We start from the raw sequence: 54,591 nt of genomic DNA, 5'->3' as shown, positions 1-54,591 counted from the left end.
TCGTAGCACGGGCACGTTGCGTTTCTTTTGCCCGCGAATCCCTTCTCCGCTCGGTAGGACTCCACAAGTCGCTACGTCTGGAAATATTCTTCTCTGGCGTAACTGAGCGCATTCTTCATATTTTTTAAAGCTTTAAAATATCGGATAACACGGAAAGCTCGTAGAGGAAACAGGAGAAATAAGCGAAGACCTTAGGGACACCGACCGAGACGGAATGCAAAAAGCGAAACACGCCTTTAAGCGTCCACCTCTGAGACACATCCTGAAAGAACTACTTTGGACGCGGTTTCGCTTTTTGCATGGAGTCGTGCAGTCAATCCCCCAGGGGGTGGCCCTAGAAGCTGAGCGTTTTCTCCTGTTTCCTCCACGCCACAACAGCAACGTACAAGACGTTTTTAGTCAACTTGGTGAGGAGAGAAAAAAGATGAGTGATTGTCTGGTAGTGGGTGGAGGAATTATCGGATTGAGCTTGGCATACGAGCTGTCACGGCGCGGGGTGAGCGTTACCCTAGTCGAGCAGGGTGAATGGGGAGGGCAGGCGTCTTCTGCTGCCGCAGGAATGCTTGCGCCTTTGAAAGAATTCACGGCACCTGGCCCGATGCTCGATTTGGGCATGGAGTCACTTGCGCTATACCCGGAATGGGCAGCAGAGCTGGAGGAATTGACTGGCGGAGATGTACAGCTAAGCCTGGAGGGGTTGCTGACCGTCGCGTTAAATGAGGAGGAAGTCCAACAGCTTGCAGACAAGTACCGTTGGCAAAAAGAAGCGGGCCATGCTGTGCATTGGCTCTCGAATACATCGCAAGTGAAAGAGATAGAGCCGCTTCTGACCGATCAAGTGCAAGCGGCCATCTATTCTCCATACGAAGGACACATCAACAATCGAATGCTTCTTCGGGCCTTGGCAACTGCTTGCCAATTGCAAGGAGTGGAGCTGCTATCTGGCTGCGTGGTGAGCGGCATTGCGGTAAAAGGCGGAAAAGTGGTCGGGATCGAGACTTCTACAGGGTCACTGCGTGCTGAACAGACAGTGATTGCCTCGGGTGCGTGGGTTGGAATGATGCTGGAGATGCTTGGTGTTTCCGTGCCGATTCGCCCTGTTCGTGGACAGATTGCAGCCGTCTCGTCCGTGGGCATTCCATTGCGAACGGTGATTTTCGGAACGACTGGCTACATCACTCCGAAAAAGGATGGAAAAATTGTCATTGGTGCGACTGAGGATGAGAGTGGCTTTCAGCGGGAAGTCACAATGGCGGGTTTAGCCAGTGTCCTGCAAGGGACTATGCCGTATGTTCCTGCGCTACACTCCGCTACCTTTCTGGAGGCTTGGGGTGGACTTCGACCTGCGACACAAGATGGCAAACCGCTCTTGGGACCCGTTCCTGGCTGGGAAGGCCTGTTGATTGCAGGTGGACATTTTCGCAATGGTATCTTGCTTTCTCCCGTCACTGCAAAATCGATGGCGGACTTTGTGGAAAAAGGGGAGACGGAGCGTCTTTTGCCATTTTTACCTGCCCGCTTTCTGTAAATTGGGCTAGTCTCGCCCAGATTCCGGTAACCTCCCCATAGGCACTTGTATATGGTAATAAAGAAACACCAGAAGGGGAGGAGTTTCCATGCAGTCTGATTCTGAGAAAAACCTGTATCAGGCTGACATTCAATTTGTCAGCCTGTTAAAGGATATGCGAGAAAATGTGCACAACATTTGCAAGGAGCACGTGGAGAAAAAAGTGCGCATTGAAGCAATTGACGGGCAAGTGTTTGAAGGCGTCATCGTCGATTATGATGATCAGAACGTATACGTAGAAGTTGTAGATCAGGATGCGGAGGAAGAAGAAGTTTTCGAAGAGTATGACTATGAGAACTATGAGGACTACAATCCTTATCAAGTCATGGAAGTGGACAGTCGGCAGCCGTACGGAGGATGGGGGCAGTATCCTGATTATTACTTTCAGTATGTGAACTATAATCCGTATGCAGGTTATCCTCCCTATGGCGATCTCAGTCCTTATGGCGGCAACAATCCATTCTATCCGCAGGTAAGTCCCTACGGCGATGAGTACAATCCTTACAGTCAGGTCAGCCCATTCGGCAGCTCCAACAACTCACGGCTCAGCCCGTATAGCAGCAGCAATCGTCCTGCACCCCAAGTCAGCCCGTATAGCAGCAGTAACCGTCCCGCTCCCCAAGTCAGCCCGTATAGCGATCAGAAGCCGCAGGTAAGTCCTTGGGAGCAAAATCTATCGCCATTTCCACCATACCCGCCGTATCCGCCATTTTTTTGTCCGCCACCACCACCCCCGCCGCCATATGTTTTGCCAAGAGTTCAAGGGAGAAGAAGACGTAAAAGATGTCGGAACGGACGTAAAATCATTCCATTGGCACTCTTTACTCTCCTGACGATTGTCTTGATTTAATGGTGGGGAACTTACAAGCCTCTCAAGGCCATCACGGCTTAGGAGGCTTGCTGCTTTTTGTAGATGTGAGAGTACAACCTCACCTTTTGTCACACACTACGAACAAAACAGTGGACGTTTCTCACAGAATAAATAAAGGCAGGGATGGACGATGAAACAAATAAGCAGCAGCTTGCCAGGCACGCGGGCAACATTTGGCTATTTTCGTGAAGCGCTTCAGCCGCATTTTACATTATCCAACTGGGATTATGAGCAAGGATACTTCGACCGGGCACTGGATGATAAAAACACGGTCTTTTTGCGCTTGCCTGTAAAAGTATTGCAAGGCGAGCTCGATAGCCCGGATGCTTGGCTGGAAATCGGGCGGCCGTTTGTGATCCGACATGTGTACCAGACTGGGGTAGAGGAAGATATCGGCTACACGGAGGCGCTCGCTTCGGGCTTGATGAATCAGTTTCAAGAGCCGGTAGACAAGGACGCCCAAATTGATTCGAGATGGATTCGAAAAGCAGAGGCGATTGTCAAAGAGCTGGAGAATCGCCTCGCGTGAGACAGGCCGTGGATAGGCCTGTTTTTTTCTTGTTCATGGCAGGGAAAATATGGGTGGCTAAAGAATGGTAGCACATGGAAAAAGCGAGGTGGAAATATGGCCTGGTACCATGCAGTGGCGAAATGGTATTGGAAAATCCGCAAGCCTCTCACCTTGGGTGTCCGTGTCATTGTAACGGATAAAGAAAAGGGAGTTTTGTTAATTCGGCATACGTATGTCCATGGCTGGTATTTGCCGGGGGGAGGGGTAGAGCGAGGAGAGTCGTTTGGCGATGCTGCTCGCAGGGAGTTGTGGGAGGAATGTGGGATACGAGCGGACGGACTTACCCTCTGCCATCTGTTTTACAGTGAGCGGGAAGGGAAGCGAGACCACATTGCCTTGTATCATGTCGACCTCACACCTGGCCAAGAATTGCATAAGGATGACAAAGAGGTAGCGGAAATGCGCTTTTTTGCTTGGGATGAGCTTCCTCGGGAAATATCACCAGCTACAGAGAGGCGTTTATCTCAATTTCGCAAGCAGTCTTTTCAGAGTGACCGCTGGTGACAAGTGGGATTTTATGCAAGTCGATTTTTCCTATGGTATAGTGAAGACAAACAACAGAGCGTATAAGACCGCTTGTAAGGATAAAAGTGAGGGCAGACCAGCATGAAGATTGCGACTGTACTGCGAAATGACGATTATACACGAGAAGTGGAACAAGCATTAAAAGAAAAGCTGCATGCAGCAAATAGCCCGTTTACCTTTGTGAAGGGACCAGGTGAGCAACCAGATATGGTGTTGTCCATCGGGGGAGACGGGACACTTTTGGAAGCTGTCCATCAATACGGGATCGAGCCATCCTATGTGGGGATTCATACGGGCCATCTGGGCTTCTATGCGGACTGGCGTCCCGAGGAGCTGGACGAATTCGTTGAGCGTTTGATGAACGATGAGCCTCTGATCGCGGAATACCCGACTGTCCAATGCAGGATCAGCACAAGAGATGGAAAGCAGTACGAAAAGTGGGCGTTGAATGAAATGGTTTTGCGTAACGCGAATCTGTCTACTTTGGTGACATGCGTCTATATCAATGGCGATGAGCTGGAGACGTTTCGCGGTGACGGCTTGATCGTTTCATCACCGTCAGGAAGTACAGCCTACAACAAGGCGGTGGATGGAGCGATTGTTCATCCGTCCATTGAGGCGATTCAGTTGTCCGAGATCGCTTCGATCAATAACCAAGCGTATCGGACGATTAATAGCTCACTCGTATTGCCGAAGCATCATGAAGTAGAGCTGATTGTCATGAATCCCGAGATTATGATCGGCCTAGACCGCGAGCAGGCTGTATGGAGAGACGTGTGTTCCATTCGCTGCCGAGTGGGACCTGACAAAGTGAAATTTGCTCGCTACAAGCGCCTGACGTTTTGGGGGCGGGTTCGTAATTCATTTATATCCGGATAGAGAAAGCGTTGGGGAGGGGAACCAAATGAAAAAAGTAGGAACACTACAGACCATTTTTCGTCATCCTGTCAAAGGAATGCGAGGGGAAGAGCTATCATCAAGTACGGTCGATGAATTTGGCTTGTATGGAGACCGTGCCTATTATTTTTTGGATAATGCTCGTCAAGGTAAGTATCTCAGTGCGGATGTTGTGCCCGCTCTTATGGGGTATCATGCCAGCATGAGCGAAGGCACAGGAAAAGAAGCGTATCCGCCGGTTCGGATTGAAGCCCGAGATGGCAGTGTACATACGTGGGATGATACTTTTTTTGCCCATGTCGCGGAGACGGCGAAGCGCTCCATTACACCGATGATTAGTAGTCCGCAAGAAGGCGGTGTGAACTGGGAAGACCACATTCTACTGGTCACGGATGCATCTCTTAGAGAGATCGCGCGGCAGATTGGCGCAGAACAGGTTGATCCAAGACGCTTTCGGGGGAATTTGGTCGTTGTTCTGGAGGATGATGAGCCGTTCGCGGAAGACAAATGGCTGGGCCAACAGATCAAAATCAATGATGTGACCTTGCAAGTCAACAAGCACTGCGAGCGCTGTGTATATGTCAATATTGATCCAGAAACGTTAGCGATGACTCCTGCCGTATTGAAAGCATGCGTCAAGCGTCACGATAATCACTTCGGCGTTTATGCTTCGGTTGTCACGCCAGGCAGTGTGTCACTAGGCGATGACGTTTTTTTAGTGGAGATGGGGAGTGACGGGGAATGATTGCTGGCCCTTTGGAAAAGGTTCGCAGCTATGTACAACGCTATGATTCGAGTATCGAGCCAATTTTGTTTGAACAGCCGTTGCCTACATCCGAAGTTGCTGCGCAGGCATTAGGTGTCGAGATCGGTCAAATCGCAAAGTCGATCTTGTTTCGGGTAGATGAGCAATTCGCCTTGTTCGTGGCAGCAGGAGATGTACGCGTCCATCCTAAGCAAGTGAAGGCAGCGTTTGGACAAGGAAAGCCAAAGATGGCAACGCCGGAAGAGGTGGAAAAAATGACCGGCTTCCGTGTTGGTGCGGTTTGTCCGTTTGCCTTGCAGGAAGAGGTTCCTGTATTTGTGGATCGCTCCTTGAAGCGTTTTTCGGTGGTTTATACGGCTGCTGGTATAGCAGAATCGCTTTTACCCGTCTCTTATGAAGCCTTGTTGAAGATGACAGGAGCGAAAGAAATCGATGCAGCTTCGGCAGAAGGAAGCGCATCATGAAAAAGGTTGCAGTCTCCATCGCAGCAGTAGCCATTGTCGTAGTCGCTGGTCTTGCCATGCTCGGAATGTCTAACCAAACGACTGCAATTGAAAACGGCATCTCCCATTCTGCTTCCTCGTTTAAAGAGATGACAACAGACACGTACCTGAGTCATTACAACAAAATCAAAGAAGATTTAGCTGTGAAAGGAATTCATCCCCTTCCTTTTCAGCTTGAGCTGGACAAGCAAACGAATTACAACTGCTTTTATTATCCAAAACACCAAAACGCTGCAAGCAAAAAAACGATATGGGTTAGCGTTATGCTGAGCGGTGATCAAAAAACAATAGACGGCATCATGTATGAAGGGGTTCCTGACATTCATACTGTGAAGGCGATGATTCAAGCTACTGGACTTACTTGGACTCCAGAGCTGGATCAGTTCATTGCGCTTACCAACGTCGCCAAAACGCCAAAAGAAATGGTTGTTTCCGATGTGAAAATAACGATCGAAGGAACGTCAGCACAAATAAAAGTAATGGTTGACCCCGTGAAATTGGAAGCTCCCAAAAAATTATAATGCTGAAAAGGAAAAAGTGGTTGGCAGGAGGTTATGGCTGCGCAACCACTTTTCTTTTTTGTTGTCGTTTAGCTGGAATGAGAGGACTCGCGTTTCTGAACGATTTGGAATAGCTTCACATAAAGAACGGCACTCAAAAGGGAGCAGAACAAGATAAATCCAAAAACGCCAATCGGCATGATCCACTCCGAAAGAATAACGGTCACGGGAGCGAGGAAGCGGCCAAGCGAATACTGCAGGTTAGCGGCACCCATGTACTGTCCGCGTGCATGTTCTGGTGCGTATTTGCTGACAAAGCTCTGCTCGACAGGAGTCCGCATCACTTCCCCTACTGTAAAAATGACCACGCATCCGAACAACAGCCAGGCATTTGTCGTGAATCCCACCAGAAACATGCCCACACCAAACAGCGAGGAGGACAAGAGGAAGACATTCCGGTCGCTCCAGTTCTCAAACCATTTGGTAACAGGCAGGGCGCACAGAACAAACAGAAGGCCGCTTATTCCCACCATCCATCCGAAAATCTCCGTACTGCTAAGAGAGAGTGACCAGGCATTCCACGAAAGCAGTGGCTGCGCTGGGACGAACTCTTTTACATAGACCGCCAAAAATAAATCGAGCTGCACGATTGCGATCGTGATCAGCATGCCTGCGAAAATATAGATCGCAAAAGCTTTGTCGCGTAGAATGACGGCGTAGCTCTGCCATTGCTCCTTCATAACGGAAGGGAGATGGATAGAGGCGACAGAGCTTTTTATGGAGTGTGGCAGTGTCTCTCTCACATTGAACCAGATTGCAATCGAATACAAAAATGTGACAAGCGCACAAGTCCACAGCAGCTCACTGCGATATTGAAAGAAGAAGATGGCGCCCAGAGCGGGACCCAATACAGCGCCAATGTTCATGGCTGTAACGAAGGTAGCGAAGATTCTGCGTCTATCTTTTTCTGAGGTGAGATCAGCGACCATCGCAGAACTCGCCGGGCTGTATACCGCTTTGCCTAGCCCGATTCCAATAAACGCAAGATAATCGATCCAAGAAGAGAGGGAGAAGGCAAACAGGACAAACATGCCTGCCTGCAAAAACGCTCCTGACAGCATGACATATCGACGTCCAAATCGATCAGCCAAATAGCCGCCAAAAAGATTGCCGATCATACTCATAATCGGTGGCACTGTCATGAGTAACCCGGCAATATTTTTGCCAAAGGTATCACTAAAGTGGAGGGTAAGAAAGGGAAAGTACATCCAAAATAATAGGTTGAAAAGTGTCTCGCCGATCAATCGCGTCTTCAGATTCAGATCCCACGACAGCCATTGCACAACAGATTTACCTCCTGTTTTTGATTCCCTGGCCAGGTACACCTACTTTAGTGGAAATTTTCAAAAAGATATAGACTTATAATCATCCGTCGGTTACACTAATATCATAAGGGCTAAGGGATTAGACCCTAGCTTAAGATGTGCCACTTTTAGGTATTCGCTTCTTACAAAACATAAGCCGACACTTCCTGCGTAAAGGGGTGTCGGCTTTTCGTATTTGTTACTTGACCATCCATTGATAAAAATGAACGTCGTGCCACTCTCCGAACTTGAATCCTACCTCTTGAAACTTCCCTGCCAAGCTAAACCCGAACTTCTCGTGCAGCCTCACGCTGGCGTCATTGCCCCCTACGATTCCGCTTACGATCGTGTGGTATTCGAGCTGTCTGGCGCGCTCCAGAATCGCACTCATCAGGGTAGTGCCGACGCCTTTCCCATTTTGATCAGGGGCGATATAAATAGACAGTTCCGTTGATTTTTGATAGGCGGGCTTCTCACGGAAAACGGACAGACTGCAATATCCGATCACATTCCCTTCGTATTCGGCAACGATGATCGGATGTCTGTCACCGTGCTTGTGAAACCACACTTCGCGCTGGGCCAAGGTCTGTGGCTCCAAGTCAAATGTCGCAACCAGATTTTCCACCGCGTAGTTGTAAATAGCGAGCATAGCAGGCAGGTCACTCAGAACTGCGTCTCGGATCTGTAGCATGATATTCTCTCCTCAAGTTGTGGTAGGACTTGTTAAACGATTCGATTTAATTCTAGCGTACGGCTTCGTAAACCTCCCGCAGGTTTGTAAATCCTTGGGATTGCGCTTTTACCAGATACTTCGCCCAAAGCGTACCAGCGGCAACAGCGTCACAGTAAGCGTGATGCCTGCGTGAGATCGGGATGTCGTGGGCCGCGCAGAGGGCGTCCAGCGAGCCGTTGCCAATCGGATTACTCAACAATCGAATGAGCAGCATCGTATCCAGCATGCGGTGGGTAAACGGACGCCGGCTCGTTTTCCAAAGCCCGGCTCGCAAAAATTCACGCTCATGGCGAGAATGATGGGCAACGAGCGGACGATCTCCAACGAATTGAAAAAAACGGGCCAAAGCCTCTAACAGCTCGGGAGCATCTCCAACCATATCATCAGTAATCCCGGTGAGGGAGCAGATGTGTGGAGGAATCGCCCGTCCGGGATTGACCAGCGTATAAAAAGAATCGCCAAGGAGGAGGTGTTCTCCTCTCATGGCGACTGCTCCCATCGATATAATCGCGTCACCGTGGTCGGGATAAAAACCGGTCGTTTCCAGATCAACGACGACAACCTCCAGATCGTGCAGAGGAATATCCGCACTGGAATCGACTGGTTTATTCGCTTTGGAGATGGAGCGTAAATAGGCGATGTGTTGTTTATCATCTGCAATACCCGGTATGTCGCGGTTCATATGCCAAATGCGACCGAATAAGTCCCATTTTGCCACGCAATCTCCTCCTATCCCCCGAAAACGGAGGGGAGCTTTTCGGTCATTTTTTGCAGGCGGATCGCCAGCTTCATCGACTGTCGTACCATCACTTGGGTGTCAGGAGAAAGCTCCCCTAGTTTGATATAGCTATTGCTTGTGTATTGTCCATCTTCCCAATGGAGGGGGGAGATCAGTCGCAAACCTTGAATTTGCCGGAAGTATGCGGCTACCTCGTCACAAAAGCTTTTGCTCCAGACGCCTTTTTCGCCGAGTAGATCCAATCGTTCCAAGGTAGAACTGGCAAAGATGCCATGCGCCAAGGCGAAATGCCGTACACAATTCACCAGCGGCAAATAAATGCCGTACTTCAAGTTGATGGCGCCGCGGAAGCGTCCGTGGACCTCAGGTAAAACTCTGCCGAAGATTCCAAGCGGTACCCGATAATGCAGTGTATTACTCACCAGTCGATTCAGCAAGAAGACATTCCCTGCAAGCAATTGACGGAAGCGTTCATGGACGGGAGAAAAAATGGCCGATTCACCCCATAAGACACGCACATCACTTGCGAGCAGTAAATAACGGGCGTTTTCCCAGATGGGGTGAGAGACCCATCTGTCGATTTGGTCCAGCCATTGTTCGGTGCTGCCTCGCCATTTGGGGGAGAGGCAAGTGACATTCCCTTGGCAGGGAGGATAACCAGCCACTTCCAAGCCTGCAACGATCGTCGCCCCCAGCAATTGAAAGTAGCCATGTATCTTCTCTTTTTCCTGTTCGCCCAGATGATTTGGCATTTGATAGACGAGACCGTTATCTTGATCGCTGATGAGTGCTTGCTCTGATCGACCGCCACTGCCGAATTGCAGAAAGGCAAAGGGGACGGGAGGGGTACCCAAGCCTCTTTTGGCAAGGTCGTTCACAGCGAGGAGCACCCCTTGTCGGATGAGATTGTCGTGAATCAGATTGACGGTGATGGAAAAAGGAGCCAATTCCCCTGCGCGATTCAATGGGCGCAGCACAGAAGGGTCCAACAATTCTCGTCGCAATAAGGCCAGCTGGGCAAAGGAGTCGACATTCCGTATTTTTTCCACTTGTTCAGGTGAGAGAGTGAGAGGTGCTGCTTTGAGTAGATGCAACCGGTCGTACCCGTTCAGGCTGGAGTAGTTCGGGATAGCCGTATCCCCCGTGTTCGCTAAGGTCAAGACCAACCACCTCTTCCTCTTCAGTGACTCGCAGGCCAATGGTTACTTTTAACACATACAAAATGATGAAGGCTACTACGAAAACGTAGAGCGCAGAGCCAGCCAGGCCTAACGCTTGAACCCCTAACTGATGCAGGCCGCCGCCATAAAAAAGCCCAGGACCGCCTACGCCAACCTTTTCGGACAGTTCTGGTGTAGCGAATAGGCCTGTGGACAACGTTCCCCATATACCAGCCACCCCATGCACGGAAAAAGCGAAGACAGGATCATCAATCCCCATACGGTCAAACCAAATAGATGTATAAAATGTAAGAATACCTGACATAGCGCCGATTACAACGGCTGCCCACGGATCGACGAAGGCGCAGGATGCTGTAATGGCGACGAGAGCAGCGAGTACGCCGTTGAGCATGCTTGGGATATCTGCTTTTCCCATGACGATCCAGGAGATAGCAAGAGCGGCGACAGCGCCCGCTGCGGTAGCGAGATTGGTAGTGACGGCGATATAGCCGAAAAATCCCGATGTGCTGCCCAGCGTGGAGCCGGCATTAAAGCCGAACCAGCCGATCCAAAGAAACAGAACACCTAAGACAGAGTAGACTTGGTTGTGACCAGGAATCAGATTGGAGCTGCCGTCGCGATTGTATTTTCCAATACGAGGCTTCAAAAGGATAGTGGCGACGAGTGCGACGATGGCCCCTTGGAGATGGACAACCGTAGAACCAGCGAAGTCTTGCATCCCGAGCTGCGCTAACCAACCGCCGCCCCATACCCAGTGTCCGACGACAGGATAGATGAGGACAGTAAACAGTACGCTGAAAATAAAGTAAATGGACAGCTTGGCGCGTTCTGCAAAACCACCCCAGGCGATCGCGAGTGAAACGGCAGCAAAAGCGAGCTGAAAAAGGAAGAGAATTGAGATAGGAACAGTTGCAGCGGAAAAGGCGGAGAAAGCGTCTTTTTGCATGCCGTCAAAAAAGAATCCGGAAAGACCGATGAAAGAGTTGCCGTCTCCAAACGTCAGACCAAAGCCAAACGCCCAGAAAGCAATCGAGCAGATGCCGAAGGTAAGGACTGTTTTGCCAGCAACGTGACCAGCGTTTTTCATGCGAGTAGAACCAGCTTCCAGCAGGGCGAATCCAACCTGCATGAGAATGACCAGAATGGCCGAGACCATGACCCATGTGGCGTCAATGGCAGACGAGAGACTTGCGACAGTAGGTTCCATCCATCCACCTCTTTTCTGTGTCATATAACCTGACACTATTTTATTTATGTCAGATTATATGACATGAAAAATGCGGTTGCAATTGTTTTTTTGCAAATAATGAGAAAACACCAATCCTTCTCTCTTAAGCGGAGGAGGATTGGTGTTGCTCGGTTGGTGCTCGTTTTTCAATCAGAAAGCCTACGAAGCTCATCGCAGCAAGGAATAGTCCACTAATGAGGAAAAGCTGCTCGACGGGCCATTTGCCCATCCAGATGGCACCGAGGCTGCTGGACAATGTACAAAAGAAGGTGAACATGAGCATGTTGATCGCAAAAATTTTGCCTGTACTGTTGCTGGATGCTTTGATTTGAATGGCCGTCACAGTCGGGATACCAATGAGCGGCCCTCCGATCCCTGCCACTGCTGCTCCGAGAAAGGCAATCCAGTGAGCGGTACCTCCTGTCGTTAGCAACAGGAATCCGACTGCTTGAAACACCCATCCAACCATAATCACAAGTAAATACCGGGTGTAGAACGAGCGAGCCATGTAGAGGCTTCCCAGCAAGTTCCCGATCCCATAGAAGCCCAGCAAGACAGCTAATGTACTTCCGTTTCCTTGCTGCATACGTTCTGCCATAAACGGGAAGCCCACCGTGTAAGTGACCTGCCAGACGAGAAAGCCCATATTGCTAAAAAGAAGAATCAAGAACAAAGCACGATTTTGTTTTAGCTCCTGTAAACCTGAGGCAATATCCCGGGCGTACTGGCTGGGTGTCATTTTCGTAGTAGATCCTTGTTGTTGATCGGTCAACGAAATACGGATGGCATAAAGGAACAAGACGGAAATCAAATAGCTGCCTGCGTTCACAAAAAACAAAGTAGACAGCGGCATGATTGAAGCGACGAGTCCAATGGACATTGGCGCAATAATCCGAATCGTTCGGAAAGTCGTGTCTAAGATGGCATTTGCTCGCCCTAACTGCTCTTGGGGAACCACTGATTTGAGTGCAACGGTTCGCGCTGGTTGAAACAGACTGGAGAACAACCCCAACAAGAATTGGGCTACCAGAAAAAAAGCAAACTCTTCCACACCCATGTAGACCAGAATGCCTACCGTGATCGCGACAAGAATTCGCGCAACATCTGCACCCACCATGAGTATGCGTGGGCTGTACCGGTCAGCCATAACCCCGCCGACGAGGTAAAACATGAGACCCGCCACCATTTCCGGGATCGCGAGCAGGCTGAGCACCGAACCCGATTTGGTTGCTTGCAGCAAATACCAGAGTAAAGCAAAGCTGTAGCAATGATCCCCGATGCTTGCCGTCATTTGCGCAAACCAAAGCTTGAGGAACGAACCGTTTTTCCATAAAGATGGGGATGAATCCACGTTGACCCTCTCCGTCCTGCTGACTGCGATAAAATGAATTTGACCATAGCGTAGCAAGGCGAAGAGGGAAAGTAAAGGACTCATGCTTGTGCGGTTACATTTAATTTACCAGTCCTCCGAACAAAGAGAAAATAAGCAATAAGAAAGGTGAAGGAGGCGAAGGTGCTGACCCCCGCGAAACCAAAATTAGAATACAAACTGCCTGCGAAAGAAGAGGCAATGAAAGTCCCTATGTACATGCAAGCGTTGGCCAAGCTCGAGATGGTACCGCGCGAGGTGTCGGACAATGATTGCAAGTAACCCATCAGGACAGGCACAAGTACACCGCCGAAGCAATACATGAAGAAGAGGACAACCTGCAAGAAGCCGACTCCTGGTATGTAAGGCAAAACGAGATAGAGCAGGGCGCTGCCCAGAAACCCAACGGTCAAAATCGTATTTCTCTTCCAACGCTCGAGTAACCAACCGCTGAGTAAGCTGCCAACGGTGTTGCCAAGCCCAATAACGAGGGTGATCAAACCAATTTCGGTAACGGATTGCTGATATTGATCAGAAAGCCATACGCCATAGAATGAAAAGACTGCATAGACACCCGTCATGAAAACGAAATAGCCGATAAAGCTGCGCGAAGCTTGGGGCAGTCGCAACAGATCTTTGTAACGTGCAAAAATAGCCACTCGGGTGTTGTTTGTTCCGAGTCCAGTTATGGAGGTAGGAGGCAATAAATCAGGAAGTTTTCGGATGATGAGTACAAAAGCTCCGAGAGAAGCGATTCCTACAGCCAAAAAAGGAAACGACCAATGATAAGCTGACAGAAAACTGCCTATAGGTACACCGATCACTTGGGAAACGGAAAGACCTGCCATGACAACCCCCATTGCTTTTCCGATACGAGCAGGGGGAAACAAAACAGGAATGGCTGCCCACACCTGAGGACCGATAAAGGCAGAACAGATACCAGCAAGGAAGCGAAAGAAAAGCATCGCGGTGAAACTAGGCGCAAAGGCGCATGCAAGTGTGAAAAGGGCAAATCCGAGCATGCCGACTGCCATCACATGTTTCCTATTTCGATTATCAGATAGCGGTCCGGCGACTAAAGCGGCCAAAGCAAATCCGAGAGCGTAAGTTCCGATCAGCCAGGCTGCCTGGTTCGTGGATACGTGATATAACTCTCGCAAGGTTGGCAGCAGTGGGCTGATGATAAATGTATTCGTACCGATTAAAAACATGGTGAAGAAAAAGATCATCAAAAATAGGCGCTCCATAATAAAACTCTCCTCTTTGTTTTATGATTCTATAGTTAAATAACTTTTGAACTAATGAGCAAAAAAAGGATACCAATCATAAGGTATCTAAAAAACCAGGCAATATTTGATCGAATGTCTCTTTATTGATGCGCATGTATCGTGTTTGCCCCTCCTTTCTGACTTTGATCAGCCCTGCCTCGCGAAGTGTCTTGAAATGATAGGAGGCATTGGACTTGGAAGTATCGCAGGTATAGCCCACTTCGGCACAACTCAGCTCGTTGCTGGAATGATATAAGGCCTTTAAAATGGCTAGCCTTGTCTCATCTGCCAACGCTTTAAAAATCTTGACTCGTTTTTCGGTTAGTTCAAGTTGTTCAATATTCATAAAACTATCTTACTAAGGAAACGCAATCCAGGCAACCACTTTATTCCTTTATTTTTGATTGTTCCTATTTTCGTTGTTGTGCTGATGCTGATAGGAAGATCCTTGGTTGTCATCTGTATGCGTATCATCTGCAACCGTACTGCTGGTTAGCCCTGCTACGGCTAATCCTTTTTGATTCAGGTTTTTGGCGCTTTTGAATTTGGACATGTTACTACCCCCAGTTTGGTAATGGATGCTTCCTTAAGATGTCTTGTTTCGGAGGGGAGTAGTCATCCTCATTTTCCTAGATGGGAATTGAGGTATACTAAATAAAAAAGGTGCGTCAGGGAGGATGGGAGCGGATGGCAGGGTGTGTCATGATCGTCGAGGGGAAGACAGATAAAGAACGCTTGCTTCGGGTGCTCGCTGAGCCTGTCACGATTCTTTGTACATACGGTTCCTACAGCTTGGAAAAAGGGGAGAAGCTGCTCGCCCAAACAGAAGCAGCAGATGCAGATGAGGTATACCTATTTACCGATGAAGATGACAGCGGGAAAAAATTGCGAACGCATTTGAGTGAAGATTTTCCTGATGCGATCCATCTGCATACGCCGAAAATATACAGAGAGGTTGCGGACACGCCTCTTTTAGTACTGGCAGAAATTTTGGAGCGAGCAGGCTTTGCGGTTATTGTGCCTCATCCTGATCTTGGAGAGCGGTAAGGGGATAAAACACCGTTTCATCGGCTATAACAGTAGTAAATGGAATGGTGGAGGTGCGAGGCAATTGCGTAGTTTGATGACGTTTTTTAATCGAATGAATATTATGCTGTGGCTGGTAGGTATTTTTGTTGCTCATGCCGCGCTCTATCTGGTGCTGGGGACGGCGACGTGGCTGGCTACCTCACTTTTGGCAACAGCATTCTACGGCGTTATTTTATTGGTAGGCAAATTAATTGCCAGCCGTTATCCAGACAAGGAAGAAAGCAGATGAAAGCCGGCGAGCAAGCAGCCGGCTTTTTTCACACTACCAGCCCAAGAACTGCATGAGTAAAATTAACCCACCCAATACCCAGACGTAGATAGCAAAGCCCTTCATCGATCCTGTGCTGATGATGGTAAGCATCCAGCGAATGGCTACATATCCAGCTAGTCCAGCAAACATGGTGCCCACGAGCATCGGGATCAATAAAGCTGTTTCAAGCGGTGTTTCTACGAGCTTGGCTGTTTGCAAGACACAAGCACCCAGAATCGCGGGCAAGGATATTAAAAACGAAAAGCGCGCAGCGTCAGCACGGTCGATTCCGCGAAGGAGAGCACCGGCAATCGTCAGTCCTGAGCGGGAAATAGCTGGCAGGATCGCAGCACCTTGCAGTGTCCCGATGATAAGGGCGTCCGTGTAGTTGATTTCCTCGAATCTCCGATTTCCGCGTCGCATGGACTCCACCGCTCAGAGGATCGCGCCTGTCGCAAGAAATTCCCACCCGATCGTAATGCCTGTTTGGGAGATTTCTTCAAAATAATCCTCAAAGGCGAGTCCGATCACAGCCGTAGGGATTGTGCCTACGACCAATAGCTTTGTCAGTTTGCTCATCGGATTCATAATAATATAACGAACCTGTGGCCAAAAGACGATAACAACAGCGATCAGCGTACCGAAATGAAGCATCGTGTCAAATAAAAGGCCTACCTCCTGCATGCCAAACACTTTGCGAAACAGGACGAGATGACCCGTGCTGGATATCGGTAAAAATTCAGTCAAGCCTTGGATAATGCCGAGAAAAATATGTTCAAGCAACAACAGCATAGGCAAGAGTCACTCCAGTCTTGAAAAAGTAGGGCCAAGCCAGTCTTACTGTCATATGTATGTCCGTGAATGGAAGACTTGCCTATTTCGTTGGGCATCGTTATTTTGTTAGAAAAAAGTTGTGGTATTTTCTTGCGGGGGATGGGTATATTTAGTGTGCACAAAGGTAGAGAGCGAGGAAAAAATAGATATGTACAAAAGACAACAGCGTGAAAAGAGCGAGCCCCAAATCATTCAGAACGGCAATTTGGCGGCAGGGATGACGCTTACTATGACGGTAGCGCGTAAAACGGAAATCGGCTACTTTTTAAGCGATGGCAAAGATGAAGTGTTTCTCCATGCCAATGAAGCGCACGAGCGTTTACATATCGATGATGAGGTCGAGGTGTTTTTGTACCATGATCACGAGAACCGACTGGCTGCGACCATGGACATGCCTCATGTCGGCATGGGTGAATACGGCTGGCTAGAAGTGGTGGACATTTCTCCGCGCATGGGTGTATTCCTGGACAACGGCATAAACAAGGATCTGCTCTTGTTCATCGATGACCTGCCCAAGCATAGCGATGAATGGCCGCGTCCCAAGGATCAAATGCTGGTAGCGCTGAAGCAAGACAAGCTCGGCAGACTCTTGGCAAAGCCGGTCACTGAAAACGAAATCGTCAAGATCGCAGCAAAGGCAGATCAGAGTATGAAAAACAAGTCTGTCGAAGGTACGGTCTACAAAGTGATTCAAGCAGGTGCATTCCTGTTGACGGAGGACGAGCATATCCTTTTCATTCATCGTGATGAAATGGTAGGGCGTCTGCGCCTCGGACAAACTGTGCGCTGCCGTATTAGCTTTGTGCGTGAGGATGGCCGTCTGAACGGTTCTATGAAAGAGCGCAAGGAAGTACAGTATGGCGAAGATGCGGACAAGCTGCTGCGCTATTTGATCAATCGTGACGGGGCGATGCCTTATACCGATTCGACAGACGCGGATGTCATCCGAGAAAAATTCCAAATGAGCAAGTCCAGCTTCAAGCGAGCACTCGGTAAGCTGATGAAGGAACGCCGCGTGGAGCAAGTAGACGGCTGGACCAAAATCATCCGAAGCGAACAAGAAGAATAAATGAAGAAAACCCTCCTGGGCAAAAGCTTCCTGACAACAGGACACGAATGCTTGGGAGGGTTTTTTTGTTTCTTACAGTGTCGTTTGTACAGATTGCTTTTGCTTGCGGGCTTTGTAATACGACAGGGCAAATACGAGTGCGATCAAAATAAAGCCGGCGATATCCGTTTCAATTCCGGGGATGACTGCGAGCGCGCCACCTGCAACGGCCAGGATTCGCTCCAGTACGTTTAGCTTGGACATCCAGTATCCGATCAATCCTGCTCCCACACCGATCATCCCAAGTGTAGATGTCAGCATGACCCAGATTGATTCCAGCAAGGTGGTATTAATCAGCAGCAGGGCTGGCGAGATGACAAAAATATAGGGAGCCATAAAAGCGGCGATCGATAGCCGCGTTGATTCTACACCTGTCTGGATCGGCTTTGACTTGGCAATGCCTGAAGCAGCGAAGGCAGCAAGCGCAACTGGCGGCGTGATGTCTGCGACAATTCCGAAGTAGAAGGTAAACATGTGAGCCGCGATAGCAGGAACGCCCAATTGAATGAGCGCTGGAGCAGCAATGGTCGAGGTGATAATGTAGTTCGCTGTTGTTGGCGTTCCCATTCCCAAAATGAGCGAGGCGATCATGGTAAAGAACAACGTAAGCAAAAGATGGCCGCCAGCCAAATCAATCAGACCATTTGCCAGCTTCAACCCAATCCCTGTCAACGTAATCGTACCGACAATGATTCCGGCACACGCAGTTGCAGCGACGACGCCGAGAGCCATTCTCGCACCAGAGGCAAGCGCTGCAAAAATATCAGCAATAGACATGCGGGTTTCTTTTCGGAAGGCTCCTACGACAATTGTAGAGACGATACCGATAATCGCTGCCCGCTCGGCGGAGATGTTCATCATCAAGGCTGTAATAATGATCACGATCGGAAGGAGCAGGTACATTTTTTTCAAGACTTCTTTTTTGTTTGGCAGTTCTTCCTTCGAGAGTCCGCGTAATCCGAGTCGCTTCGCTTCAAAGTGCGTCATAATCCAGATCCCTACGAAAAATAAAATCGCGGGAAGAATCGCAGATTTGGCGATCTCCAAGTAAGGAACACCGATGAACTCCGCCATCAAAAATGCAGCAGCCCCCATGACAGGCGGCATGATTTGTCCGCCAGTAGAGGATGAGGCTTCCACCGCAGCGGCAAATTCGGAGCGATAGCCGAGCCGCTTCATCATCGGGATGGTAAAGGCGCCAGAGGTAACGACATTGGCAACAGAGCTGCCGCTAATCGTTCCTTGCAGGGCGCTGGAAAAAACGGCTACCTTCGCAGGACCGCCGATTCGTCTTCCTGCAATGACCAGTGACAAATCGTTAAAATACTCGCCGACCCCTGTTTTTTCGAGAAATGCTCCAAACAGTACAAACAAAAAGATAAAGGTAGAGGAAACAGCAAGTGGCGTACCGAGAATACCTTCTAGTGTGTAATAGCTGTGTCCGATAATCCGTTCGATATCATTGCCGCGATGCTCCAAAAAGCCTGGCATGTAAGGTCCGAGGTAGGTGTATAAAAGGAAAATAGTAGCAATTAGAGCGATTGGAATTCCGACGACTCGTCGTGCAGCCTCAAGGACAAGCACGACAGCAATACCGCCCACCACCATATCCATTGTCGTATAGTTACCTGTTCGGGTAACGAGTCCTTCGTAGTCAATGACCCAATACATTGATACAAGGACGCCTAACAGGGCGAGAATCATGTTCACGATTCCGATTTTGTTCTTGTTGCCTTTGGATGTCCCTGCATACAACAGATAGACAAGTGCTAGTCCGAAGGCTAAGTGGATCGGGCGATGAATCTGGGGAGGCAGTGTGAAGAACAGCGTGCTGGATAACTGGTACAGGGAGAAGAGGACAAGTAGACCAAAAGAGATCCACTTCATGGGACCCGCGAGCTGGCGTGTGGCTGATTCTTTGTCGTATTGCGCGATCAGCTTATCCATCTCTTGCTGGTTCATATTCGTTGTTGTACTCATCTAGTAACCTCCTAACTCGCTCAGAATGGATCGCTTTTCTGCTTGAATCGTGATGGCTTCTCCCGGCTTGTCGATCAAGCTCAACGGAATATCCTTTCCAGCGAAAAGCAACGTATGATTAGCCCGTACTTGCCCGATAAACAGCCGCAGGGCAGGAAAAGACCGCTGCATATTGCGAATGTGGAATCGTCCATCGGCAAGAACCAGCTCTTCGCCAGGAGCCAATTCATTTTCCATGCCGATACCGTAATCGTGAAAGCTCATCTCCGACAAAATAATTTGACCGTCTACAATCCGGTACTGCTCCTCGATTGTGGAGCGATGAATGGAATGAGTCCAGCGGATGCCAAATGCTGCTTCATCCAGTATGTTGGCACTCCAAACTACTTGATTCGACTGTGTATCCCGAATAACCAGAGCGGGAATCAGCGGAGTGGAGATACCCGCATAAATGACAATGCTGAGGAGAAGGAAGGAGAAAAGGCGGAACAACGTCCGCCCTTTTCCTTTTATTACTGCCTGGATAAAAACCATCTGGCTTTACTTCACGCCTTTTTCGTCGAAGTACTTTTGAGCACCCGGGTGAACAGGGATGCTGACGCCGTTCTTCACGTTCTCCAGCTTGATTTCCTTGGCTTTGGCATGACCAAGCTTGTCGCTGTTCTCAAAGATCGCCTTTGTTACTTTGTACACGAGGTCTTCACTGAGATCGGAGCGAATCAAAAGCATCGATTTGACGGAGACGGTCGTCACTTCTTCTGGAACGGTTTGGTACGTATTGGCGGGGACAGTTGTTTTCACGTAGTAAGGGTATTTGGCGATGATTGCATCGATTTTGTCCGCGTCAATCGGTATGATTTTTACACCAGTTGTTGCTGCCAGCTCCGTGATTGCTGCGGTAGGTGTACCAGCAGTTTGGAAGGCAGCATCCAATTGCCCGTCCTGAATGGCTTTGGCGGAGTCAGCAAAGGATAGGCGTTGGAGCTTGGTATCTTCAAAGGTCATCCCGTATGCTTCCAAAATTTGCTGGGCGTTCACTTCTGTGCCGCTTCCGGGAGCGCCTACAGATACGCGCTTATCTTTCAAATCGGCAACGCTTTTAATATTGCTGTCGGCCGAGACGACGATTTGGATGGTCTCATCGTAGAGAGCGCCCAATGCTTGGAAGGAATCAATTTTACCGTCTTGCTGGAACATGTTCGTTCCCTTTGACGCATATTCGGCAATGTCGTTTTGCGTGAAGGCGATGTCCGCCTTTTTATCGCGAATGAGGCGAATGTTTTCTGCTGAAGCGCCTGTGGCTTGTGCTGTAGCAGTGATGCCAGCGTTTTTCGTAATATGGTCAGCCATGCCGCCTCCGAGTGGGAAATAAGTGCCTCCTGTACCGCCTGTTGCAATAATTAATTGGGAGGGATCGGCGCTTCCTCCTGAGCTGGAGTTGCCCCCGCCTGTACCCCCTTGTGCAGAGTTCCCTCCACATGCCGTCATGAGTGACATGGACAGAAGCAGTGTCAGCGAGAGAAGAAAATGACGTTTCTTCAAGATAATTCCCCCTAGTCGAAATGTTCTGTTTATATAGCTTTCTACGGCATTGTAAGGGAAGGCCTATAAAAAACTACAAAAATCTATAAAAAAATATAGTAAACTAGGAAATAAACGTTGACGAATTTTTTAAACAACTTCTTATGAGGAAGTGCGGGCAACATTTTATGAGAGAAACCATGTCGATCCTGCTTCTTATGCTCATTGCTGTCCCGATTGCCGGAGAGCTCAAATTTTACCCGTTTCAAGATGATTTCCGCATTAGCTTTGGTACAACGGCTTTTTTCTTTTTTTTAATGTGGCTTCGTCCTTCTTTCTTAGCAGGGATAGTAACTGGATTAATTGTTGTTCTATTTCGAATAGTCTTGGATTTTTTGTATGGAGATGTCTTTTCGTTTCTGCCTTCTCTTCAGATGCACTTCCCGGCATTTTGCTATTATGCGACCTTTGCTTGTCTATTCTCGCTCTTTCGCGTTAATATGCTACATCATCGGCCGCTTTGGGTGGGGCTGTTGGGGACAGTCGCGGAAATAGCAGCCAATTTGGTAGAGCTGTCCTTCCGTGCTGTGTCCTGGGAGGGAGTCTTTCAGTTGGAGGTCGTAGGCCCGATTGCCGTCATTGCATTGATACGCAGTTTTTTTGTCCTTAGTTTTTTCAATATGATTCAGCTGCGTCAGGCGAAATGGATGGAAAAGCAACAGCGTAATCGAAACGAGCAGATGTTGATGCTGATTTCCAATTTGTATGAGGAATCTGTTCATTTAAAAAAGACATTGCATCAGGTTGAGGAAATCACGCGCAACTGCTATGAGCTGTACCGCGAGATGAACGAGATGGAACAAAAGAATGGGACGAACAAGCGATATGCGAAGCGGCTGCTGTCCCTCGCCGGACAAGTGCATGAAGTGAAAAAGGACAATCAACGCATATATGCGGGTCTCTCCAAGCTGATTTCTGACAAGAACGAACGAGACTATATGCCACTGGGCGAATTAATAGCCATCATTGTTCAGGGGCAACGAAAGTATGCGAGACTGTTGGAAAAAGACATTCAGTTTGAAACGAATGTGGAGGTGCCGTATCTCGCTTGCCACATTTACACGACACTTTCACTCATCAATAATCTGGTTGGCAACAGTGTCGAAGCCATCCGCGACCGAGGGATGGTATCGATCGCGGCTTCGATTGACGAGAGTCGGGAGTGGATTCATTTTCGTGTAACCGATGATGGGCCAGGCATTTTGGTGAAGGACAAGGAGCTCTTGTTCATGCCTGGATTCACGACTAAATACGACGTTTCAGGCAGGCCTTCCACGGGGATCGGACTTTCATACGTAAAGGAAGTGACAGACAGTCTCCAAGGAACAATTGAGTTAACTGAGGATTCATGCGGACAAACGACACAATTTTGCATTCGCCTGCCAATCGCAACTCTGATTCAGAAAGGGTGACCTCATGCGCTACTTCATCGTGGACGACGATCCTGCGATTCGATTCATGCTTGGTCAAATGATTGAGGATGCTGATTTGGGAGAGGTATGTGGGGAAGCAGAGGATGGCTCGCAAATTGACCACGATTTTTTGAATTGGAAGCAAGTAGACATCTTGTTGATTGATTTTTTAATGCCGAATCGAGATGGCATGGAAACGGTGCGCCAACTGAGACGTTTTACAGGCAAGATTGTTATGATCTCGCAAATTGAAACGAAGGAGATGATCGCTGAGGCGTATGCGACAGGGATCGAATACTACGTGACCAAACCAGTGAATCGCCTGGAGGTCATCAGTGTTCTTCAAAAGGTACGGGAACGCATATTGCTCCAGCAATCTATCGAGGGTATTCAGCGGTCACTTTCTGTATTGTCCGGCAGTATGAATGTGACGGCAGCTATAGGAAAAGAAGCATCGTATCCTGAAAAGGGAATCTTGTCTTCCGCACGGTTTCTCTTAACTGAACTGGGGATGATTAGCGAAAAAGGCAGCAAAGATTTACTCGACATGATGGAGTGGCTGTATCGCTGGGAGAAGGAGAGGGACGGAGAAGGGAATTTGCCTCCTTTACGCGATATTTTTTGGGCGATTGCTGCCCGCAAGTTGGGGAAGGGAGTGACTGCCCTGATCCAAAAGGAAACGAAGGCCGCTGAGCAACGGGTTCGCAGAGCCATTTATCAGGCATTAACCCATCTGGCTTCCCTCGGGCTGACCGATTATAGTCATCCCAAATTCGAGAGCTACGCGACTACATTCTTTGATTTTACCGAGGTGCGAAAACGCATGCTGGAGCTGGAGAATCAGAGGGAAATGACGATCTCTTCTACTCGTATCAATACCAAAAAGTTTATTTTTGTACTCTATATGGAGTCAAAAAGGCGAATTGGTGTATTTCAGGGCTGATTTTTGGAGTGGGCATCCAAATGTGATAAGATATTTCTATTGGTCATGAGCGAGGGCTTCGATGTAAGCTGGTAAAAGCTTGGGAATATCTTTCGTTTTACATTTGTTTTGGGAGGGAAGTAAGTGAGCGAACTACGTAATCCATGGCAGCTACTTTACCGAGTCTATCGTCATGTGCAACCTGTTCTGGAGCGGGAGTTTGCGGCTTGGTACAAAAGAGCAGAAGCAATTCCCAATCCCGAGCTGAGAAAACAGGCGCAAGACAGCATGAACTCCAAAAAGTTTCACTGCCAAGGGGGATGTGTTTATGCAGCACAGGTCATCCCGCATGTAGAGACAATTGTTCCGCTGATTGTCGCCTATCAAACAATCAGCGACTATTTGGATAATCTGTGTGATCGCAGCACGTCATTAGACCCGCAAGACTTCCGTCAGCTTCACGCCTCGATGCAGGATGCACTAACACCAGGCGCACCCTTGCGAGACTATTATTTGTACCGTGAGGATAAGGATGACGGCGGCTTTTTGGCTGGGCTGGTTCAGACCTGTCAACAGCATGTCGCACAACTGCCAGCCTATGAAAAAATCCAGGCAAAGATACTCGAGTTTTCTTGTTTGTATAGCGATTTGCAAGTATATAAGCACATTGCTCCCCAGTTGCGCGAGGATCACTTGTTGACGTGGTGGGATCAGTACAAAGAACGCTATCACGATTTGCACTGGCAAGAATTTGCGGCTGTCACAGGCTCGACCATCGGGATATTCGCTCTTTTTTGCTTGGCGACTGATCCAGATGTAGGGGAAGAGCAAATTCAAACGGTAAGTGAAGCTTACTTTCCGTGGCTGTGCGGGTTACATATTTTATTAGACTATTTAATTGACCTGGAAGAAGATAAAATGGGTGGAGATTTAAACTTCGTGAGTTATTACGATTCGGAACGGATAGCGACTGAACGCTTGAAGCTTTTCATAAAACAAGCAAAGGCAAGCGTTAAACGCTTGCCAAATCCTGCATTTCACCGTATGATCGTGGACGGGCTAGTCGCGTTTTATCTCGCGGATCGCAAGGTAAATCGGAGCCAGCCACACATTTATACTATTGCTAGACAACTGCTGAAGCAGGCTAAGGGCTTGCCCTCCGTCCTGTTTTATGTGAACAGTTTGCTTGTACGGCGATAACGGAGAAGAGGTTAGCGCATATGCTTGCGCTTGTACGAAAAGCCAAATCCCATCAACGAGAAGGCAACAACGATACAGCCAAGGATACCGAGGGGGCTTTTTTCCCCAATGGCAATGCCAACTCCGATGAGACAGGCGGTTACCAAAAATGCCAAAGCCAGTGTTACCAATTGATAACGATTCATCGGTCTGTAACCTCCTATCTGTCAATGTTCCCATTATACCTTATTTTCCGCGAAAAGCATCCAGGTAAAGATTTCGGAAATCCCGGTAATATATTTGTGCGAAGTGGTGGAGAACGCAGATGGAAAGCATAATACAAATTAGAAAAGGGAATCGAGTAATAGAAGGTCATGTTACCTATGAAGAAGGGGACTTGATCGAAGCTGTATTTCCCGGCCCATTGGATGTCACAGTAGGGGATCAGATCCCTTGTCTTTTGACGGCAGATTATGAAACGATCAGTACGTTTGAAGCCGTAGTCGTGGCTAAAGATAAAAATCGCTTGTTTTTGTTCCACTCCCCAACAGCTGCTGAGTTTCGGGAACAGCGCAGACGATACCCCCGTTTCGACATGGAGGTTAAGGGCTGGATCCAGTATCCGACGCAGGAGCCAGACTCATTTTTTTCCGTCTATAGTCAAATGGTGTACTTAGTGAATTTGAGCCTGGGAGGCTTGGCATTCCGCTCAGACAAACAGATTCCTAAGGATCAGCAAATTGTCTTTTCCTTTGAATTGTATGGTCGCAATCGCCCAGATGGGGTAGTGAAAACTGACCTGGTTATCATTCATGAGCGAATAGAGGGGCCGAACTATTTTTACGGTTGTACGATCAAAGGAATCAATGCACGTCATTTTCACAATTTGCGAAAGTACATTTTGCATCGACAAATCGAGGAACGTAGACAAGTGAAAATCGAGTAGTTCTTTAATTGGTTCAATGGGGACCAATTTTTTTTTTGCCTTTTGGAGGGGCTGTAGTGAGGGGAAGAAGCAGATTTCCAGTCTACGCTTCGGCCTACGCCCTGCCGGGAGGGGGGGCTGTCCGCTACGGAATGAATGTCGGGAGCTCCTCAAAAGTAGAACTGGAAATCCGCTTCTTCCTACGCGGCTTCAGGCAACATTTGAAAAGGCATAAAAGAGGATGAAATGGCAAAGAAAAAACGGAAAAGACTTCTTGGCAAACCAAGCAAAAAGATCTAAAAACTGGACGACGCCCTCTGCTGTGGAAGCACGGTGATATGTTTGGAAGGAGACCGCCCGAACGTAGAGAGGATACAGGCGACTGGAAAGCATGTCACCGGGCTTCGGCCCCGGCATAACTGCTGTAGGACATCCAAACAGTTTTTTGGGGCTGCGAAAAAGGAACATAAGCGTGCACTAGCGAAGTTTTGTCTAAAATGCTTCCTGGTTCCTACTGGACAAATCGCGCAGGGAGGAAAATGTGTGATGTGGAAAAAATGGGTGATGTGCGTGCTTACCTTGATCTTGAGTATGACGGTTATGGCCTGCGAGGCGATTCCTGCAACAGAAACGCAGCCAGCTCAACAGACTCTTCCATATCGGATGGAGGTATTGGCTGATCAGTTGGATGTGCCTTGGGCCATGGATATAGCTTCGGATAGTCGAATCTTTTTCACAGAACGACCAGGAAGAGTGCGAGTGATTCAATCAGGCAAGCTGCTGCCAGAGCCGCTCATTTCATTCCCTGCCCCGTTCATAAGCGAGGGAGAAGGTGGGCTGTTGGGCCTTGTGCTCGATCCCGATTTTGTAAATAACCACTACTTGTACGTTTACCATACATACAAAGAGGGAGACGCTACTTTTAATCGTGTCCTGCGACTGCGAGAAGTAAACAACGCAGCACAGATTGACAAGGTGCTTCTGGACAAAATCCCGGGAAGCTCGATCCACAACGGAGGACGGATCAAAATCGGTCCGGACCAGCGTCTCTATATCACGACAGGCGATGCACATGAGCCGATGCATGCGCAAGATCGAACAAGTCTCGCCGGAAAAATTTTACGCATCAATCTGGATGGAACCATTCCTGCCGACAATCCTTTTTCCGGCTCACCTGTATACAGCTACGGACATCGCAATCCGCAAGGCATCGCATGGTATCCGGATACAGGGATACTCTACAGCTCGGAGCATGGCCAGACTGCACACGATGAGATCAATCGGATCGAGCCGGGAGCAAATTACGGTTGGCCAATCATTTCTGGTGAACAGAAAAAAGAGGGGATGAAAATCCCCCTCCTGCAAAGCGGTGATACGACATGGGCTCCTTCTGGCATGACGTTTGTATCCAGAGGGCCGTGGAAAGGACAACTGCTCGTAGCGAATCTTAGGGGTCAGCAGCTTCAGAAAATTAGCTTAGACGTTTCTCAACCTGATAGGGTGTTGGAGGCTGCTACCTTGTTCCAAGACGAGTTCGGGCGACTGCGCGATGTGGTCGAAGGAAGAGACGGCACAATCTATTTGTTGACCAACAACCGCGATGGTCGTGGAAATCCGAGAGAAGGAGACGATAAAATTATCCGACTCGTTCCGATCCAGCCTTAGCGGTAGCAACAGCCACGTCTTTTATTCGATTCCCCCAAATCCAGCGCTGTAAGAGGACAGCGCCTCCGCCAATCGCAGTGATTAACATTCCGACCCATAAAAAAGCAGTGTTTGGACCCCAGATGGTCATGATGACGCCACCGAGCAACGGAGCAATAATGAAAGTGGCGCTCGTCAATGAATCGATAATTCCCCTCACGCGGCCCAGTGCTTGCGGAGGGCTTTCTTTTTGTACCAGATAATTGGCGCCGACCGAAGTCAGACCTGTTCCGACTCCAGCCAATATAGCGGGAATCAGCAGCCAATACATGCCATCACCCGGCTGGAAAAATCCAATCCACGAAAAACTAATTCCGATGAGCAAAACGCCACCGCCTAGCACCCACCCGTAGGAACGAATTTCTTTTAAGCGATGTAGCAAGGTGACGGTGGCAAGCGCGCCTAATCCAATGACACTGACTGTAAACCCAAGCATTTCCGGATTGTTGGGCAGCTTCTCGCGAAAGATCACGGGAAACTGTGTATCAGCCAGCTGAATCGCCAACGAGGTTACGGTTGCGAAGAGCGTGCTGAACAACAGGATACGGTTTTGCAAAAAGATGCGCCAGCCCTCCTGCCATGCTTGCCGATAAGGGAGAGGCTGCTCTTCTACAGATGTACGAGACAACGTATTTTCTACTTTACGAATTGTGAACAAAAATCCAGTAGAGAGAAGGAATGTCGAAGCATTAATCATCAGGCAAATGGCTGGTGCAAAAACGGCCGCTACCAATCCACCGGCCAGTGGACCGATCAATTTCCCCATCTGATATACGGCTCCATTCAAAGCAGAGGCTTGTAACAACTGATTCTCAGGTACGATTTGACGCGTCAAGGTCTGTTGTGCTGGATCGTTGAAGACAGAGGCACCCGAACGCAGGGCAATGACCACCAGGAACCAGAACGGATTAGGCATGGCAAGCAGAACCAGAGTGAGAGCAGCTTGAATGATATTCATGGTCATGATCATTCGTACCTTGTTCACGCGGTCTGCAAGTACCCCGGCAAATTGCCCGAGCAAAATGCTTGGAGCTGCATAGGCAACGGGCAGGAGGGCCATCGTCATCGGATCAACCTTCCACACAAACCCCAACAGGATGGATACCGCAATAAAATCAAACCAATCGCCGAGCGTAGACAGTCCGTAAGAGATGAACAGCGTGCGAAACGTTCTATTTTCTTTTAACAAAAAAATCCCTCCATCGATCTATTAACTCGATGATAAAAGGGATTTGTCAGAGGAATATCAGATAGTTGATGAGATGATGGCACGAATCTTTTTCTGCAAGTAGTCGAACTTGTACTCTTCGGATAATTCCAGCCACATTTTCTGGTATTTGCGCTCCCATTCTGGGTCGTAGCGGAAGTCTTTCAAGAACAATAAGATCATTTGTGTGCCATAAATGAGATGGGGGACGAACTTGGTGCTTCGTAAGACCTCCAGACCTTCATCGACCAAACGGCGCGCTCTGGCAAGCTCCTGTCGATGGTACAGACAAAGACCGCGCGCAATGGTAAAGCTGCCGAGTTCACGCTGCATAGGGAGTTCTTGCAAAATTTCATCAGAGCGTTGAATGACTTTCTCAGCCTCGTCAACCTCACCCATGAGCAGATACAAGAGGGTTTCTTCCGCTTGAAAAAAGAGTTGAAAGCCGGGTGAATTGACTCGCTCAACAACCTCTCTGGCAGGAAGCAGCTGTTTTTTGGCTTGCTCCCATTCTTTGGCTTGGGCGTAGACACTGATTGCAGTGATCTGCATCTCATCCTGATAATTTTTAGGCATATTTTTCGCGTTTTTCAGAGCCCAGTGTAAAATTTCTAATGTTTTTTGCGAGTCAATTTCTGTCATATGGTACAAATGGAACAAATAAAACAGCTTGTCAGAAATGGGGGGAGTTTTATCCTCGACAAACCAGCCGAAGTCACCGCCAACAAACCGCAAATAGGTAGCATAAAAAGAGTCCATCTGGAAGCCAAGCACTTGCTGATTCGCATAGAGCGTCTGCAAAGCGGCCCCCATACCCATGCCGTGGTAAGTGGTTAGCATTTTCTTGATGTTCTCGGAGAAATCACTGTTTAATGCGGATGGACTAGGTGATTGCTGCTCCTTTAGCGTAAGCCGATAGCCGACTCCTCTGACCGTATCAATCGTGAGCAGATGAGACCACTTTTGCAGTTTTTTCCGCAAGCGGTAAATGTGATCGTCAACGGTACGGTCAGTAGGCTCTTCCAGCGGCCAGACGCGATCTAGCAAATCATTCCTTGAAAAGGCCCGGTTTTTCCATGTGTACAGAAATTGAAACAAGGCGTACTCCTTCGGCAAAAGGACAATGGTTTCCCCAGCATAATGGATTTGATACGTACCATCGGACCATGTTATCAATCCCATTTGAAAGACTCCTCGTTAATATTGAACTTCTTCATTTTATTGTAAAGGGTGCCGCGAGATACGCCGAGCAGCTCGGCTGCTGCTTTTTTGTTGCCGTATGTGCGCTCCAACGCTGCCAGAATGCGCTCTTTTTCGTTCGCAGGTGGAGAAGGGTGCGCAATGGATGGACGTAAAATTGACGACGTTGTCGGAGTCGGCGGCGCAAACGTTCCCCCAATCGGCGTCAGCACAGAGACGTGCGTGGGCTCTGCGTGACTGCGAATGACGGACGGTAGATGCTCAGGCAAAATAACGCCGTTTTCTTGCAGGATCGACAGACGTTCGATGACGTTGCGAAGCTGTCGGATGTTTCCCGGCCAACTGTACTCGAACAACGCTTGCATGACCTCGGGAGAGATGCGCGGTACAGAATGGTCATGGGCGACCGAATACTCATGAATGAAAATTTGCACGAGCTCCGGCAAATCCTCGCGTCGTTCGCGCAGCGGCGGGATTTCCAGAGAAAAGACGTTTAGCCGATAATACAAGTCCTCGCGAAAACGACCGTCTGCAACCATTTGCTCCAGCTGTCTGTTTGTCGCCGCTACAATCCGTGTGTTGACGGTAATCGGCTCTGTTCCGCCTACTCGGTAAAACTGTCGTTCCTGCAAGGCGCGAAGCAGTTTTACCTGCAATTCTAGCGGCAGCTCCCCAATTTCATCGAGGAAAAGTGTCCCGCCATGCGCCAGCTCCAGCTTGCCAGGCTTGCCTTTTTTCTCGGCCCCAGTAAAAGCACCGCCTTGATAGCCAAACAGCTCACTTTCGAACAGCGCGGCAGGAATGGCACCGCAGTTGATCGCGATAAAAGGTTTTTCGTGTCGGCGACTTGCCTGATGAATGGCTTGGGCAAACAGCTCTTTCCCGACGCCGCTTTCTCCATAAATCAGCACAGTCGCATCCGTCTGCGCCACTTTTTTTGCGGAACCAATAGCGGATTGAATCGAGGCCGAATGCCCCTTGATCGCGTAAAAAGGATCATCTGCTGCCTGAAAACGACTCATCTCTTGCTGCAAATTGTGGAGATGGGCCGTTGTATGTGCTAATTCTTCATTGAGACGAACCAGCTCGGTAATATCCTGTTCTATGGAAATCGCGCCGATAATCTCACCCTCGCGGCGAATCGGTGCGGCATTAATGAGTACATGACTATCAGGACGAGGAATGTGATAGACACGTTGAACAGATGTCCCTTGGCGCAGCGCATCGAGCAGGCGAATCGATTCACTCGCGAAGTGCTCATCGAGCGAGGTTCCGACGACTTGCTCGCGATCGATTTCATAAATTGTTTCTGCTGCCCGATTCCAGTGTTGGACGACATTGCGGGAGTCCACGATGGTGACAGCCTCGCTCATCGTGTCCATTAAAGTACTAAGCAGGGCAGACTGGTTTTGGGTTAACACGACAAAGGCAGTCATGAGCTGGTGTGGCTCAACCATTCCCGTCGGAGTCCCTTGTTCATCCGCGATGAGGATTGTCGGCAGATCGGAAACGGTTGGGCCAGCGAGAATGTGGCTAATGGATTGTTCGAGCGTGGTTGTAGGAGAGACGATGACTACTCTGCCCTTCCGTTCTTTATCAATCCATTCACCTACAGTTTCACCTGTGCGTATTTTGACAATATCAGGTGGAAGCGGAATCGCTAAGGAAGAGAGCGTACTATCCAACGAAAATAACGGTTTCAAATCGTCACCTCTTATCCAAACTAACAGGAAAAGGGATCGTCCCTGTTGTACATCTAATCAAAAGTGTACAAGAATAGACACGTAATGTACATATGTGTTGAATACGCCCAATAGACATCACGATAGCGCTTACGAGAATAAGTTGGCACGATTCATGCTTGTTAAAGTGGACAGAGTACGTTGAGGAGGAGACAGTCAACGATGGAACAAGCTATGAAGGATTTCTTTCTATTTTTATCCAAAAATAAAACCTTAAATGCTGCCGCGAAAAAATGGGGTCTGCGCTTTGGAGCAAGCCGCTTTGTATCCGGACAAACCATTGCGGAGGCAATCAACGCCGTACGCAAGCTAAACCAGCAAGGCCTCGTGTGCACGCTGGACCATCTGGGTGAATTCGTGTTCAGCGTAGAGGAAGCAAACGAGTCTGCTGACTATTGCATCAAAACGCTGGAAGCGATCCACCAATCCGGAGTTGATTGCAATCTTTCGTTGAAAATGACTTCGCTTGGTCTGGATATCAGCCGTGAGCTTTGCATGGACAACATGAGACGCATTTTGGATTCGGCTAAGAAAAACGGTAACATTTTCGTTCGTATCGACATGGAGGACTACGCACACAATCAGGTGACCATGGAGATTTTGAACGAATTACTGCAAGAGTACGATAACGTCGGAACCGTTATTCAGGCGTATCTATACAAAGCATCGGACGATATTGACAGCCTGAAAGACAAAAAAGTGAACTTCCGTCTCGTAAAAGGAGCTTACAAGGAGTCTCCTGAAGTTGCTTACCCGAACAAGCCAGATGTCGATGAGAACTACAAAAAAATCATCAAGCAGCATCTGTTGAACGGCGGGTACGCTGCCGTGGCGACTCATGATGACAACATCATTGATTTTGTGAAAAAGCTGGAAAAGGAACACAACATCCCGCGCACACAGTTTGAATTCCAAATGTTGTATGGCATTCGCACGCAGTCCCAAATTGACTTGGCTCGTGAAGGCTATAAAATGCGTGTTTATGTACCGTATGGAAACGACTGGTACGGATATTTCATGCGCCGTTTGGCAGAAAGTCCGGCAAACGTAAAATTTGTTCTCAAAGGGATGTTTACGAAATAAGTTTTGCGAAGTATACTTGACACCTTCGGAGATTCTCCGGAGGTTTTTATTTTATCTGGGAAGGTGAGAGTCTTGTGAATTGTTGGATTATTTCGCTTACTCCTCCATATTCTTTTGACCGGTTGCTTCGGCGTCTAGAGACACATCCAGATACGCAGATACGTGTGAATAAAGAAAAAAATAGTCTACAGCGCGTCTTTCGTATCGGCTTACGGCCTGTTCTGGTCCATATGCAATTTATGGGCAGCTTGGAAGAACCCGCATTGCGCTACGAGACACAGGCGACTCTGTCCAGGACAGACCAGCAGCTGCTAGAAAAAATGATCCGCCGTACTTTTAGTGCCGATTTGGATCTATCCGTTATTTACGAACAGATGAGGGAGGAGAGTGAACTCGCCATCCTGACCGAGCGGTTTCGCGGTCTTCGTCTTACGCTTGATGCTGATTTGTTTCAATGCATGGTCAAGACGATCATCGGGCAGCAGATCAATCTGACCTTTGCAGCCAATTTGACCGAGAGGCTGGTTACACTGGCAGGCGACCCAGTAGAAAACCAAAACGGCGAGGGCATCATCGCTTTTCCGACTCCTGACGCGGTAGCGAGATTGACTGTGGAGGATTTGCGTACTCTGCAATTTAGTCAGCGAAAAGCAGAGTATATTATCGATTTCGCCCGTGCCATTGTGAATGAAACAGTAGATTTGGAAAGACTATGGACAATGAAGGATGAGGAAATCATTACTTACCTCACTTCGCTGCGAGGAATCGGACGATGGACAGTCGAGTGCCTGCTCATGTTTGGGATGGGGCGTCCAGACTTGTTGCCTGCTGCTGACATCGGTTTGCGGAATGGAATTATTCACCTATATAGGATGGAAACGAAGCCAAATGAAAATGATATTCGCAAGCTAGGGGAAAAGTGGGCTCCATGGCGCAGTATCTATTGTCTGTATGTATGGGAAGCAGTGGGGGCGATCAAGCGAAAAGAGATATTTGAACTGTAAAAACTTTCATTTTTGACAAAAGTTCAATAATTTTAAAAAATTAAAGCTTGAATAGTGTGTTAATTTTAAGTTATACTAATGAAAATTTTATTTTACTAAATAATATTGAGAGGATTCATATGAAAGAACTTTCTACGAAAGAAACAATTACAATTGGTTTGATGCTGTTTGCCCTATTCTTTGGAGCAGGGAACATGATTTTTCCTCCAGCGCTAGGACAAGCTGCAGGAGATAATGTTTGGATCGCGATGATCGGCTTTTTGATTACCGGTGTAGGTCTGCCATTACTGGGAATCATCGCGGTAGGCTTGGCTGGCGGTAATTTGCAAACGTTGGCGACAAGAGTCCATCCGATGTTTGCAGTCGTGTTCACCTTTATTGTTTATCTGTCGATCGGACCATTCATGGCGATTCCCCGGACAGGTACAGTAACCTTTGAGATGGGCGTGTTGCCGTATTTGCCTGAATCCATGAAAGGCAGTTGGGTACCGCTTTTTGTGACCACGATCGTCTATTTTGCGATCACCTTCTGGTTGAGTCTGAACCCGAGCAAGCTGGTAGATCGAATCGGTAAAATCTTGACACCTGCTCTTTTGATCATCATTGGTTTGATGTTTGTCAAATCACTCATTTCTCCTTTGGGTGAGGTGGGACAACCGACAGGCGCCTATCAGGATACAGCATTCTTCAAAGGCTTTGTCGAAGGCTATCTAACGCTGGATGCATTAGCTGCGATGGTATTTGGTCTGGTAGTAACAACGGCTGTTCAGGATAGAGGCATCACTGATCGCAAAAAAGTGATGTGGTCCACAATCAAAGCTGCTTTCCTTGCTGCAATTGGACTCGGACTCGTCTATCTTGCTCTCAGCTATTTGGGAGCGACAAGTGTATCGTTTGCGAAATCAGAAAATGGTGGACAAATTTTGACAGGGGTCGTGCATCAACTGTTCGGTCCGTTAGGCTCACTCTTGCTGGGAGCAGCTGTTACGCTTGCTTGCCTCACCACTTCTGTTGGGCTCGTCACAGCGTGCAGTCAATTTTTCTCGAGTCGTATTCCTGGCATCTCCTACAAGAAAATGGCTGTGATCCTGTGTGTGTTCAGCGCTGCGGTAGCAAACGTAGGCTTGACACAGCTGATCACCTTCTCAGTGCCTGTCTTGATGGCGATTTATCCGCTGGCGATCGTGCTGATGCTGCTGACGTTTTGTGATCGGATGTTTAATGGCCATCGTGCCGTATACGTGGGCGCGATCACGGCAACAGCTGTTATCAGTCTGTTGGATGGAGCTTCCCAGTTGGGGTTGTCTATCGACTCGCTGACGCCAATCCTTGAACAATTGCCTCTGTACAAAGTAGGAATTGGATGGCTGGTACCAGCCTTTACAGGCGCACTGTTCGGGTTGTTGTGGGCTAGCCTCACACGCAGTGTCCCGGTTGCAAGAGAAACGAAGTAAAGAATGAAGAGCGGGTGGGCTTTAGGTCCACTCGCTTTTTTATTGTCGCAAAACATTTTGTCCTGCTTTTACCAGCTGGATAGGACTTCTACCCGTCCACAATACGGGTGATCTATGTTACCATGGAAAAACGTAAATTGTCTGAACGGCATGTTTCCTTCTATGTCGTTTTGAAAGAAGGGAGGTTATTGGCTATGTCCACGATGAAAGTCTTGGTTGCCGATGACGATCCAAACGTACGCGAAATTATTCGCCTTTATTTTGAAAAACAACAAATCGAGCTCATCGCAGCAACAGATGGACGAGAAGCTCTTGAGATGATGGAAAAGGAACAGCCGGATGTGGTTATTCTCGATGTCATGATGCCGCAGTTGGATGGCTTTGAAGCATGCCGGGAAATCCGCAAGAAGTGGGATACGCCGATTATTATGCTGACGGCAAAGGATGAGGAGTTTGACCGTGTTCTCGGCTTGGAGCTCGGAGCGGATGATTACGTGACGAAGCCGTTTAGTCCACGTGAAATCGTTGCTCGTATCCGCGCGATTATGCGCAGATTGCAGCCAAAGCCAAAGGTAGAAGATGAGGCAGTGGTTCGGACCTTTGTTTTTGAGCAATTGACGATTGATCTGGATAAACGGGAAGTGATCGTTGCCGGGGAAAAAGTGAGCTTTCGCCCGAAGGAGTTTGATTTGCTTGTTCAACTCGTCAAGTCTCCGGGAAGTGTATGGTCGCGGGAGCAATTACTGGAACAAGTGTGGGGCTTTGATTATTTTGGCGATGTTCGAACGATCGATGTTCATATTAAAAAGATCAGACAGCGTTTAGATAAGCTCCCTTATGAATGCATTCAAACGGTTTGGGGGATCGGCTATAAGTTTGGGGTGGATAACTGATGCTAGGCATGTCGAAAAGTATCTACCGCAGACTGCTGGTCAGCTTTTTGGCTACCGTTTTGGTAGGGTTAGGGATTACAGGGATCGTTCTCTCCTTTTTTACGAAAGAGTATATTTACAACGCCAAAGAAGAAGAGCTTTTGCGGATGGCGAAAAAAGTGAATGCCGCTATCCATAACAGCAATGAAATAAACAAACGGCTGTTGGACAAGCTAGCGATGCTGGACGAGTCATTTGATACCCGCATCTGGTTATTTGATACGGAAGGAAAAATTGTCGCGACCTCGATGAAGGATGAGATGCTTACGGGCAAGTCCGTGGCAGTTTCCATCGCGGATAACGTGCTGAACGGAAAAAGTGCGGTAACCGAGCTGCAAATCGAAGGTCTGGATGACCCGATGTTGTCAGTCTCCGTCCCATGGGGCGAGGGCGAAAACGTCTATGGCGGAATTATTTTGCATGCGCCGATTGAAGGAATTGAGAAAACCTTTGGTCAAATGCGCGAGTCGATTCTGTGGGCGACATTGTTTGGGGTGCTTCTTTCGACGATTATGGTTTCGTATTTGTCATGGTCAATCTCCCGCCCATTGCGAACCATTGAGAGAACAGCGGCTGAGATTGGTCGAGGGAATTATGCAGAGCGCGTCCAGGTCGATACGTCTGATGAGATCAGCGACTTGGCGCAAACGATCAATACGATGGCACAGAAGCTGGAGAAGGTAGAGCAGGAGCGTCATCATCTGGAGCAAGTGCGCAATGATTTTTTGGCGAATGTCTCCCATGAATTGCGCACGCCTCTCACTGCGATTCAAGGTTTTCTTGAGGCGTTGCAAGACGGTTTGGTAGAGGAAGAAGAGGCGCGACAGAAGTATTACGCTGTGATGTACACCGAAACGATGCAAGTGAATCGCTTGGTGGATGACCTGATGGACTTGATGAAGCTGGAGAACAACGAGGTAAATCTGGCCAAGTTCCCTGTCGATGTGGCAGATGTCATGAATCGGGTTGCTTTCTCCTTCCATCAAGAAGCAGAGGAAAAAGGCCTTCGCATAGGAGTAGAGGTAGAGGACGAGCTGCCGAGAATTTATGCTGACAAGGACCGGATCGCGCAAATTCTGAAAAATCTGGTGAAGAATGCACTCAAGTTTACGGCAGCAGGTGAAATTCGCATGCGTGCTTCGCTGGAAGGAGAATACGTGCAGATTCAAGTGATCGATACAGGGATGGGAATTGCAGCAGATGATCTGGATCGCATCTGGGAACGTTTTTTCAAAGTGGATCGGGGACGCTCCAAGAACAATAAAGGGACAGGGCTTGGACTCGCCATTGTAAAAGAGCTGGTAGAGCTTCATGATGGCAAATGCAGAGTAGAGAGCACGCCTGGGAAGGGCAGTACTTTTACGATATGGCTTCCGAGGATTAAGCCGGAGAACTAAAGATGATCCCATCAAAATGATCATGGTCATACTTTTTTCATATTTTGATCATCGTTTTTTCCCACTTTCCTTACAGAATGGTTATCTTTGCCCGTTACGATATAGGTGTGACAGCGAGAAGGTCACGAAGCCAAGGAATGAAAGGGGAATGAACATGAACAAAAAGTGGTTCTCCATTGCCACTGTCGCATTACTCCTGTCTGGCAGCTTGGTTGCCTGCTCTAACACAACAGGAACACCTGAACCGGCGACACAACCAGAGGCCACAACTAGCGAAACCGCTCCGGGCACCTCTACTTCTGATAGCGGACAATCGACCGATAGCTCGGTTTCGCAAGATCAGTCTACTCCGGATGCCTCAGCGAACAGCTCGGATGCATCGACGGACACTGGTTCGTCTACGGAAGCACCTGCGACAGATGCTAAATCTGATGCAGGTACCAGCACTGGATCGCCTGGTGCTGCTGGAACCGAAAGCAGTGGTTCCACTGGACAGTCTACAACGACTGATGCCAGCAAGAAGTAATCATTCACGAACAGGAAACACGTTCGTTTGAACTCCTCTACTTCCCTCCCGTTTTATATACCTTGATGACGGCTATAGGCCGTCTTTTTTTTGTTCCATTTCATGGTATGATTATCCAAAATCATACATAGTGAGCGGGAGGGAGAAGCATGATTACGTATCCATCGTTGAAAAGGGGCGCTACTATAGGAATAACTGCGCCATCATCAGGTGTACCAGAGTATTTGCATGAACTAATCAGGCTGGCATGCAGTCGTATGGAGAGCAGGGGGTATTCCATCGTTTGCAAAGATACAGTCTGGACACAGGAAAAAGCCAAGTCAGCTCCTGCCACAAGCCGCGCAGCCGAATTCAACTCCTTGATGCAAGATGAAGGCGTCGATATCATCATCCCTCCCTGGGGTGGCGAGTTGCTGATTGAGATTTTAGACAAGCTTGATTTTGATGCCATGCAACCAAAATGGGTGTTAGGCTATTCGGATGTGAGTGTGCTTTTGCTCGCGATTACATTAAAAACGGGGATGGCTACAGCTCATGGGACGAATCTGGTAGATTTGCGCGGAGCGGATATGGATGAGACGACGGCCATGTGGGAGACGGTTCTGTCAACGCAAATGGGAGAGTCGGTCTTACAGTACTCTTCCCCGATGTATCAAAAGGAATGGCAGCATACGAATCCTTCGCCGCATATCTTTCACCTGACAGAACCGACTGTATGGAAAACCACAGAGACTATTCCCCACGTAAAGATACAGGGACGGTTACTTGGCGGCTGTATCGATATCATTCGGCATGTGATCGGCACACCGTATGGGGACGTCCAAACGTTTCAAAAAGAACAGATCGGGAACGAAGCGATCATCTGGTATTTGGAAAACTGTGAGCTTTCTACGACTGATCTGCGCAGATCATTGGTACAAATGAAGCTGGCCGGATGGTTCGATCATTGTGCGGGGATCATGTTTGGGCGCAGTCCAGCGAATCAGGCGGTCGACGGCTACACTGTGGAAGACGTCTATCAGGAGCTGGCTGCAGAGCTGCAAGTCCCTGTCCTCTACGATGTGGATTGTGGGCATATGCCGCCGCAAATCACGTTTATTAATGGCGCCTTTGCTGAAGTGGAGCTGTCTTTTGAAAAAGGAAGTGTACGGCAACATTTTCGTCCATAGTATAAGAAAACGAGGGCTTCCCGACGATTGGGAAGTCCTCGTAGCATGTAAGCAAACATGATTTTTAACTTTGCTTCTCGTTGTAATGGGAGAGAGGACGCCCCTCCATCGATTCACGTTTGTTTTTGGCCGATTCATGTGTACGCAGGGTGGACAAGGCGACACCGAGGAAAATAAATGCGCCGCCAGCGAAAAAGCCGACACTCAAATGTTCATGTAGCAATAGCCAGCCTAAAAATGCACCGACAATGGGTTGAACAAAAAAGAACCCGGCCCCACTCCCTGCGGGCATCAGCTCAAAGCCTTTGTTCCACAAGTAAAAAGCACCTGCGGTCGAAATCATCCCGATATAGAGGACGCCTATCCAGATGTCCCAACCAAATTGCCAGGAGACAGGCGTGACAGACAGCTCCCAAAACATGAGCGGACTGGTAAAGATGATGCCAAACAATGCTACATAGGTAGTGACGAGCAGGGACGAATAGCGCTGCGTTGCCTTTTTGCTGAGAACGGTATACAATCCCCAGCTAATCGCTGCTACGAACAAAATCAGGTTCCCTGCCAGGGAAGACTGGGCGTCAGCTTGATCTGGAACACCGATGACGATGATGACACCAATCGTCGCTAACAAAATACCCGCTGCCTGCTTTAGATGGATGCGTTCCTTTAATAGCCAGACCGCAAAAATGGCAATAAAGGCTGGCGATGCGGAGGTAATCAATGCACCCATGTGGGCAGTAGACAGCTTGGTACCAAGAAATTGCGCAGCGATGGAGATCGTGACACCGACGAAGGCGATGACCATCAGCAGAGGATAATCCTTTTTCGCGACTCGCTCCTTGCGAGCAACGGTAAATGCCCCCAACACGACTAAAGCAATGCAAAAGCGCAAAATCAATAGCGTGAACGGCGGAATCACTTCCAACACGACTTTGCTAACGACATAAACACCGCCCCAGATCGCTGCGGCGAGAGTCAGGCAGACAGCCCCTAAAAACGTTTGCTTCCATTGTGATTGTGACATAACGTGTCCCTCCCGGAATCATGAATCAAAAATTCGAGCGCTATTCCGTAGCCGGGAGGCAGTAAGAGAACCACTTCCTCACCGTCTAGGAGAGGAGGGTGGGCACATCATTTTCAAAAAGGCGACGGTTCATATTTTTCACCTCCTTACTTTGTAGGGGTTAGCCACTTGGCTACCAGCAGCACCGGTTGTGTTAGACGACCGACTTGTGCCTCCACCTGACGATACTGCTCATAGCCAAGCCGTCCCCAGAAAAGAAGAGCGGGTTCATTATGCGCAATGACACCGTGATGAACATGCTGACTGCCATGTTGGATGCAGTAGGCTTCCATGAGTGTCACTGCCTCTTTTCCAAAGCCCTGCTGCTGATAATCGGCATGCAGAAGCAAGAGACTAATCCAGCTTTTTGGATCGTGTTCACTGGAGAGGATGATATGGATCACTCCAATGATCGTGCCTTCACGAGTAATGGCGAGCCAATGCCCTGAAGGTATACTTATGGTGGCGTCATATTCGGCTTCCAGTTCAGCAAGACTTACTGTGCTCGTGCCGTTTCGAAGCTGATTGTACTTTGGATTACTGTTGTAGGTGGCGAGTAAGTCGGGCAAGTCCTCGCGCAACAATTCGCGAATAATGAGCCGCGCACCTGTCAGAATGAGACTCATTGAGGTCCTCCGTATTTGCGGATAAGCCCAATCTGCCCGCCGTGGTAACCCATATGATAGATCAGTCGACCAAGTGCCTGGCGGGGAGTCAGTGTGGCGATCGGTGCTTCACAGGGGGTGTCCCACGCGTCTTTTGGCAGGGCAGCCAGAGAATCCAGCAAGTGATGGAAGGCAGCATCTTTGAAAGCAAGCAAGGCAGACAAATCGGTAAAGTTTCCTTCATCCTTTACAGGTCCAATTGTAGTGAGGGTGATTTCGGAGGGAATTGCTCTGCCGAAAAACATCATACAGAATCGATATTCGACTTCCGCGATGTGATGAATCAAAAATCCGATGGAATTGGAGCCCGGAGCCAGCTTCCAGCCAAGCTCGGCTTCTTCCAAATGGACGAGTGCATCCTGATACCGGGAGCGAGCTGTTTGCAAGGTCGGCAATAGTTCTTGTTCGAACATCCAATCTTCCTTTCTAATGTTTATTTATATTATAGGAAAAAGTTCAGGAAAGAACAGCATGACCATTCGGAATATTTTGAATGAATATTCACTCAGCTGCCTGAATTCGTTATACTAAAGAAAAACAAGGAGTGAGAACGATGGCTCATCGCTATCATTTAACAGTTCGTTCTACTGATATTGATGTAATTGGACATGTGAACAATGCTAAGTATTTAGAGTACATGGAGTGGGCGCGTTTTGAGTGGATATGGGAGCAAGGATTTACGCTGGATGAATTGAGGCGACGGGCTATCATGCCGGTAGTGGTCAATATCAACATTAACTACCGCAAAGAGTTGAAGATGCGCGAAGAGGTAACGGCGATTACTACAGTGGTCAAGGTGGGTGAAAAAAGCTTCGTCATCCGCCAGGAGCTGTACAACGCTTCAGAAGTATTAGTGGCGGACGCCGACGTGACAATGGTCATGATCGATGCGAACACACGCCAATCTATTTCTTTGCCAGCTGAATTGAAAGAGGCATTGCTTGTGGAATTGCCTAAAAGCTAAAGGATTCAGGATGATTTGCGAATGTAATCGAGACGGAAATTATTCCATTCAAGAGCACGCAACGCTAATGTCTCCAAGATACGTTCATGACGATCCTGACCTTCCTTTAACTCAGCAACATCCTGCTTCAGTTCGGCAACATCGGCTTTTAGCTGGTGAACGTCCAAAGTCAAAGCTTCCATCTTGGCATCCAATTCGTCCTGCCGATCCATAAGAGCATGAGCAACCAAACGCAACTCATTCATACCCTCTATCAAAATATCCAATTTTTCATTAGACATGTCTCCACCTCCTTTTTCCGTTACAATGATCATAACAAAAGACAGAGTCATATGCACAATGAAAACAGCTAGAAAAAAGGAAGGGGAAGCAACTTAGCCATGTCCAAATTTACTACAATCCTATTTGATCTCGATGACACTCTCTTCGATTTTTCAGCTTGCTGGGAGAAAGGGATGCAGCAGACGATTTCGACCCATGCACTGACAGCAGAACTAGACCAAGAGAAATTCCTTGAGGCTCTGCGGCGCCACGGAGATGATTTGTGGGTCGATGTTATTGCCAAACGCTACGATTTTACGCAATACAGAAGGTTGCGTTTTCAGCGAGCCATGGCTGATTGTAACCGACAGATTGAAGCGGGGCAGGTCGACGATTTTCAGTGCGCCTATCAAGCGGCATGTTTGGACGCAATCCAGCCGGATGCCACTGTTCAGTCCACCATTGCGAGGCTGGCAGAAGAGCATACACTGGGGATTGTCACCAACGGTCCTGTCGATATGGCTTTTATCAAGCTGGAGCGGCTGGGATTGTCTGCGTATTTTCCACGGGAGCGGGTGTTTCTCTCCGAAATCATCGGCCATCATAAGCCTGATCTGCGCATATATGAACATGTTCGTGAAAAACTCAGTGTTGAGAGCAAGCAGGTGTTGTTCGTTGGAGATACGTGGGAGGCAGATGTAGCAGGTGCGATGGACGCAGGCTTCTCAGCAGTCTGGATCAATCCACGCGGGAAGAAACCTACCTCCGAGCATCAGCCGCTCGCTGTCATTGAACGACTCGATCAGCTTCTCGCAATCTTGTAGAATAAAGCAGCCCATTGCCCCATAGCCGCATAACTTGCAGGCTGTTTTCGGTGGCAATCAAGCTGCTTTTTTTGTTCCTAGCGTTTTGCGTACTGTTTTCTCATGAAAAGGATGAGAGAAACGATAATCATCCCAATTAAAATTCCGATAGTTACTGGTGTAAGACTATCTCCCCAAAAGATTCTATACAGCAAAACCCCTGTCAGGATAACGGCAAACTCCAGATACCTACTGGTCATGCGAATCTTCCTCCATTTATATGAATCTGATTATCGTTCATATCTACTAACCGGATCTTTCATTTTTTCATGCTGACTCTTCCTGAACTTTGTGATGAAAAAGATGAGATTGAGGACAATCAGGCCAATCGTGATTGACATGCTTCCAGTGGTCATGCTTTTTCCTATCGAGATGTTGAAAAGAAGCATCCCGGATAGGAGCAGGACAAAAACGAGATTAAGCATCATGAGACTCTTCCCCCATAAAAATTCGTTCGAGCGAAGGGACTTCAACGTTCACTCCATAAATATCCACGCGTGCCTGAACAAGAGCACGAACGAGAGTTGCCACCTTTTGATCGTCATCGACCTGGATCGAGAGACGACCGTCTTCCCAAATCGTATTGCGCCCGAGGGATTCGATAAAGGTGCGCAGGTTTCCAGAATCGTCATTAGTAAAAGGCGAGTGACGTACGTTCACAGATCGCCATGCCTGATGGGCAGCTTGCAGCTCATCGAGAGTGCCAAGTGAACTGATCTTTCCGCTTTTCATGATGGCGATACGGGTACAGATTTTCTCGACTTCATTCAAATTGTGCGAGGTCATGAAGATCGTTTTTCCTTGTTGATGGAGCTTGCGCAGCAAATTTTGAATATGCAGGGCTGATTCGACGTCTACGCCAGAAGTAGGTTCATCAAGGAAGATGAGCTCCGGGTCCCCGACTAATGCTTGGGCAATACCCAGCTTCTTTTTCATCCCGAAGGAAAACGTTTTGGCTTTGCGGGATGCATGCTCCTCAAGCTCAACGGCTGTCAGGATGCGCATACAGTCTTCCTTTGTGAGTGTGACGCCTTTTACCCGAGCGAAATAGTGCAGGTGCTCCGCAGGAGATAAATGGTCGTAGAAGGTGGAGTAATCCGGCAGTACGCCAATTCGTTTTTTCCATCCTTCTGTACGGGCATCCTCTCCAAACATGCGAATGGTCCCCGCAGTCGGAATCAGAATGCCTGTCAGCATATTAATAAAGGTCGATTTACCTGCACCGTTTCGACCGAGGAATCCAAAAATCTCCCCGCTGTGCACAGTAAGACTGACGTCATTCACGACCGTGCGATTGCCAAAGCGCTTGTTCAACTGTATGGTCTCGATCATTGCCATTAACAATCCCTCCGTCGGAATAAGTACATAGAAGCGATCAGGAATGCTGCTGCATAGAGCCAAATGAAGCCGGTCCAGGCGCCGTCTTTTTCCATAAATGAAAAGGGTGTCAAATATTTAATCCATGGTGCTGCTGGGTGACTGGAGAAGGTGCTCCACAGTCCGAGACCTGGCAAGATCAGTGCGATCACAATTCCCAAAAACATCGTGTAGCTGGGGCGAGGTATCACGAGCGAGAGCAGCAGTGCCAGCGAGATGCAATAGATAAGCAGGGATACGCAAAGGTAAAAGGTCTTGGCGTCAAACGTTTGTACGGTGGCGAAAACTACGCCAAACGTAATAATCATGCAGGTTAGCCAGAAGAACGCGACTCCGAGAAATTTCCCCAAAATGATCTGATTGCGTGAAGTCCGGGTGACGAGAAAGCGAATCGTCCTGCCCGCTAGCTCACGATTTATGACATCATGAGACAGGCTGAATACAAACAAGGGTCCGAACAGCATGATGAGTACAAAGATACCAAGCGCATGTCCCTGCGCCAGCTCCTTTTCTGGGAGAAAGCTCGCTGCCTGATTGACAAGGTCAGAAACCAAGTACGAGATGCCGACGATAAAGGCAACGGTAATTAACGATTTGATACTTTTAAACAACCGAAAAAATTCGTGTTGGCAAATAGCCCACATAGGTGAATCCGCTCCTTTCTCCTTCATCATAATGGACAGACCTTTCCCCTACTAAAACGCTACCTTATCATTTCCTTATCTTTTTTATTGGCGCCGTTTCTCATGGTAGAATGAATGACAGCAAGGGAGGGAACGGATATGGAAAAAGAAGCAAGAATCTTGCTGGTAGATGATGAAGAGTCAATTTTGCAGATGCTCCAAACAGTGCTGAAAAAGGAAGGCTTTGTCCAGATCGATACATGTACGACAGCAGCAGAGGCGATTCGTCTGGTGGAGGAGAAGACATATGACTTGTTGATTCTGGATGTCATGCTGCCTGATAAAAATGGATTTGAGCTGTGCGGAGCCGTGCGCCAGCGAACGAAGGCACCGATCTTTTTTTTGACAGCGAAGGGCACGGATTTTGATAAATTAAGCGGATTTGCTTATGGAGCAGATGATTACATAACGAAGCCTTTTCATCCACTAGAGGTCGTTGCCCGGATGAAGGCTCATCTGCGCAGAACCTTGGGGGGATCTGCTCCATCGCAGGAAGAAAAGCGCTTTGATTTTGGACGTTTTCAAGTAAATGTGGAGGCAGCCGAGCTGTTCGTGAACGGAGAACGAGTGGACTGCCCGGCGCAAGTATTTTCATTGCTCGTCTTCTTCTGCCAGAATCCGAACCGGGTATTTACGAAAGAACAAATTTACGATCATGTATGGAAAGACGAGTACGAGATGTTTGATGAAAATACAGTCATGGTGCACATTCACAAGCTGCGTCAGCGGATAGAAGAAAATCCGGGTCAGCCAAAGCTCCTGGTCACGGTGAGAGGGCTGGGCTACAAGCTGGTTAGTCCGGCAAGACAGTCATGAATTTGCGGAACAAGCTGATATTTCAATATGTCCGGCAACTGTTCGGGTTTCTCCTCGTTTTGCTGCTATTTCTAATTATCGCGATGCTGGGGTTAGGCTGGCGCATTATGAACGAGCAGTTGTCTATCGATTTGTCCCGGCTGGAAGCATCCGATTTGACATTGAAGATGGATTATGAGGGGAAACGTATTCACGTCGATCCGGAAATCGAGAAGAGTGTGGCGAGACATCAAGGCTGGTTGCAGATTATCGACAAGCACGGAAAAATTCTGTACAACTATCGGACACCTGCTGACGTTCCCAGTCAATTTGGGCCAGGAGAGTGGATCAGCTATGTAGAGGATCGTGATGCTTCTCGCTATCACGTCACGCACTGGGTTATAAACGAGTTTGACGAAAACATGATCATTCTCTATGGAACACCTGCTCCAGAAAAAGAAATGATGCAGCGCCTGATCGCAGCAAAAACGGGAACGAGCACGGAGACATGGGACGAGTTGAACAAAAGCTTTTCCCAAGAAAAGGCATGGTACTTGGTATACGATCATACGGGGAAACTCATTCATCAATGGAATCACCCGAACGCTTCTGCCCAGTTGGACATGACGGAAGCTCTTCAGAACGGCGCGACAGCAAAAAATGTTCCTGTCCGTATCACGAGTCGATATGACACGAAGAGCGACTTGACATACGTAGTGGGCACTCCGAATCCAACCTATCAATCTGGTGTTCAAGAAACGTCTGAGGATGCCGTGGTCAAGGAAACGTTCCTTCAGATCGGTATTTTTTTGATTCTGGTCGTTCTATTCGCAGGCAGCTGGTATGCGTGGCGGGTAGGAAAGCCGCTCTTGCACATGGTGAATTGGCTGGAAAGACTGGCTCAAGGCCGCTATGAGGAGCCCATCGGGAAAAAAGGGAAACCAATCGGAAGGAATTGGCGAGGGAAAGAAAAGAAGTCATTTCGTGTTTTCAAGGATGTGTTTGACGCTCTCCGGCATCTGAGTGAAACCTTGCGCTCCAATGAAAAGCTTCAGCAAGAGATCGAGCAGACGCGAGAGGAGTGGATTACGGGACTCTCCCATGATCTCAAGACACCGCTGAGCTCGATTTACGGTTATGCTACCTTTTTGGAGTCGGAACAGTATGAGTGGGACAGAAAAGAAGTTAGCGAATTTGGGAAGACGATACGCGAAAAGTCAGACTACATGAACGGGCTGATTGAGGATTTGAATTTGACCTATCGACTCAAGAACCAAGCTTTGCCGATGGTCAAACAACCTGTCCCTATCGTAGAAGCGATTCGCAGGATTGTGGTGGATATGGTGAACGATCCGAGCTCGTCTTTGCATGACATCGAATTTTCGGCGAATGTCCAATCGATAACGGCAGAGGTCGATCCAATCTGGTTTCGCCGCATCATCGTCAACATTTTGACAAACGCGATCAAGTATACGCCGGCAGATACAACCGTGCTCGTAGAGGTACAGTCGATTGCAGCCGATCAGTTTGTGGTCAAAATTGCGGACAATGGTCCAGGCATGGATGAGACGACACTGGCCAATCTGTTCGATAGATACTACCGAGGTGGGCATACAGGAGAGAATACCAGTGGAACGGGGCTGGGTATGGCGATAGCCAAGCAGCTCGTTTTGGCCCACGGGGGAGAGATTACGGTGGACAGCAAGCTGGGTAGCGGAACTGTTGTCGCGATGAGCTTTCCTGCGGTTATCAGCTAGTTGGTTTTCATGAAAAAAGCCAAGGGATTTGTGTTGTCCCTTGGTTTTTTCTGCTATGGTCTCGAAATGAACGTTTGTATGACTTTGCCAGCCTCTTGCCGCTCTTGATAGTGATTGGCTGTGTAATCGCGGATGCTGGCACGCCAAAAGCCGATGGCAGGCACGTTGTTTTCCAATTGAAAGACTTCCCAGGCGCCCGGGAACATTTTGAAGATTTGATGAGACACCGCTTTTCCGATCCCCAGCCGACGGTAGCGTTTCATGATAAAAAATTCAGCAATGGAGTAGATTGATGGAAAATCTGGATTAGTGCTTGTGAGCATGCGGACGAGGACAAAACCAGCCAGCTTACCATGAACCTTGATGAAAAAGGGATGACGTTCTGGTTCGACCCAATACTTCTCAAAGTAGTCATAGCCAAACAAGCCGTCGTCATCTACTTCGAAAGGCTCAAACTCAGTGAAGTCGTACGTATACAGCTCCAACAGCTGCTTGAGAGCGTGCTTCTGTTCAAAAGGAACTCGCTCTATCGAAAATGCTTGATTCACTGAGAAACCCTCCTTGTTCCTTGAGATATACGAGTATCGTACTCTATTTTTTAGGCTGTGGAAACATATGGTATATATTTGGGGACCCCAACGAGCAGTCTGTACTCGTTTGGGTCTTTTTGTTTTTTCGGACTGTCCACCATCAAGTTACTATTTTTTGTAAAAATACCTATTAAATATTCCGATATAGATAAAAGGAATTATTGGTATAATGTGGTAAAAACCCTAAAGATAAAGGCGGAACGCTCAATGGAATATATGGATGAAAAAATACTAGCAGTATTGAATCAAGCAGAAAAAGCGAATGTTCCCAATAACATTAGCGCGGGTCCAGTCAGGGTGGGGAACCGCTTTTACGAGTTTGAGCAGCAGGCATTCTGGGAGAACAAAGTACACATGTTTATTCCCAAAGATTTTGAAGACATGCCCGAACAGCAACGGGCGCTCAAATATCCTTACGAACAGCGGCCGCAGATCATCAAAAGCGACGAGACTGGCAGCATCAATTTCACGTTGAACCGGGTCGATCAAGATTTGCAGGACCAGTGGGTCAAGCAGCTGACGGACGGGATGAAAGCCATGATCAAACAAGCGAATCCGGCAAATGTCTTCTATACAGACGGAGTAGAAGTCGTAGCGGAAAAACAGGTCGGCTACTTCGAATTTAAAAGTCCCGCACTAGATGGTTTTCTTTATCACCTCATGTTTTTCTTTGCATTTGAAGGGAAAATGGCCATGGGTACTTTTTGCTGCCCTTATGCCAAATATGAAGAGTGGCGGGAGATTGCCTTTCAAGTCATACGGACACTAAGCGTCACAGAAGAGGATAAAGGAGAGTAGCAAGGATGAGCCAATCCGTCCTTACGTATGCGAACATCTATATTTCGCCCTATCAATTCGAAAAGATAACTCAGTTGAGTCTGATTAAACAGGTGAACGATCATATCAAACTGACTCTCAATGGAATCGTGCCCGAAGAAAAGCTGGACCAGTACGTCGAGCGAGCGGATGAGAATGAAAGAATCGAAGTGTTTGTTCAAGACGGCAGTTGGAAACGCATTTTGTTCCAAGGTATTGTGACGAAACTGTCTGTTCATGCGGCCAGAGATGTCAGAAGTATCACCATTGAGGCGTATAGCGCAACCTTCCAAATGGATGTTGCGAAGAAAAACCGGTCCTTTCAAAACAAGCATCTGGCCTATCGCGACGTGTTTGCTTCTATCACCGGAGAGTATACCGGGGGCGATGTGGTCGATGAAGCATCAGGCGGCAAGCAGATCGGGGGATTGCGAGTTCAATACAAGGAAACAGATTGGGAGTTTGCGAAGCGACTGGCTTCTCATTTTCACGCTCCACTGGTGCCTGTCTGCACACAAAAAGGACTGAGGTATTTTGTTGGAATCCCTGATTTGGGTGAACCGCAAAAGCTTGAGGAATACAATTACACCATCAAAAAGAACTTGATGGAATACAGGTTGAAATCGGAAAACGACAAGCAAGGCATCAGTGAGCAAAACACGATTAGTTATGAAGTTACCAGCAACAAAATACTGGATTTGTGTAGTCCGGTTATGTTTCAGAGGCGTACGCTTTACGTCTATAGAGCCGAGACTCGAATCGAACACGGGATCTTGGTCAACCACTACGTCTTGCGCGATCAAAAAGGTTTAGGATGTGTCACTCTTTTTCCCACAGAGTTGGCTGGCTCCTCTCTATTCGGAAAGATTTTGGATGTCTCTAAAGACACAGTAAAAGTACATCTGTCTATCGATGAAAAACAACCTGTCGGTGAGGCGATTTGGTTTCCTTATTCCACTGTGTACTCGTCCCCCGACGGCAGCGGCTGGTATTGTATGCCGGAGATCGGGGATGAGGTTCGCCTGTATTTTCCCGATGCAAAGGAAGAAAATGCGATTGCCGCAAGCTCGGTGAATCTTGAATCCTCCGATCCCAAAAAGCGCAGCGACCCCTCCGTCAAAAGCATCAGCACCAAATACGGCAAGCAAATTATCTTCCAGCCAGGAGCGATCGAGATTATCGGCAATGGTAAGCTGTTGATGCGTCTGACAGACGAAGGTGGTATCGAGATCAACAGCGACAAGAAAATCATCTTGACAGCCAAGGAGGATATTGAAATCACAGGGGGCGATAAGGTGGTCATTCATGGAGAAGCAGGCGTGGACATGAAGCAGGCAGATGCCACCCTGAGCATCATAGACGATGTGACCTTGAGCGGAGCGAAGGTACATATCAAATGAGCAAGCTGATGGACAAGCAGGCGGCGATGCAGGATTTTTTGCAGAATCATGTGTTGGATCGCTGGCAGTACGATCTGATCGAGATTGACCAGCGGTACAACGAGCAGAAGGATCACATCGAGAGTAGCTTTTGCGACGCGTTTGATGAACTGTGCACACAGGCATTCATGCAGCAGCAACAGGGGAGCAAGGGGGAGATCCACACCATTTACGTCTCCTATCTGCGGACTGGTATCATGGAGAACTGCGCCAAGTACCGCATAGACGCATATGATGAAAACTGGTTTTTGGATCGGACGGAATGCTCCGTGCTGTGGGACGCTGACTTTATCTTTGCCCCATTGTTCGAACGGGTGAAGAAGCTTGAGAAGATAAAGTCTGCCTATGCCAGGAAGATAACATCGATGGATATCGAGAGGATCAAGCAGATGGAAGCCATCAAGTATCACCTGCTGGCAGTGGAATTTATGAGAAGTATGGTGCCTGTGCTCTTGGAAAGCCCAGGATACCGTCAGATGACCAAATCCCCGAAGATTTGCCTGTTTGCCGGAGAATATCGGGATCAATGCGAAGTTCTGTACCAGAATCCTGACTCGGCGAACGAGGAAACCAGTGGAGCAGGTGCGTAAATATGGATTACTTTTTGCTGAAACAAGATGAACGATATACGGATGTGCCGATGTTGCTGGATATACGCAAGAAAATAGATACTCGTGATATTCACCGTGTGCGCGCCCATAAAATCGCGGACCCGCTGATCCTTCAGATCAAGTCGGAAGCGGAGAGCAGCTTTCTCGACATCCTTGAATACCCGCTGTTTCTGCTGTCGGACAAGCTAAAGCGATTGGTAGAAGCGTACGAACCAGACACCCTGTTTAAGTTGACTCCTCTGATTGATCTCTCCCGCCATCTGCAAAAAAACTATTACCTCCCCATTTTTGATGAATTGGAAGTGGTTAGCGCCCACGGCGAGTTTCATCGAGGCAACAGCCAGATTAAAAAGCTGGTGCTGAAGGAAGAAAATATGCACGGGAAAAAGATTTTCCGGATCAAAGAGAGCGAAAAACCGCTGATCGTTGTGCGCCTGGATGTGGCCGAGAGCATCCTGCGGCGGGATTTGACTGGAATCCGGCTGGAACGAGTGCCGGTTGAATAGAGGAGGGTCGATGATGCAGGAAGGACCACGCTATGTGGTGAGAGGGGCAAAAATGCGCTGCAATTGCGGCAGCCATCAGAGGAGGATTAACCTGCCTGTCAGCCACGGCTCATATGTGAACGAAAAACCAATGATGAACATAGAGGATTACAAACCAGTAGAGAACATCGCGCATTTTGGCATTTGCCAGAGTCCAACCAATCAAAATAATTCCATCATCTATCTGATTGCAGAAGACGGGCAGAACATATCCGGCAAGCCCTGCACCCCAACGATCTACGCTCCTTGGATCAAGGTGAAGGACGATACAAAAGTGGCAGGCAAGGCAGCTCTGACAACCGATTCCCTCCTAATCTGCGGATACGATGGCGTCATCAGGTTCTTCTCAGACGGACAGCATGACGAGTAAATCCACATGGAGGCGGACGAGCTATGACAGGGTATGAGCGGATCCGGGTAATAGCGCCTTACCGGATCAAACAAATCGAAGACGTACGGCTGGAATGGAGGCCGAACGAACACGCGTGGCTGCACCTGCGCGGTATCGTGGACGACAGTGAAAAGGTAAACGCCGTGCTGCAGGCTGCCTCAGAAGATGAAATTCATCTGTATGAAAGCGACGGCGAGACCGAAGCTACTATCTTCAAGGGCTTGGTGACCTCTGTTCAGATCACCAACACCCAGGGGGTGTACACCATAGAGCTGGAAGGGCTGTCCGGCAGTTTTCAGTTGGACATCAAGAAAAATCGCCGTTCCTTTCAGCAGATCGACATGACATATCCCAAGCTGGTGCAAGAGGTGATCAAGAGCTACCCGGGTCACAACATGATCAACAGCATCGGCGATGGGGTCAAGATCGGAGAAGCGATCATCCAGTACGATGAAACGGATTGGGAACTGCTTAAGCGGTTGGCTAGCCATTTTCATGGTGTTCTCGTCAGTGATATCATGGAGGCAACACCGCGGTTTTCTTTCGGACTGACATATGGAACTAGCTACACCCTGCCGGACGATGTGTCGTATACGGCGAGCAAGGATTTGCTGGCCTACCAAAAAGCGGGTGGCGATGCGGCAGGCTTGCACGATACGGATTTTTTTACCTATGAGATCGAGTCCGGCGAGCGGTACGCCATCGGGGATGAAATCCAGTTCCGCAACAAGAGGATGTTTGTCAGTGCAGTGAGCGCCCGTATGCAGCAGGGGCTCTTTCGCTATACCTATCGTTTGTCCCGGCTGGACGGCATTCGGCAGGAGAGAATCCATAATTCGAAGCTCTCCGGAGTCTCTCTGGAAGGTAAGGTGCTCGCGGTAAAGGGAGAGCAGGTCAAGCTTCATCTGGACATTGACAAAGAACAGTCAAAGGCCACGGCATGTTGGGTCCCTTTCGCCCCGCCAACAGGTAATATGATGTACTGCATGCCACAGGTGGGAACGCAAGCCAGCCTGTACTTTCCCGATGCGACGGGCAAACAGGCAATGGTGCTGGGCAGCGTGCGCAAAAACGGGGACAGCTGTGCGAAGACAAGCAACCCGAACATTCGGTACTTTGGCACGGAGCACGGAAGCGAGCTGGAGCTGTCGCCTACTGCGATTAACATCGTTAGCGGCAACAAGGAGCCGTTGAAGCTGACCATTGACGACAAAGTCGGGATTACCATGACTAGCCACAAAAAGCTGGTTCTGAACGCCAAGGAAGAGATTTCGCTGTATACTCCGAAGCGAATCGTGATTCAGGCGCAAAGCCAGTTTTTCGCCAAGAAGACCCGTGCGAAGAGCGGGTTTACAATCGAGAGTGAATACCACTTTCTCGGAGCTGTGGTTCAGGCGGAAGGACGAGACAGAACGACGTTTCCGCCATATAACGATGAACCGCAGAAAGGAACGCCACCACCGCCTGATCCGCCTTTTAATTGGGGGAAGCTGTTAGTAGGCGTGGTAGCTGCTGTAGCGATAGTGGGGTTTGTGGCATTGTCGGTAGCCACGTTTGGTGCTGGTGCAGTTATTGGGGCAGCAGCGGTAGGGGCAGCCCTCGGAGCGATTGGAGGGGTTGTCTCAACAGCTTCATCGGATATTGCAAACGGAAAGATGAGCAGTCTTTACGATTACGGAAAGAGCGCCGCACAAGGAGCCGTGATCGGTGCGATATGCGGAGCTATATTTGGTCCAGCCGCGGGGATAGGTGGAGGAGCGGTTATCCCCATGACGGGTGGTCAAACAGCATTGAGTCTCGGTTCCGGTATGTTTATTGGTGGGTCATCGGGTTATATTGACTACACGATACGAGAACTGTGGGATGGGCGCACACCAGAAGCGGGCAAAGCTTTAGAATCTTTTGCGTTTGGAGCGGTGCTGGGAGGCGGCTTCATGCTTGGAGCGTCCTGGCTATCGCAAGGGGTTAGCAAGATAAAGGGAATGGTAAAAGGCGGAGCTGGTCCTAAGGCTGAGGGGATAGGAAAAGCTGATGATTTTGCAAAAAAACCGTTTTTACCAGATGAGTACTATCAAAAAATTGATAGTTATCTTGAAAAAGCTATAGCAGCAAGAGATGCTGAAGTAGCAAGAATACAATCATTAAGTAAAACTCAGCAAAGCAAGATAGCTACAGTAGTCGGAGGGGTAGATTTAAGAACGGGAGAAGTTTTTGTAGGTGTTAAAAATAGTATAATATATAAGGGAAATGCTGTCTGTGCAGAGGATATTGTATTTAAACAACTTGGACTAAATACTAATGCAAATATTTTAATGACTCCAGCGATTAGACCAAGGAATGGGGCTGTTATACCAGTATGTATTAGATGTCAAAGAAAGTTTCCAGTAAATCAATTTATAAAAGGGACGGTGTTTGATTAATGCAAGAAGAAAAAATAAACTATGGTTCTGAATTATGCATGCAATTTTCTAATGAGGAGCTTTATAAATATCTAATCACTAAATTTGACACTAATCGAGATGTCATTATAAAAACTTTATCTGAGGATGATCAAGAGGTTGAAATAACGTCAAATATACCAATTCAATTTATATGTTTTGACGGAGATAAACAAGATTTGTTTATTAGTTTCAACGGAAATCAAACTTCAATTTTTGTAAAAGATGAAGAATTAATGTTTATTGATGAAAGTACAAAAGGCAGTTATACAACGAGTGACACTTTTGGAAATGTTGTATATGAGGGAACATTTCGTAATATTACCCATGAAGAGATGTTAACTTTATTTGCTGAGATTATTACCTGCTTTATTGGGGCAATAGAAGTTGAAATAATTGAGAAAGAAGTTCCCAGCGATAAACAGTATAAAAAATATGATTATTATAAATCCCATAGTTATGAAATCAATTTAAAAAACAATAATTTAGATAGAAAAAAGAAAGTCTTTGAAAATATTACGATAAATTATTAACATACAAAAAATACCCTATA

Annotated in this window: 57 protein-coding genes and 1 pseudogene; 34 read left to right on the top strand and 24 right to left on the bottom strand. The window is 48.2% G+C overall.

Annotated elements, in window-relative coordinates; genetic code table 11:
* Positions 1-424: 424 nt before the first annotated feature.
* The 8 genes from thiO to C7R94_RS00255 all read left to right on the top strand — a co-directional run bounded on the left by thiO (position 425) and on the right by C7R94_RS00255 (position 6,221).
* Positions 425-1,528 carry a glycine oxidase ThiO gene (gene thiO, locus C7R94_RS00290; protein WP_106777986.1) on the top strand — a complete coding sequence of 368 codons (1,104 nt, stop codon included), beginning with the start codon at positions 425-427 and terminating at the stop codon, positions 1,526-1,528.
* Positions 1,529-1,616: 88 nt separating this feature from the next.
* The gene (locus tag C7R94_RS00285) at positions 1,617-2,417 is read left to right on the top strand and encodes an LSm family protein (protein ID WP_106777985.1); all 801 of its coding nucleotides are present in this window, start codon (positions 1,617-1,619) and stop codon (positions 2,415-2,417) included.
* Between the two features lie 151 nt (positions 2,418-2,568).
* Positions 2,569-2,967: a YugN-like family protein gene (locus C7R94_RS00280; RefSeq protein ID WP_047073501.1), complete on the top strand. Its 399-nt coding sequence runs from the start codon at positions 2,569-2,571 to the stop codon at positions 2,965-2,967.
* Between the two features lie 96 nt (positions 2,968-3,063).
* A complete protein-coding gene (locus C7R94_RS00275) occupies positions 3,064-3,513 on the top strand; it encodes an NUDIX domain-containing protein (RefSeq protein WP_106777984.1) in 450 nt (149 codons plus the stop codon).
* Positions 3,514-3,615: 102 nt separating this feature from the next.
* The gene (locus C7R94_RS00270) at positions 3,616-4,413 is read left to right on the top strand and encodes an NAD kinase (RefSeq protein WP_047073504.1); all 798 of its coding nucleotides are present in this window, start codon (positions 3,616-3,618) and stop codon (positions 4,411-4,413) included.
* A gap of 25 nt (positions 4,414-4,438) precedes the next feature.
* The gene (locus C7R94_RS00265; protein ID WP_106777983.1) at positions 4,439-5,176 is read left to right on the top strand and encodes an MOSC domain-containing protein; all 738 of its coding nucleotides are present in this window, start codon (positions 4,439-4,441) and stop codon (positions 5,174-5,176) included.
* Positions 5,173-5,661 (top strand): YbaK/EbsC family protein, encoded by a 489-nt coding sequence (locus tag C7R94_RS00260; protein ID WP_106777982.1) that lies wholly within the window; start codon positions 5,173-5,175, stop codon positions 5,659-5,661. The genes C7R94_RS00265 and C7R94_RS00260 overlap by 4 nt, the downstream gene beginning before the upstream one ends.
* Positions 5,658-6,221, top strand: a complete 564-nt coding sequence (locus tag C7R94_RS00255) for a hypothetical protein (RefSeq protein ID WP_106777981.1) — start codon at positions 5,658-5,660, stop codon at positions 6,219-6,221. The genes C7R94_RS00260 and C7R94_RS00255 overlap by 4 nt, the downstream gene beginning before the upstream one ends.
* 68 nt (positions 6,222-6,289) lie before the next feature.
* Here the strand turns inward: C7R94_RS00255 and C7R94_RS00250 are convergent, their stop codons facing one another.
* From C7R94_RS00250 to C7R94_RS30150, 9 genes are all read right to left on the bottom strand, one after another.
* Positions 6,290-7,543 (bottom strand): MDR family MFS transporter, encoded by a 1,254-nt coding sequence (locus tag C7R94_RS00250; protein ID WP_106777980.1) that lies wholly within the window; start codon positions 7,541-7,543, stop codon positions 6,290-6,292.
* A 220-nt stretch (positions 7,544-7,763) separates the two neighbouring features.
* Complete coding sequence (locus C7R94_RS00245) at positions 7,764-8,255, bottom strand: GNAT family N-acetyltransferase (RefSeq protein ID WP_106777979.1); 492 nt, start codon at positions 8,253-8,255, stop codon at positions 7,764-7,766.
* Positions 8,256-8,307: 52 nt separating this feature from the next.
* A complete protein-coding gene (locus C7R94_RS00240; RefSeq protein WP_106777978.1) occupies positions 8,308-9,015 on the bottom strand; it encodes a 3'-5' exonuclease in 708 nt (235 codons plus the stop codon).
* 11 nt (positions 9,016-9,026) lie between these two features.
* The gene (locus C7R94_RS00235) at positions 9,027-10,040 is read right to left on the bottom strand and encodes a DUF294 nucleotidyltransferase-like domain-containing protein (protein ID WP_199197909.1); all 1,014 of its coding nucleotides are present in this window, start codon (positions 10,038-10,040) and stop codon (positions 9,027-9,029) included.
* 49 nt (positions 10,041-10,089) lie between these two features.
* The gene (locus C7R94_RS00230) at positions 10,090-11,424 is read right to left on the bottom strand and encodes an ammonium transporter (protein WP_106777977.1); all 1,335 of its coding nucleotides are present in this window, start codon (positions 11,422-11,424) and stop codon (positions 10,090-10,092) included.
* Between the two features lie 124 nt (positions 11,425-11,548).
* A complete protein-coding gene (locus C7R94_RS00225; protein ID WP_106777987.1) occupies positions 11,549-12,796 on the bottom strand; it encodes an MFS transporter in 1,248 nt (415 codons plus the stop codon).
* Between the two features lie 80 nt (positions 12,797-12,876).
* Positions 12,877-14,061: an MFS transporter gene (locus C7R94_RS00220; protein ID WP_106777976.1), complete on the bottom strand. Its 1,185-nt coding sequence runs from the start codon at positions 14,059-14,061 to the stop codon at positions 12,877-12,879.
* A gap of 76 nt (positions 14,062-14,137) precedes the next feature.
* Positions 14,138-14,428 carry an ArsR/SmtB family transcription factor gene (locus tag C7R94_RS00215; RefSeq protein WP_047073520.1) on the bottom strand — a complete coding sequence of 97 codons (291 nt, stop codon included), beginning with the start codon at positions 14,426-14,428 and terminating at the stop codon, positions 14,138-14,140.
* Positions 14,429-14,476: 48 nt separating this feature from the next.
* Entirely contained in the window at positions 14,477-14,635 is a 159-nt protein-coding gene (locus C7R94_RS30150) for a hypothetical protein (protein ID WP_199197907.1), read from the bottom strand.
* A 134-nt stretch (positions 14,636-14,769) separates the two neighbouring features.
* On the opposite strand from C7R94_RS30150, the gene C7R94_RS00210 reads away from it, so the two are divergent.
* Entirely contained in the window at positions 14,770-15,129 is a 360-nt protein-coding gene (locus tag C7R94_RS00210) for a toprim domain-containing protein (protein WP_106777975.1), read from the top strand.
* Positions 15,130-15,193: 64 nt separating this feature from the next.
* On the top strand, positions 15,194-15,400 hold the full coding sequence (locus tag C7R94_RS00205; protein WP_047073524.1) for a hypothetical protein: 207 nt from the start codon (positions 15,194-15,196) through the stop codon (positions 15,398-15,400).
* Between the two features lie 33 nt (positions 15,401-15,433).
* On the opposite strand, the pseudogene C7R94_RS00200 reads toward C7R94_RS00205, so the two are convergent.
* A pseudogene (locus tag C7R94_RS00200) lies at positions 15,434-16,213 on the bottom strand (undecaprenyl-diphosphate phosphatase).
* A 190-nt stretch (positions 16,214-16,403) separates the two neighbouring features.
* Here C7R94_RS00200 and C7R94_RS00195 point away from each other — a divergent pair.
* Positions 16,404-17,324, top strand: coding sequence for a CvfB family protein (locus C7R94_RS00195; protein ID WP_106777974.1), 921 nt, complete (start codon positions 16,404-16,406; stop codon positions 17,322-17,324).
* Positions 17,325-17,396: 72 nt separating this feature from the next.
* On the opposite strand, the gene C7R94_RS00190 is transcribed toward C7R94_RS00195, so the two are convergent.
* The 3 genes from C7R94_RS00190 to C7R94_RS00180 are packed head-to-tail and all read right to left on the bottom strand — an operon-like array spanning position 17,397 to position 20,885.
* Positions 17,397-19,343, bottom strand: coding sequence for a TRAP transporter permease (locus C7R94_RS00190; protein WP_106777973.1), 1,947 nt, complete (start codon positions 19,341-19,343; stop codon positions 17,397-17,399).
* Complete coding sequence (locus C7R94_RS00185) at positions 19,344-19,877, bottom strand: DUF1850 domain-containing protein (RefSeq protein ID WP_106777972.1); 534 nt, start codon at positions 19,875-19,877, stop codon at positions 19,344-19,346.
* A 6-nt stretch (positions 19,878-19,883) separates the two neighbouring features.
* Entirely contained in the window at positions 19,884-20,885 is a 1,002-nt protein-coding gene (locus C7R94_RS00180) for a TAXI family TRAP transporter solute-binding subunit (RefSeq protein ID WP_106777971.1), read from the bottom strand.
* A gap of 167 nt (positions 20,886-21,052) precedes the next feature.
* On the opposite strand from C7R94_RS00180, the gene C7R94_RS00175 reads away from it, so the two are divergent.
* The 3 genes from C7R94_RS00175 (at position 21,053) to C7R94_RS00165 (ending at position 24,458) form a co-directional block, all read left to right on the top strand.
* On the top strand, positions 21,053-22,336 hold the full coding sequence (locus C7R94_RS00175) for a sensor histidine kinase (protein WP_106777970.1): 1,284 nt from the start codon (positions 21,053-21,055) through the stop codon (positions 22,334-22,336).
* 4 nt (positions 22,337-22,340) lie between these two features.
* Positions 22,341-23,279: a response regulator gene (locus C7R94_RS00170; RefSeq protein ID WP_106777969.1), complete on the top strand. Its 939-nt coding sequence runs from the start codon at positions 22,341-22,343 to the stop codon at positions 23,277-23,279.
* A 123-nt stretch (positions 23,280-23,402) separates the two neighbouring features.
* The gene (locus C7R94_RS00165) at positions 23,403-24,458 is read left to right on the top strand and encodes a tetraprenyl-beta-curcumene synthase family protein (RefSeq protein WP_106777968.1); all 1,056 of its coding nucleotides are present in this window, start codon (positions 23,403-23,405) and stop codon (positions 24,456-24,458) included.
* 11 nt (positions 24,459-24,469) lie between these two features.
* Here C7R94_RS00165 and C7R94_RS29945 read toward each other — a convergent pair whose 3' ends face one another.
* Positions 24,470-24,643 (bottom strand): YlaF family protein, encoded by a 174-nt coding sequence (locus C7R94_RS29945; RefSeq protein WP_007722723.1) that lies wholly within the window; start codon positions 24,641-24,643, stop codon positions 24,470-24,472.
* Between the two features lie 119 nt (positions 24,644-24,762).
* Here C7R94_RS29945 and C7R94_RS00160 point away from each other — a divergent pair, with 119 nt between their 5' ends.
* A complete protein-coding gene (locus C7R94_RS00160) occupies positions 24,763-25,383 on the top strand; it encodes a PilZ domain-containing protein (RefSeq protein ID WP_106777967.1) in 621 nt (206 codons plus the stop codon).
* Between the two features lie 525 nt (positions 25,384-25,908).
* The gene (locus C7R94_RS00150) at positions 25,909-27,027 is read left to right on the top strand and encodes a PQQ-dependent sugar dehydrogenase (protein ID WP_106777965.1); all 1,119 of its coding nucleotides are present in this window, start codon (positions 25,909-25,911) and stop codon (positions 27,025-27,027) included.
* Here the strand turns inward: C7R94_RS00150 and C7R94_RS00145 are convergent.
* The 3 genes from C7R94_RS00145 to C7R94_RS00135 are packed head-to-tail and all read right to left on the bottom strand — an operon-like array spanning position 26,999 to position 31,176.
* The gene (locus C7R94_RS00145; protein WP_106777964.1) at positions 26,999-28,255 is read right to left on the bottom strand and encodes an MFS transporter; all 1,257 of its coding nucleotides are present in this window, start codon (positions 28,253-28,255) and stop codon (positions 26,999-27,001) included. The two genes, C7R94_RS00150 and C7R94_RS00145, sit on opposite strands and share 29 nt — an antisense overlap.
* A gap of 57 nt (positions 28,256-28,312) precedes the next feature.
* The gene (locus tag C7R94_RS00140) at positions 28,313-29,455 is read right to left on the bottom strand and encodes a winged helix-turn-helix domain-containing protein (RefSeq protein WP_106777963.1); all 1,143 of its coding nucleotides are present in this window, start codon (positions 29,453-29,455) and stop codon (positions 28,313-28,315) included.
* Entirely contained in the window at positions 29,446-31,176 is a 1,731-nt protein-coding gene (locus tag C7R94_RS00135; protein WP_106777962.1) for a sigma-54 interaction domain-containing protein, read from the bottom strand. The genes C7R94_RS00140 and C7R94_RS00135 overlap by 10 nt, the downstream gene beginning before the upstream one ends.
* Before the next feature lie 201 nt (positions 31,177-31,377).
* Here C7R94_RS00135 and C7R94_RS00130 point away from each other — a divergent pair, with 201 nt between their 5' ends.
* The 7 genes from C7R94_RS00130 (at position 31,378) to C7R94_RS00100 (ending at position 38,780) form a co-directional block, all read left to right on the top strand.
* A complete protein-coding gene (locus C7R94_RS00130; protein ID WP_047073545.1) occupies positions 31,378-32,298 on the top strand; it encodes a proline dehydrogenase family protein in 921 nt (306 codons plus the stop codon).
* Between the two features lie 74 nt (positions 32,299-32,372).
* Positions 32,373-33,302, top strand: a complete 930-nt coding sequence (locus C7R94_RS00125) for a DNA-3-methyladenine glycosylase family protein (RefSeq protein WP_106777961.1) — start codon at positions 32,373-32,375, stop codon at positions 33,300-33,302.
* A gap of 119 nt (positions 33,303-33,421) precedes the next feature.
* Positions 33,422-34,756: a branched-chain amino acid transport system II carrier protein gene (gene brnQ, locus C7R94_RS00120; RefSeq protein ID WP_106777960.1), complete on the top strand. Its 1,335-nt coding sequence runs from the start codon at positions 33,422-33,424 to the stop codon at positions 34,754-34,756.
* A 194-nt stretch (positions 34,757-34,950) separates the two neighbouring features.
* Positions 34,951-35,649, top strand: a complete 699-nt coding sequence (locus C7R94_RS00115) for a response regulator transcription factor (protein ID WP_047073551.1) — start codon at positions 34,951-34,953, stop codon at positions 35,647-35,649.
* Complete coding sequence (locus C7R94_RS00110; protein ID WP_106777959.1) at positions 35,649-37,085, top strand: sensor histidine kinase; 1,437 nt, start codon at positions 35,649-35,651, stop codon at positions 37,083-37,085. The genes C7R94_RS00115 and C7R94_RS00110 overlap by 1 nt, the downstream gene beginning before the upstream one ends.
* A gap of 154 nt (positions 37,086-37,239) precedes the next feature.
* Positions 37,240-37,611 (top strand): hypothetical protein, encoded by a 372-nt coding sequence (locus C7R94_RS00105; protein WP_106777958.1) that lies wholly within the window; start codon positions 37,240-37,242, stop codon positions 37,609-37,611.
* A gap of 149 nt (positions 37,612-37,760) precedes the next feature.
* The gene (locus tag C7R94_RS00100; protein WP_106777957.1) at positions 37,761-38,780 is read left to right on the top strand and encodes a S66 family peptidase; all 1,020 of its coding nucleotides are present in this window, start codon (positions 37,761-37,763) and stop codon (positions 38,778-38,780) included.
* Between the two features lie 64 nt (positions 38,781-38,844).
* On the opposite strand, the gene C7R94_RS00095 is transcribed toward C7R94_RS00100, so the two are convergent.
* The 3 genes from C7R94_RS00095 to C7R94_RS00085 form a co-directional block, all read right to left on the bottom strand.
* Positions 38,845-39,804: a DMT family transporter gene (locus C7R94_RS00095; RefSeq protein WP_106777956.1), complete on the bottom strand. Its 960-nt coding sequence runs from the start codon at positions 39,802-39,804 to the stop codon at positions 38,845-38,847.
* A gap of 146 nt (positions 39,805-39,950) precedes the next feature.
* Entirely contained in the window at positions 39,951-40,469 is a 519-nt protein-coding gene (locus C7R94_RS00090; protein ID WP_106777955.1) for a GNAT family N-acetyltransferase, read from the bottom strand.
* On the bottom strand, positions 40,466-40,921 hold the full coding sequence (locus C7R94_RS00085; protein ID WP_106777954.1) for a DinB family protein: 456 nt from the start codon (positions 40,919-40,921) through the stop codon (positions 40,466-40,468). The genes C7R94_RS00090 and C7R94_RS00085 overlap by 4 nt, the downstream gene beginning before the upstream one ends.
* A 140-nt stretch (positions 40,922-41,061) precedes the next feature.
* Between C7R94_RS00085 and C7R94_RS00080 the strand changes: the two genes are divergently transcribed.
* Entirely contained in the window at positions 41,062-41,472 is a 411-nt protein-coding gene (locus C7R94_RS00080; protein ID WP_106777953.1) for an acyl-CoA thioesterase, read from the top strand.
* A 5-nt stretch (positions 41,473-41,477) separates the two neighbouring features.
* Here C7R94_RS00080 and C7R94_RS00075 read toward each other — a convergent pair whose 3' ends face one another.
* Positions 41,478-41,753 (bottom strand): hypothetical protein, encoded by a 276-nt coding sequence (locus C7R94_RS00075; RefSeq protein WP_106777952.1) that lies wholly within the window; start codon positions 41,751-41,753, stop codon positions 41,478-41,480.
* A gap of 99 nt (positions 41,754-41,852) precedes the next feature.
* Here C7R94_RS00075 and C7R94_RS00070 point away from each other — a divergent pair, with 99 nt between their 5' ends.
* A complete protein-coding gene (locus C7R94_RS00070; protein WP_106777951.1) occupies positions 41,853-42,557 on the top strand; it encodes an HAD family hydrolase in 705 nt (234 codons plus the stop codon).
* 456 nt (positions 42,558-43,013) lie between these two features.
* On the opposite strand, the gene C7R94_RS00060 is transcribed toward C7R94_RS00070, so the two are convergent.
* The gene (locus tag C7R94_RS00060; protein WP_106777950.1) at positions 43,014-43,934 is read right to left on the bottom strand and encodes an ABC transporter ATP-binding protein; all 921 of its coding nucleotides are present in this window, start codon (positions 43,932-43,934) and stop codon (positions 43,014-43,016) included.
* Positions 43,934-44,647 carry an ABC transporter permease gene (locus C7R94_RS00055; protein ID WP_106777949.1) on the bottom strand — a complete coding sequence of 238 codons (714 nt, stop codon included), beginning with the start codon at positions 44,645-44,647 and terminating at the stop codon, positions 43,934-43,936. Before C7R94_RS00055 ends, C7R94_RS00060 begins: the two co-directional genes overlap by 1 nt.
* A gap of 108 nt (positions 44,648-44,755) precedes the next feature.
* On the opposite strand from C7R94_RS00055, the gene C7R94_RS00050 reads away from it, so the two are divergent.
* Positions 44,756-45,472 (top strand): response regulator transcription factor, encoded by a 717-nt coding sequence (locus tag C7R94_RS00050; RefSeq protein WP_106777948.1) that lies wholly within the window; start codon positions 44,756-44,758, stop codon positions 45,470-45,472.
* Entirely contained in the window at positions 45,469-47,208 is a 1,740-nt protein-coding gene (locus tag C7R94_RS00045) for a sensor histidine kinase (RefSeq protein WP_106777947.1), read from the top strand. The genes C7R94_RS00050 and C7R94_RS00045 overlap by 4 nt, the downstream gene beginning before the upstream one ends.
* Before the next feature lie 53 nt (positions 47,209-47,261).
* Here the strand turns inward: C7R94_RS00045 and C7R94_RS00040 are convergent, their stop codons facing one another.
* Positions 47,262-47,756 (bottom strand): GNAT family N-acetyltransferase, encoded by a 495-nt coding sequence (locus tag C7R94_RS00040; protein ID WP_106777946.1) that lies wholly within the window; start codon positions 47,754-47,756, stop codon positions 47,262-47,264.
* Between the two features lie 249 nt (positions 47,757-48,005).
* Between C7R94_RS00040 and C7R94_RS00035 the strand changes: the two genes are divergently transcribed.
* The 7 genes from C7R94_RS00035 to C7R94_RS00005 are packed head-to-tail and all read left to right on the top strand — an operon-like array spanning position 48,006 to position 54,571.
* Positions 48,006-48,596, top strand: coding sequence for a hypothetical protein (locus tag C7R94_RS00035; RefSeq protein WP_047073581.1), 591 nt, complete (start codon positions 48,006-48,008; stop codon positions 48,594-48,596).
* 5 nt (positions 48,597-48,601) lie between these two features.
* The gene (locus tag C7R94_RS00030) at positions 48,602-50,014 is read left to right on the top strand and encodes a phage tail protein (RefSeq protein WP_106777945.1); all 1,413 of its coding nucleotides are present in this window, start codon (positions 48,602-48,604) and stop codon (positions 50,012-50,014) included.
* On the top strand, positions 50,011-50,643 hold the full coding sequence (locus C7R94_RS00025; RefSeq protein WP_106777944.1) for a hypothetical protein: 633 nt from the start codon (positions 50,011-50,013) through the stop codon (positions 50,641-50,643). The genes C7R94_RS00030 and C7R94_RS00025 overlap by 4 nt, the downstream gene beginning before the upstream one ends.
* A gap of 2 nt (positions 50,644-50,645) precedes the next feature.
* Positions 50,646-51,170 (top strand): hypothetical protein, encoded by a 525-nt coding sequence (locus tag C7R94_RS00020; RefSeq protein WP_106777943.1) that lies wholly within the window; start codon positions 50,646-50,648, stop codon positions 51,168-51,170.
* A gap of 10 nt (positions 51,171-51,180) precedes the next feature.
* Positions 51,181-51,579 carry a DUF4280 domain-containing protein gene (locus tag C7R94_RS00015; RefSeq protein ID WP_327935333.1) on the top strand — a complete coding sequence of 133 codons (399 nt, stop codon included), beginning with the start codon at positions 51,181-51,183 and terminating at the stop codon, positions 51,577-51,579.
* Positions 51,580-51,602: 23 nt separating this feature from the next.
* Positions 51,603-54,020: a hypothetical protein gene (locus tag C7R94_RS00010; RefSeq protein ID WP_106777941.1), complete on the top strand. Its 2,418-nt coding sequence runs from the start codon at positions 51,603-51,605 to the stop codon at positions 54,018-54,020.
* A complete protein-coding gene (locus C7R94_RS00005) occupies positions 54,020-54,571 on the top strand; it encodes a hypothetical protein (RefSeq protein WP_106777940.1) in 552 nt (183 codons plus the stop codon). Before C7R94_RS00010 ends, C7R94_RS00005 begins: the two co-directional genes overlap by 1 nt.
* The last annotated feature ends 20 nt before the right edge of the window (positions 54,572-54,591 follow it).

This window comes from Brevibacillus sp. NRRL NRS-603 (assembly GCF_003013445.1).
GTDB classification, from domain to species: domain Bacteria; phylum Bacillota; class Bacilli; order Brevibacillales; family Brevibacillaceae; genus Brevibacillus; species Brevibacillus formosus.
The sequence above is the reverse complement of the archived record's forward strand: the minus strand, read 5'-3'. Positions and strand labels throughout refer to the sequence as shown.

What these genes read in the sequence shown, in the direction of transcription:
- thiO (WP_106777986.1), top strand. Translation starts at nt 425, where the DNA reads ATGAGTGATTGTCTGGTAGTGGGTGGAGGAATTATCGGATTGAGCTTG.
- C7R94_RS00285 (WP_106777985.1), top strand. Translation starts at nt 1,617, where the DNA reads ATGCAGTCTGATTCTGAGAAAAACCTGTATCAGGCTGACATTCAATTT.
- C7R94_RS00280 (WP_047073501.1), top strand. Translation starts at nt 2,569, where the DNA reads ATGAAACAAATAAGCAGCAGCTTGCCAGGCACGCGGGCAACATTTGGC.
- C7R94_RS00275 (WP_106777984.1), top strand. Translation starts at nt 3,064, where the DNA reads ATGGCCTGGTACCATGCAGTGGCGAAATGGTATTGGAAAATCCGCAAG.
- C7R94_RS00270 (WP_047073504.1), top strand. Translation starts at nt 3,616, where the DNA reads ATGAAGATTGCGACTGTACTGCGAAATGACGATTATACACGAGAAGTG.
- C7R94_RS00265 (WP_106777983.1), top strand. Translation starts at nt 4,439, where the DNA reads ATGAAAAAAGTAGGAACACTACAGACCATTTTTCGTCATCCTGTCAAA.
- C7R94_RS00260 (WP_106777982.1), top strand. Translation starts at nt 5,173, where the DNA reads ATGATTGCTGGCCCTTTGGAAAAGGTTCGCAGCTATGTACAACGCTAT.
- C7R94_RS00255 (WP_106777981.1), top strand. Translation starts at nt 5,658, where the DNA reads ATGAAAAAGGTTGCAGTCTCCATCGCAGCAGTAGCCATTGTCGTAGTC.
- C7R94_RS00245 (WP_106777979.1), bottom strand. Translation starts at nt 8,255, where the DNA reads ATGCTACAGATCCGAGACGCAGTTCTGAGTGACCTGCCTGCTATGCTC.
- C7R94_RS00230 (WP_106777977.1), bottom strand. Translation starts at nt 11,424, where the DNA reads ATGGAACCTACTGTCGCAAGTCTCTCGTCTGCCATTGACGCCACATGG.
- C7R94_RS00220 (WP_106777976.1), bottom strand. Translation starts at nt 14,061, where the DNA reads ATGGAGCGCCTATTTTTGATGATCTTTTTCTTCACCATGTTTTTAATC.
- C7R94_RS00215 (WP_047073520.1), bottom strand. Translation starts at nt 14,428, where the DNA reads ATGAATATTGAACAACTTGAACTAACCGAAAAACGAGTCAAGATTTTT.
- C7R94_RS30150 (WP_199197907.1), bottom strand. Translation starts at nt 14,635, where the DNA reads ATGTCCAAATTCAAAAGCGCCAAAAACCTGAATCAAAAAGGATTAGCC.
- C7R94_RS00210 (WP_106777975.1), top strand. Translation starts at nt 14,770, where the DNA reads ATGGCAGGGTGTGTCATGATCGTCGAGGGGAAGACAGATAAAGAACGC.
- C7R94_RS00195 (WP_106777974.1), top strand. Translation starts at nt 16,404, where the DNA reads ATGTACAAAAGACAACAGCGTGAAAAGAGCGAGCCCCAAATCATTCAG.
- C7R94_RS00190 (WP_106777973.1), bottom strand. Translation starts at nt 19,343, where the DNA reads ATGAGTACAACAACGAATATGAACCAGCAAGAGATGGATAAGCTGATC.
- C7R94_RS00185 (WP_106777972.1), bottom strand. Translation starts at nt 19,877, where the DNA reads ATGGTTTTTATCCAGGCAGTAATAAAAGGAAAAGGGCGGACGTTGTTC.
- C7R94_RS00175 (WP_106777970.1), top strand. Translation starts at nt 21,053, where the DNA reads ATGAGAGAAACCATGTCGATCCTGCTTCTTATGCTCATTGCTGTCCCG.
- C7R94_RS00170 (WP_106777969.1), top strand. Translation starts at nt 22,341, where the DNA reads ATGCGCTACTTCATCGTGGACGACGATCCTGCGATTCGATTCATGCTT.
- C7R94_RS29945 (WP_007722723.1), bottom strand. Translation starts at nt 24,643, where the DNA reads ATGAATCGTTATCAATTGGTAACACTGGCTTTGGCATTTTTGGTAACC.
- C7R94_RS00160 (WP_106777967.1), top strand. Translation starts at nt 24,763, where the DNA reads ATGGAAAGCATAATACAAATTAGAAAAGGGAATCGAGTAATAGAAGGT.
- C7R94_RS00150 (WP_106777965.1), top strand. Translation starts at nt 25,909, where the DNA reads ATGTGGAAAAAATGGGTGATGTGCGTGCTTACCTTGATCTTGAGTATG.
- C7R94_RS00140 (WP_106777963.1), bottom strand. Translation starts at nt 29,455, where the DNA reads ATGGGATTGATAACATGGTCCGATGGTACGTATCAAATCCATTATGCT.
- C7R94_RS00130 (WP_047073545.1), top strand. Translation starts at nt 31,378, where the DNA reads ATGGAACAAGCTATGAAGGATTTCTTTCTATTTTTATCCAAAAATAAA.
- brnQ (WP_106777960.1), top strand. Translation starts at nt 33,422, where the DNA reads ATGAAAGAACTTTCTACGAAAGAAACAATTACAATTGGTTTGATGCTG.
- C7R94_RS00115 (WP_047073551.1), top strand. Translation starts at nt 34,951, where the DNA reads ATGTCCACGATGAAAGTCTTGGTTGCCGATGACGATCCAAACGTACGC.
- C7R94_RS00110 (WP_106777959.1), top strand. Translation starts at nt 35,649, where the DNA reads ATGCTAGGCATGTCGAAAAGTATCTACCGCAGACTGCTGGTCAGCTTT.
- C7R94_RS00105 (WP_106777958.1), top strand. Translation starts at nt 37,240, where the DNA reads ATGAACAAAAAGTGGTTCTCCATTGCCACTGTCGCATTACTCCTGTCT.
- C7R94_RS00100 (WP_106777957.1), top strand. Translation starts at nt 37,761, where the DNA reads ATGATTACGTATCCATCGTTGAAAAGGGGCGCTACTATAGGAATAACT.
- C7R94_RS00095 (WP_106777956.1), bottom strand. Translation starts at nt 39,804, where the DNA reads ATGTCACAATCACAATGGAAGCAAACGTTTTTAGGGGCTGTCTGCCTG.
- C7R94_RS00090 (WP_106777955.1), bottom strand. Translation starts at nt 40,469, where the DNA reads ATGAGTCTCATTCTGACAGGTGCGCGGCTCATTATTCGCGAATTGTTG.
- C7R94_RS00085 (WP_106777954.1), bottom strand. Translation starts at nt 40,921, where the DNA reads ATGTTCGAACAAGAACTATTGCCGACCTTGCAAACAGCTCGCTCCCGG.
- C7R94_RS00080 (WP_106777953.1), top strand. Translation starts at nt 41,062, where the DNA reads ATGGCTCATCGCTATCATTTAACAGTTCGTTCTACTGATATTGATGTA.
- C7R94_RS00075 (WP_106777952.1), bottom strand. Translation starts at nt 41,753, where the DNA reads ATGTCTAATGAAAAATTGGATATTTTGATAGAGGGTATGAATGAGTTG.
- C7R94_RS00070 (WP_106777951.1), top strand. Translation starts at nt 41,853, where the DNA reads ATGTCCAAATTTACTACAATCCTATTTGATCTCGATGACACTCTCTTC.
- C7R94_RS00060 (WP_106777950.1), bottom strand. Translation starts at nt 43,934, where the DNA reads ATGGCAATGATCGAGACCATACAGTTGAACAAGCGCTTTGGCAATCGC.
- C7R94_RS00055 (WP_106777949.1), bottom strand. Translation starts at nt 44,647, where the DNA reads ATGATGAAGGAGAAAGGAGCGGATTCACCTATGTGGGCTATTTGCCAA.
- C7R94_RS00050 (WP_106777948.1), top strand. Translation starts at nt 44,756, where the DNA reads ATGGAAAAAGAAGCAAGAATCTTGCTGGTAGATGATGAAGAGTCAATT.
- C7R94_RS00045 (WP_106777947.1), top strand. Translation starts at nt 45,469, where the DNA reads ATGAATTTGCGGAACAAGCTGATATTTCAATATGTCCGGCAACTGTTC.
- C7R94_RS00035 (WP_047073581.1), top strand. Translation starts at nt 48,006, where the DNA reads ATGGAATATATGGATGAAAAAATACTAGCAGTATTGAATCAAGCAGAA.
- C7R94_RS00030 (WP_106777945.1), top strand. Translation starts at nt 48,602, where the DNA reads ATGAGCCAATCCGTCCTTACGTATGCGAACATCTATATTTCGCCCTAT.
- C7R94_RS00025 (WP_106777944.1), top strand. Translation starts at nt 50,011, where the DNA reads ATGAGCAAGCTGATGGACAAGCAGGCGGCGATGCAGGATTTTTTGCAG.
- C7R94_RS00020 (WP_106777943.1), top strand. Translation starts at nt 50,646, where the DNA reads ATGGATTACTTTTTGCTGAAACAAGATGAACGATATACGGATGTGCCG.
- C7R94_RS00015 (WP_327935333.1), top strand. Translation starts at nt 51,181, where the DNA reads ATGATGCAGGAAGGACCACGCTATGTGGTGAGAGGGGCAAAAATGCGC.
- C7R94_RS00010 (WP_106777941.1), top strand. Translation starts at nt 51,603, where the DNA reads ATGACAGGGTATGAGCGGATCCGGGTAATAGCGCCTTACCGGATCAAA.
- C7R94_RS00005 (WP_106777940.1), top strand. Translation starts at nt 54,020, where the DNA reads ATGCAAGAAGAAAAAATAAACTATGGTTCTGAATTATGCATGCAATTT.